Source organism: Snodgrassella sp. M0351, assembly GCF_016100575.1.
GTDB lineage: Bacteria > Pseudomonadota > Gammaproteobacteria > Burkholderiales > Neisseriaceae > Snodgrassella > Snodgrassella alvi.
The window spans coordinates 267617-325287 of record NZ_JACFSG010000002.1 but is presented as its reverse complement, the minus strand read 5'-3'; the positions used below and the strand labels follow the sequence as shown (position 1 = coordinate 325287).

At 43.4% G+C, this 57671-nt stretch carries 42 protein-coding genes and 2 tRNA genes (1 of these 44 cut by a window edge); 25 read left to right on the top strand and 19 right to left on the bottom strand.

Annotated features, from left to right (window positions below):
* The 4 genes in view from yidC to rpmH are tightly spaced (at most 19 nt apart) and all read right to left on the bottom strand, a layout consistent with a single transcriptional unit that may run on beyond the window.
* Positions 1 to 632, bottom strand: the start of a protein-coding gene (gene yidC, locus H3V01_RS09200) for a membrane protein insertase YidC (protein ID WP_198186600.1). It extends 1024 nt beyond the left edge of the window; only the first 632 of its 1656 coding nucleotides appear in the window; the start codon lies at positions 630 to 632; its stop codon lies beyond the left edge, outside the window.
* 19 nt (positions 633 to 651) lie between these two features.
* Complete coding sequence (gene yidD, locus H3V01_RS09195) at positions 652 to 861, bottom strand: membrane protein insertion efficiency factor YidD (RefSeq protein WP_084547360.1); 210 nt, start codon at positions 859 to 861, stop codon at positions 652 to 654.
* Positions 858 to 1217 carry a ribonuclease P protein component gene (rnpA, locus tag H3V01_RS09190; RefSeq protein ID WP_037394212.1) on the bottom strand — a complete coding sequence of 120 codons (360 nt, stop codon included), beginning with the start codon at positions 1215 to 1217 and terminating at the stop codon, positions 858 to 860. Before rnpA ends, yidD begins: the two co-directional genes overlap by 4 nt.
* Positions 1218 to 1225: 8 nt before the next feature.
* Positions 1226 to 1360: a 50S ribosomal protein L34 gene (gene rpmH / locus H3V01_RS09185; protein ID WP_004283944.1), complete on the bottom strand. Its 135-nt coding sequence runs from the start codon at positions 1358 to 1360 to the stop codon at positions 1226 to 1228.
* 222 nt (positions 1361 to 1582) lie between these two features.
* Here rpmH and dnaA point away from each other — a divergent pair, with 222 nt between their 5' ends.
* From dnaA to gyrB, 3 genes are all read left to right on the top strand, one after another.
* Positions 1583 to 3205 carry a chromosomal replication initiator protein DnaA gene (gene dnaA, locus H3V01_RS09180; RefSeq protein WP_198186599.1) on the top strand — a complete coding sequence of 541 codons (1623 nt, stop codon included), beginning with the start codon at positions 1583 to 1585 and terminating at the stop codon, positions 3203 to 3205.
* Between the two features lie 15 nt (positions 3206 to 3220).
* Positions 3221 to 4324: a DNA polymerase III subunit beta gene (gene dnaN, locus H3V01_RS09175; protein WP_025331544.1), complete on the top strand. Its 1104-nt coding sequence runs from the start codon at positions 3221 to 3223 to the stop codon at positions 4322 to 4324.
* A gap of 308 nt (positions 4325 to 4632) precedes the next feature.
* Positions 4633 to 7023, top strand: coding sequence for a DNA topoisomerase (ATP-hydrolyzing) subunit B (gyrB, locus tag H3V01_RS09170; protein WP_174830671.1), 2391 nt, complete (start codon positions 4633 to 4635; stop codon positions 7021 to 7023).
* A gap of 85 nt (positions 7024 to 7108) precedes the next feature.
* Here the strand turns inward: gyrB and H3V01_RS09165 are convergent, their stop codons facing one another.
* The 3 genes from H3V01_RS09165 to H3V01_RS09155 form a co-directional block, all read right to left on the bottom strand.
* Positions 7109 to 8341 carry an RtcB family protein gene (locus tag H3V01_RS09165; RefSeq protein WP_198186598.1) on the bottom strand — a complete coding sequence of 411 codons (1233 nt, stop codon included), beginning with the start codon at positions 8339 to 8341 and terminating at the stop codon, positions 7109 to 7111.
* Positions 8342 to 8386: 45 nt separating this feature from the next.
* The gene (locus tag H3V01_RS11085; protein WP_232332661.1) at positions 8387 to 9961 is read right to left on the bottom strand and encodes a slipin family protein; all 1575 of its coding nucleotides are present in this window, start codon (positions 9959 to 9961) and stop codon (positions 8387 to 8389) included.
* A gap of 275 nt (positions 9962 to 10236) precedes the next feature.
* A tRNA-Trp gene (locus H3V01_RS09155) sits at positions 10237 to 10311 on the bottom strand.
* 318 nt (positions 10312 to 10629) lie between these two features.
* On the opposite strand from H3V01_RS09155, the gene rtcR reads away from it, so the two are divergent.
* Positions 10630 to 12261 (top strand): RNA repair transcriptional activator RtcR, encoded by a 1632-nt coding sequence (gene rtcR, locus H3V01_RS09150; RefSeq protein ID WP_198186597.1) that lies wholly within the window; start codon positions 10630 to 10632, stop codon positions 12259 to 12261.
* A 79-nt stretch (positions 12262 to 12340) separates the two neighbouring features.
* Here the strand turns inward: rtcR and H3V01_RS09145 are convergent, their stop codons facing one another.
* Positions 12341 to 12682, bottom strand: a complete 342-nt coding sequence (locus H3V01_RS09145; protein ID WP_198186596.1) for a MerR family transcriptional regulator — start codon at positions 12680 to 12682, stop codon at positions 12341 to 12343.
* A gap of 75 nt (positions 12683 to 12757) precedes the next feature.
* Here H3V01_RS09145 and H3V01_RS09140 point away from each other — a divergent pair, with 75 nt between their 5' ends.
* Positions 12758 to 13162, top strand: a complete 405-nt coding sequence (locus H3V01_RS09140) for an EthD domain-containing protein (protein ID WP_198186595.1) — start codon at positions 12758 to 12760, stop codon at positions 13160 to 13162.
* A 95-nt stretch (positions 13163 to 13257) separates the two neighbouring features.
* Here the strand turns inward: H3V01_RS09140 and galU are convergent, their stop codons facing one another.
* From galU to ampD, 4 genes are all read right to left on the bottom strand, one after another.
* A complete protein-coding gene (galU, locus tag H3V01_RS09135) occupies positions 13258 to 14130 on the bottom strand; it encodes a UTP--glucose-1-phosphate uridylyltransferase GalU (protein WP_096765929.1) in 873 nt (290 codons plus the stop codon).
* A 6-nt stretch (positions 14131 to 14136) separates the two neighbouring features.
* Positions 14137 to 16563 carry an NAD-dependent DNA ligase LigA gene (ligA, locus tag H3V01_RS09130; protein WP_198186594.1) on the bottom strand — a complete coding sequence of 809 codons (2427 nt, stop codon included), beginning with the start codon at positions 16561 to 16563 and terminating at the stop codon, positions 14137 to 14139.
* A 91-nt stretch (positions 16564 to 16654) separates the two neighbouring features.
* Entirely contained in the window at positions 16655 to 17905 is a 1251-nt protein-coding gene (locus tag H3V01_RS09125; protein ID WP_198186638.1) for a cell division protein ZipA C-terminal FtsZ-binding domain-containing protein, read from the bottom strand.
* Between the two features lie 106 nt (positions 17906 to 18011).
* On the bottom strand, positions 18012 to 18596 hold the full coding sequence (ampD, locus tag H3V01_RS09120; protein WP_198186593.1) for a 1,6-anhydro-N-acetylmuramyl-L-alanine amidase AmpD: 585 nt from the start codon (positions 18594 to 18596) through the stop codon (positions 18012 to 18014).
* Positions 18597 to 18880: 284 nt separating this feature from the next.
* On the opposite strand from ampD, the gene H3V01_RS09115 reads away from it, so the two are divergent.
* The 4 genes from H3V01_RS09115 (at position 18881) to H3V01_RS09100 (ending at position 20692) form a co-directional block, all read left to right on the top strand.
* Positions 18881 to 18956, top strand: a tRNA-Phe gene (locus H3V01_RS09115).
* Between the two features lie 281 nt (positions 18957 to 19237).
* Positions 19238 to 20059 carry a hypothetical protein gene (locus tag H3V01_RS09110; RefSeq protein WP_037394187.1) on the top strand — a complete coding sequence of 274 codons (822 nt, stop codon included), beginning with the start codon at positions 19238 to 19240 and terminating at the stop codon, positions 20057 to 20059.
* Between the two features lie 112 nt (positions 20060 to 20171).
* Positions 20172 to 20399, top strand: coding sequence for a hypothetical protein (locus H3V01_RS09105; RefSeq protein ID WP_084552612.1), 228 nt, complete (start codon positions 20172 to 20174; stop codon positions 20397 to 20399).
* Positions 20399 to 20692 (top strand): helix-turn-helix domain-containing protein, encoded by a 294-nt coding sequence (locus H3V01_RS09100; protein ID WP_198186592.1) that lies wholly within the window; start codon positions 20399 to 20401, stop codon positions 20690 to 20692. The genes H3V01_RS09105 and H3V01_RS09100 overlap by 1 nt, the downstream gene beginning before the upstream one ends.
* 134 nt (positions 20693 to 20826) lie before the next feature.
* On the opposite strand, the gene H3V01_RS09095 is transcribed toward H3V01_RS09100, so the two are convergent.
* Both H3V01_RS09095 and H3V01_RS09090 read right to left on the bottom strand, forming a co-directional pair.
* A complete protein-coding gene (locus H3V01_RS09095; protein ID WP_198186591.1) occupies positions 20827 to 21282 on the bottom strand; it encodes a MarR family winged helix-turn-helix transcriptional regulator in 456 nt (151 codons plus the stop codon).
* 2 nt (positions 21283 to 21284) lie between these two features.
* Positions 21285 to 21716 (bottom strand): hypothetical protein, encoded by a 432-nt coding sequence (locus H3V01_RS09090; protein WP_198186590.1) that lies wholly within the window; start codon positions 21714 to 21716, stop codon positions 21285 to 21287.
* Between the two features lie 357 nt (positions 21717 to 22073).
* Between H3V01_RS09090 and H3V01_RS09085 the strand changes: the two genes are divergently transcribed.
* The gene (locus tag H3V01_RS09085; RefSeq protein WP_198186589.1) at positions 22074 to 23951 is read left to right on the top strand and encodes an AMP-binding protein; all 1878 of its coding nucleotides are present in this window, start codon (positions 22074 to 22076) and stop codon (positions 23949 to 23951) included.
* Between the two features lie 63 nt (positions 23952 to 24014).
* On the opposite strand, the gene H3V01_RS09080 is transcribed toward H3V01_RS09085, so the two are convergent.
* Complete coding sequence (locus H3V01_RS09080; RefSeq protein WP_198186588.1) at positions 24015 to 26114, bottom strand: condensation domain-containing protein; 2100 nt, start codon at positions 26112 to 26114, stop codon at positions 24015 to 24017.
* Positions 26115 to 26545: 431 nt separating this feature from the next.
* On the opposite strand from H3V01_RS09080, the gene H3V01_RS09075 reads away from it, so the two are divergent.
* From H3V01_RS09075 to H3V01_RS09055, 5 genes are all read left to right on the top strand, one after another.
* Entirely contained in the window at positions 26546 to 27487 is a 942-nt protein-coding gene (locus H3V01_RS09075) for an ABC transporter permease (RefSeq protein WP_084550663.1), read from the top strand.
* Positions 27484 to 28431: an iron chelate uptake ABC transporter family permease subunit gene (locus H3V01_RS09070; protein ID WP_025331567.1), complete on the top strand. Its 948-nt coding sequence runs from the start codon at positions 27484 to 27486 to the stop codon at positions 28429 to 28431. Before H3V01_RS09075 ends, H3V01_RS09070 begins: the two co-directional genes overlap by 4 nt.
* Complete coding sequence (locus H3V01_RS09065) at positions 28428 to 29204, top strand: iron ABC transporter ATP-binding protein (protein WP_198186587.1); 777 nt, start codon at positions 28428 to 28430, stop codon at positions 29202 to 29204. Before H3V01_RS09070 ends, H3V01_RS09065 begins: the two co-directional genes overlap by 4 nt.
* Entirely contained in the window at positions 29201 to 30187 is a 987-nt protein-coding gene (locus H3V01_RS09060) for a siderophore ABC transporter substrate-binding protein (protein ID WP_198186586.1), read from the top strand. Before H3V01_RS09065 ends, H3V01_RS09060 begins: the two co-directional genes overlap by 4 nt.
* Before the next feature lie 112 nt (positions 30188 to 30299).
* On the top strand, positions 30300 to 32564 hold the full coding sequence (locus tag H3V01_RS09055) for a TonB-dependent receptor (RefSeq protein ID WP_198186585.1): 2265 nt from the start codon (positions 30300 to 30302) through the stop codon (positions 32562 to 32564).
* A 57-nt stretch (positions 32565 to 32621) separates the two neighbouring features.
* Here the strand turns inward: H3V01_RS09055 and basC are convergent, their stop codons facing one another.
* Both basC and H3V01_RS09045 read right to left on the bottom strand, forming a co-directional pair.
* On the bottom strand, positions 32622 to 33938 hold the full coding sequence (gene basC / locus H3V01_RS09050; RefSeq protein ID WP_198186584.1) for a putative histamine N-monooxygenase: 1317 nt from the start codon (positions 33936 to 33938) through the stop codon (positions 32622 to 32624).
* 61 nt (positions 33939 to 33999) lie between these two features.
* Positions 34000 to 36864 (bottom strand): condensation domain-containing protein, encoded by a 2865-nt coding sequence (locus H3V01_RS09045; protein WP_198186583.1) that lies wholly within the window; start codon positions 36862 to 36864, stop codon positions 34000 to 34002.
* A 221-nt stretch (positions 36865 to 37085) separates the two neighbouring features.
* Between H3V01_RS09045 and H3V01_RS09040 the strand changes: the two genes are divergently transcribed.
* From H3V01_RS09040 to H3V01_RS09010, 7 genes are all read left to right on the top strand, one after another.
* Positions 37086 to 38699 carry a (2,3-dihydroxybenzoyl)adenylate synthase gene (locus H3V01_RS09040; protein ID WP_198186582.1) on the top strand — a complete coding sequence of 538 codons (1614 nt, stop codon included), beginning with the start codon at positions 37086 to 37088 and terminating at the stop codon, positions 38697 to 38699.
* A 32-nt stretch (positions 38700 to 38731) separates the two neighbouring features.
* Positions 38732 to 39607: an isochorismatase family protein gene (locus tag H3V01_RS09035; RefSeq protein ID WP_198186581.1), complete on the top strand. Its 876-nt coding sequence runs from the start codon at positions 38732 to 38734 to the stop codon at positions 39605 to 39607.
* Between the two features lie 54 nt (positions 39608 to 39661).
* Positions 39662 to 41263 (top strand): ATP-binding cassette domain-containing protein, encoded by a 1602-nt coding sequence (locus H3V01_RS09030; RefSeq protein ID WP_198186580.1) that lies wholly within the window; start codon positions 39662 to 39664, stop codon positions 41261 to 41263.
* Positions 41260 to 42852 (top strand): ATP-binding cassette domain-containing protein, encoded by a 1593-nt coding sequence (locus H3V01_RS09025; RefSeq protein WP_198186579.1) that lies wholly within the window; start codon positions 41260 to 41262, stop codon positions 42850 to 42852. The genes H3V01_RS09030 and H3V01_RS09025 overlap by 4 nt, the downstream gene beginning before the upstream one ends.
* A 63-nt stretch (positions 42853 to 42915) precedes the next feature.
* Positions 42916 to 43704 carry a 4'-phosphopantetheinyl transferase family protein gene (locus tag H3V01_RS09020; RefSeq protein ID WP_198186578.1) on the top strand — a complete coding sequence of 263 codons (789 nt, stop codon included), beginning with the start codon at positions 42916 to 42918 and terminating at the stop codon, positions 43702 to 43704.
* A 163-nt stretch (positions 43705 to 43867) separates the two neighbouring features.
* Positions 43868 to 45031, top strand: coding sequence for an isochorismate synthase (locus tag H3V01_RS09015; RefSeq protein ID WP_198186577.1), 1164 nt, complete (start codon positions 43868 to 43870; stop codon positions 45029 to 45031).
* A 20-nt stretch (positions 45032 to 45051) separates the two neighbouring features.
* The gene (locus H3V01_RS09010) at positions 45052 to 45819 is read left to right on the top strand and encodes an SDR family oxidoreductase (protein ID WP_084548229.1); all 768 of its coding nucleotides are present in this window, start codon (positions 45052 to 45054) and stop codon (positions 45817 to 45819) included.
* A 95-nt stretch (positions 45820 to 45914) separates the two neighbouring features.
* Here the strand turns inward: H3V01_RS09010 and H3V01_RS09005 are convergent, their stop codons facing one another.
* Positions 45915 to 46142, bottom strand: a complete 228-nt coding sequence (locus H3V01_RS09005) for a helix-turn-helix domain-containing protein (protein ID WP_078474427.1) — start codon at positions 46140 to 46142, stop codon at positions 45915 to 45917.
* 12 nt (positions 46143 to 46154) lie between these two features.
* Positions 46155 to 46748 (bottom strand): DUF2975 domain-containing protein, encoded by a 594-nt coding sequence (locus tag H3V01_RS09000; protein ID WP_198186576.1) that lies wholly within the window; start codon positions 46746 to 46748, stop codon positions 46155 to 46157.
* A 602-nt stretch (positions 46749 to 47350) separates the two neighbouring features.
* Here H3V01_RS09000 and H3V01_RS08995 point away from each other — a divergent pair.
* The 3 genes from H3V01_RS08995 to H3V01_RS08985 all read left to right on the top strand — a co-directional run.
* Complete coding sequence (locus H3V01_RS08995) at positions 47351 to 48286, top strand: DMT family transporter (protein ID WP_198186575.1); 936 nt, start codon at positions 47351 to 47353, stop codon at positions 48284 to 48286.
* Positions 48287 to 48766: 480 nt separating this feature from the next.
* Entirely contained in the window at positions 48767 to 49018 is a 252-nt protein-coding gene (locus H3V01_RS11285; protein WP_198186637.1) for a GNAT family N-acetyltransferase, read from the top strand.
* An 810-nt stretch (positions 49019 to 49828) separates the two neighbouring features.
* The coding region (locus H3V01_RS08985; protein WP_198186574.1) for an ESPR-type extended signal peptide-containing protein at positions 49829 to 57671 on the top strand (7843 nt) is incomplete at its 3' end.

The window sequence follows — 57671 nt, the reverse complement described above, 5'->3', positions numbered from 1 at the left end:
GGACCAGTATAAGTGTGATCGAAATAGCCTGTACCTTCAGGTTCCTTATCATCCCGCAGTACCCGGTAAGCTACATCCATTTGTAATGGCTGAGCATTGTGATTGGCAATTTCATAGCGCAGCCCGATCAGGTAACTGCCTTTAGTAAATGTATAAATTTTACTAACCTGTACACCGTTTTGTTCGGCAGCAGTCAGACGCACATCCAGTTTGTCACCATTAAGCGTGTACTGTTTTTGCGCAGCTGTAAATGTTAGGTCTTTAAACTGATAGTCACCCTGACGGTTTAATAATACCGACTGGGCAACATACTGATGACCATTTGCACCATTATCCAGCAATACAAAAGGCTTGCTGGCATCACTGGTGGCCTTGTATTTATTGAGAGTTAGCTGGCGTAAATCGCCGCTTTTTTCATCAATAACAGCCTTAACAGTATCAGTAGTCACTGTTACCGGCTCTGTTTTACTCAGGGCACTCTCGGCAACAACACCAGTAGAAGAATTGCTGTTACTGGTGGATGATGTTTGTTGTGCAGCTGGCTGTTTTTCGGGTTGCGGGTATAATTTTTCCCAACCCAGCAAAATCGCCATGGTCAGCACAAAAAATATCAATAATCGTTTGAAATCCATAGTGTATTCCGTCTACTCGCTAAGGAAGAGGGTCATGACCGCAACCACCCCACGGATGACAGCGGCAAATACGCTTTATCGCCAGCCAGCTACCTTTCATTACCCCGTATTTTTGCAGCGCCAGTACGGCATATTGCGAACAGGTCGGGTTGTAGCGGCAGCGCGGTGGTAACAGCGGGCTGATGGCATACTGATAGAACCGGATCAGACCCAGCAATAAATATCTCATTGCGAAGATGCTTTACACCTGTCAGCTGTAATAAGCAGCTGCTGTAAAGTCCTGACTACGCCAGCGTACTCAGCATGCCGGAACGGCTGGCGTACACGAATGATTATATCTACCGGCGGCAATTCATGCTTATGCAGGCGAAACCATTCGCGTATTAAGCGCTTCATATAATTGCGCCGGTTAGCACGTTTGGCAACTTTTTTGGCTACTATCAGCCCCAAACGCGGGAAACCTAAACTATTGCGTGCCTGAAAAACCTGAATCCAGGCACGGCTTTTTTGGCAACGTAATGCAAAAACGGATGAAAAATCATCCGTTTTTAATAGGCGATATTTTTTGCCAAAATGATAATCCATTCTTATTCTTACACAGCCAAACGTTTACGGCCTTTGGCACGGCGGGCAGCCAGTACAGCACGTCCGCCACGGGTTTTACTGCGAACCAGAAAGCCATGAGTGCGTTTGCGGCGGGTAACGGATGGTTGATAAGTGCGTTTCATAATTTATTCCCGAATTAACTTTAAATAAAACGTAGCATTACACAACAAGAACAGCACTTTGTCAATCAATATAATCTGTAGCAAAGCTTTACGGGAGCTGTGCTGGTGTAAAGTGCAAATCATGGTCAGAAATTTGTTTATTGCGTATAATTAGCATAATAGGCACTTATTGTTTCCAGCCTTCAGCCAGCTCCGATTGACAGATAAATTTAAGCTTCACGAATGACCCTGACAGAATTTTGGCCTCAGTGCCTATTGCAATTAAAACAAAGCTTACCTTCCCAGCAATACCAGATGTGGATTGCACCTTTAACTGTGGGCGAAGAAAATGGCAATTGGGTTATTTTTGCGCGTAATACTTTTACCTTCAATCATATCCGCGAGCGTTTCTGGCCAGCTATCGAAAATGCCAGACAATCTGTTCTGCCAGACGGCAGCACACCATTAATTCTGAAAATCGGACAGGGACTATCTCTGCAGGCTGCCACTGAGGCAATACCGGCAGGAAACAATTCACCGGCCAAGACTGCAGAACCAGTCATAAATGTCGCTGAACAGCCGGCTGATACTAAACCGGATTCAGTTGATAGCAATAAAATTCCTTCTGAAGTTTCAGCCAAACCACAGACAACGGCAAAACGTACCGAATCTGCTCAGGACATTATTGCCAAACGCCTGCGAAACACCCAGACCAAAAGCGCAAGTGCTACTGCCGAAACAAAAGAAAACAGCAAACAGACCGCCACAGAAAAACCTGAGGCTGATGAATCAGTGGCCACCTCTGATTCAGCACATGAAAACGGTAAAAAATCCCGCTATACTGATACCAACCTTAATCCTGAACATACTTTTGCTGCTCTGGTACAAGGTAAAGGAAACCGTCTTGCTCACGCTGCTGCGCTGTCGATTGCAGAAAATCCCGGCAATAGCATGTACAACCCGTTTTTTATTTATGGTAGTACCGGTCTGGGTAAAACCCACCTGGTACAGGCTATTGGCAACCAGCTGTTTGCCACCGACAACAAAGTAAAAATACGCTATATTCATGCTGATGAATTCATTCGCGGCATCATGAATGCATTCCACGCCAAATCTTTTGATGCCATGCGCCAGCAATATCAGCAGGTAGACTTACTGATTATGGATGACGTACAGTTTATTGCCGGTAAAGACCGTACCATGGAAGAGTTTTTTTACGTCTATAACCATTTAATTGACGAAAAAAAACAAGTTATCCTTACCTGTGATACGCTGCCTACACATATAGACGGCATGGACGATCGCCTGAAATCCCGTTTCTCATGGGGGCTGAGTCTGGAACTGGAACCGCCGGAGCTGGAAATGCGCGTAGCCATTTTGCAGAAAAAAGCTGAGCTGGCTCAGGTGAAGCTTGAGGACGAAGCTGCATTTTTTATTGCCAAACATATCCGCAGCAACGTGCGTGAGCTGGAAGGTGCATTCAAGCGGGTAGTAGCACAAAGCCGTTTTGCCAGCCGCCCGATTGATGTAGGGCTGGCTACTGAAGCATTACAGGATATTCTGGCTGTTAACCACAAACCTATGACCCTGGAACACATTCAGAATACAGTAGCAAAATTTTATGGGATTACCATTAGTGATATGGTAGGGAAAAAACGTACCCGGAATCTGGCTCGCCCGCGCCAGATGGCCATGACCCTGGCAAAAGAACTTACTCCGCTTAGTTTACCCGCTATTGGCAGCGGATTTGGTGGCCGCGACCATACCACGGTCATGCATGCGGTAAAAAGTATCTCCAAACTCCGCAAGGATGATGCTGAAACAACCAAAGCGTATGAAACCTTAATGATGATTTTGCGAGATTAAACCAAGGAACAAAATATGCTGATATTACAAGCAGAACGTGACAGTTTACTCAAACCGCTGCAGGCAGTAACCGGTATTGTAGAGCGTCGTCATACATTACCGATATTATCTAATGTATTACTGGAAAACCATCAGGGGCAAATCAAGATTCTGGCAACCGATCTGGAAATTCAGATTGATACCATCGGCCCCAAAAGCGAAGCAGAAGATTTTCGCATTACCACCAATGCCAAAAAACTGCAGGATATCCTGCGGGCTTTACCGGCCGGCGCAATCGTTTCTCTGGACTGGAATAACAACCGTCTGGTGCTGAAAGCAGGCAAAAGCCGTTTTAATCTGCAAACCCTGCCGGCCGAAGATTTTCCATTAATGAGTGTGGGCGAAAATATTGATGCCAGCTTCAGCCTGCCACAGGAAACATTTCGTGAAATGCTGTCTCAGGTACAATACAGCATGGCCATTCAGGATATCCGCTATTATCTGAATGGTCTGCTGATGCAGACAGAAGGCAATCAGCTGCGTCTGGTCGCTACAGACGGACATCGTCTGGCCTATGCAGCCTGCAATATTGAAGCCGATTTACCCAAAGCAGAAGTTATTCTGCCGCGTAAAACCGTACTGGAACTCTTTAAGCTGCTTACCTTCCCCGAACAGCCAATCACCATTGAACTACTGAACAATCAGGTACGTTTCCGTTGTAATGACACAATCATTGTTTCTAAAGTCGTGGATGGTAAATTTCCGGATTACAACCGAGTTATTCCACTGGATAACGATAAAATCTTTCTGGCCAACCGAACCGAGCTGCTGGGTGCACTGGAACGCGCAGCCATTCTTGCCAATGAAAAATTTCGCGGTGCCCGCCTGCAAATCCAGCCCGGATTACTGAGCGTGACCTGTAACAATAACGAACAGGAAGAAGCTCGTGAAGAGCTGGAAATTGCCTATCAGGGAGATACACTGGAAGTCGGTTTTAATATCAACTATCTGATGGATGTATTGCGTAATTTACATGCAGAAGATTTACAACTTGCTTTTGGTGATGCAAACCGTTCAACACTGTTTACCATCCCGAACAATCCCAACTTTAAGTATATAGTTATGCCTATGCGGATTTAAACATCCATGCACTCTTAAATCCGGTTACTGCCGTACGCCAGCTTTCTGTTTTTAATAGTTCAGTCTGGTTTACGGCAGTTTATTATTTACAATCAGCATTCTTATCTTCCAATAAATATCAGATAAAACATAATCTTAAATATAGCACAGGACTGAAAAAAAACCGTTTTTATGCTATAATAAGTTTTTGGTTTATTGCCCTCAAACAGGCCTGTTATACAGTTATACCGCTAACTTTTTTATAATTAATAACAGTTATAAATGACCTTTAACAGCATAATCGCTGCCAAGTTTAGTAAAGAATTCTTATGATAGATCAACACCCTGAAGATTACAGTGCCGACAGTATCAAAGTATTAAAAGGTTTGGATGCTGTACGCAAACGTCCCGGTATGTACATTGGTGATACTCAGGATGGCACGGGTTTACATCATATGGTATTCGAAGTTCTGGATAATGCCATTGATGAAGCACTGGCCGGATACTGTGATCATATTACCGTAGCAGTTAATGCCGATAACTCCATTACTATTGAAGACAATGGCCGTGGCATTCCTACCGATATGCATCCGGAAGAACATCGTTCAGCAGCTGAAGTAATCATGACCATTCTGCATGCCGGCGGTAAATTTGATAACAACAGTTATAAAATTTCCGGTGGTCTGCATGGTGTAGGTGTCTCTGTAGTTAATGCACTTTCTGACTGGCTCCGTCTGACCATCTACCGTAATCACAAAGAACATTTTGTAGAATTTCGTCATGGGGATGCAGTTGCTCCGCTGGCTGTTGTCGGCGATACCGACAAACAGGGTACACGTGTTCAGTTTCTGGCCAGTACCGAAACCTTTGGTAATATCGATTACCATTTTGATATTCTGGCCAAACGCATCCGGGAGTTATCTTTCCTGAACAACGGCGTCAGTATTGAACTCTTTGATAAACGTGATGGCAAACACGAAAATTTCGCATTCAGCGGTGGTGTAGCCGGCTTTGTACAATACATGAACCGGAATAAAACGGCTCTGCACAATAAAGTTTTCTATGCCAATGGTGAAAAAGATGGCATGAGCGTGGAATGTGCCATGCAGTGGAACGATAGTTATCAGGAAAACGTGCAGTGTTTCACCAATAATATTCCGCAACGCGATGGCGGCTCCCATTTAACCGCCCTGCGCCAGGTTATGACCCGAACCATCAACAACTACATTGAAGCCAATGAAGTTGCCAAAAAAGCCAAAGTAGATACTAATGGCGATGATATGCGTGAAGGTTTAACCTGCGTATTGTCTGTTAAACTGCCTGACCCGAAATTTTCTTCACAAACCAAAGACAAACTGGTTTCCAGTGAAATAGGTCCCGTAGTTAATGAAGTACTCGGTAAAGCCTTGTCTGAATTTCTGGAAGAAAATCCTGCAGAGGCAAAAATCATCACAAGCAAAATTGTTGATGCCGCGCGTGCACGTGAAGCAGCGCGCAAAGCACGCGAAATTACCCGCAGAAAAGGGGTAATGGATGGTCTGGGGCTGCCGGGCAAACTGGCAGACTGTCAGGAAAAAGATCCCGCTTTATCAGAATTGTATCTGGTCGAAGGTGACTCGGCAGGCGGTTCTGCCAAGCAAGGCCGTGATCGTAAATTTCAGGCCATTTTACCCTTAAAAGGTAAAATCCTGAATGTAGAAAAAGCCCGGTTTGAAAAAATGCTTGCCAGTCAGGAAGTTGGCACTTTAATCACTGCACTGGGTGCCGGTATAGGCAAAGAAGAATTTAACCCGGAAAAATTGCGTTATCACCGCATAATTATCATGACCGATGCGGATGTAGACGGCGCGCATATCCGTACCCTGTTGCTTACCTTCTTCTACCGGCAAATGCCTGAACTGGTTGAACGCGGTTATGTATATATTGCTCAGCCACCATTGTATAAAGTGGAATATGGCAAAAAAGACAACTACCTGAAAGACGAGTTTGAAAAAGATCAGTTCATGCTCAGTCTGGCATTGAATAATGCTCAATTAATTATTGGCGAAAATACTCTGGAAGGTAATGCTCTGTCCGAAATCGCCAAACAATTGATCCTGGCACAAAGTATGATTGCGCGTGAAAGCCGTATCATTGACAACAATGTACTTAATTCCCTGCTTCTCTGGAATGAGAATCTGGATTTAAGCACTGTAAGCAGTGCAGAAAAAGCTGTGCAAACATTAACCGCTCTGGTTAATGACGACAACCTCAAACTGGAACGCATCGGTGCAGATGATGAAGTACAAATGATTAAAATTACTCGTCAGTTGCATGGGAATCATATGGTCAGCTATCTGGATCAAAAATTTGTTGAAAGCCGCGCCTATCAAATTATTCGGCAGACAGCGGCCACTTTAAGTGGTATTGCTGACGTACCAATTGAAGTCATTAAAGGTAATATGACTACCACTGTAACCGGCTTTGCCCAGGCACTGGAATTACTGATGGATTTAGCACAGGAAAAAATTAACATTCAGCGTTATAAAGGTCTGGGTGAAATGAATCCCGAACAATTATGGGAAACTACGATGGATCCTTCAGTACGCCGTTTGCTGAAAGTCAGAATCGAAGATGCGATGGCAGCAGATGATGTATTTGTTACCCTGATGGGTGACGAAGTTGAACCTCGGCGTGCATTTATCGAAAACAACGCTCTAAATGCTCAGGTTGATATTTAGTTTTTAAATACCTGAAAAAGGATGGCATTGTCTGCCATCCTTTTTTCTATACAAAAATATTCTACAGTTGATTATCCGGATAATATCAGCCCTTAACACAGACAACCTGACGTAACTGGTGCTTGATTTCCACCAATTCCTGTTGCGCCTGCATTACTGCTTCAATATCTTTATACGCCATAGGAATTTCATCAATAACTTCAGCATCTTTACGGCATTCTACATGAGCCGTAGCCTGCATCTGGTCAGCAACAGTAAATTTCCGTTTAGCTTCACCACGACTCATAACTCTGCCTGCACCGTGAGAACAGGAATGAAAACTTTCTGCATTCCCCCGCCCCTGCACAATATAACTTTTTGTTCCCATAGAACCCGGAATAATTCCCAGTTCACCTTCTCGTGCAGAAACAGCTCCTTTACGCGTAACAAAAACATTTTTACCGAAATGGTGCTCTTTCTGTACATAATTATGGTGACAGTTTACAGTTTGTGAATGCGTAGTAAACGGCACATTGATTACTTTGCGTATAGCAGCGATAGTATTGTGCATCATCACTTCACGATTTAAACGGGCAAATTCCTGTGCCCAGTGCACCGCTTTCAGATAATCATTACAGTATTCGGTTCCTTCTACTAAAAACGCCAGATCATTATTAGGCAAATAGGTATCAATAAAATATTTTTTCATTTCCTTTTTAGCCAGCTCACTGAAATATTTACCTATTGCACGACCAATACCGCGTGAACCACTATGCAGCATTATCCATACGCGATCACACTCATCCAGACAAACTTCAATAAAATGATTACCGCCGCCTAAGGTTCCCAAATGACTATAACTATTCGCTTTTAAAAAACACGGATATTTACTGGTCAGTTTTTCAAATCCGGGCAAAAGTTGCTGCCAGTACTCCTGTACAATCGGTGGCGGATTTTGCCAGCTTCCTTTATCGTACTTTTCTTTATTGAGAGTGGAACCATGCGGTACCGCCTTTTCTATAGCCAGACGTAATGGCATTAAATCTTCCGGCAGATCCTGAGCAGTAAGTGACAGCTGTACCGCCATCATTCCACAACCAATATCCACGCCGACAGCAGCCGGAATAATCGCACCAGAAGTCGGAATCACACTCCCGATAGTAGAGCCTTTTCCCAGATGCACATCTGGCATAACCGCAATATGCTTAAAAATAAAAGGTAATTGTGCAGTTTCGAGCAATTGTTTTTTAGCCACATCTTCTACCGGCACACCTTTTGTCCACATTTTTACCGGACGTGTTTTATTTTCTTTTAATACTTCAAATTCTTGCTTTTGCATTTTTAACTTCCATTATTTTTTAACCAATTAATTAGCGGATGTACGCTATTGCGCCTGAATATTAATCAAACCATGCAATAACTGATCCAAACCGCCTACAACCGAAATCTTATCGATTCGTTCAGCAATTCTTTCCAGTGTTTCCATTTCTTTTAAGCGTAAAGCAACCGGATTATTTTCCATTACCCGGGCTGTATTCAGTAAGGAACGGGTAGCAGAAGTTTCTTCCCGCCGGCGGATAACATTCGCCTGTGCAGATTTTTCTGCTTCTACTACTTGTGCCAGAATGGTTTTCATGTCTCCCGGTAAAATAATATCTTTTACGCCAACACTGACCGTTTCAATTCCATAGCCCGTCATATGTATCTGCATATGAGCGCTCACCACTTCGTCGATTAAATTTTTGTTTTCCAGCAACTCATCCAGACTGCGAGTACCAATCGCTTCCCGTAATGCAAATTGTAATTGCCGGTACAATAACTCCATTGGCTGCGCAATTCTGGCAAACGCCTTTAACACATCGGTGTAACACCAGCTGGCTACCAGATTAATACGCAGATTGACTTTATCCCGGGTTAAAATTTCCTGACCGGATATTTCCACTGTCTGCAAACGTGTATCGACAATTTCGACACTGATTTCACGATTAAAACGCCAGTAAGCAGTAATACCTGCATTAAGCAGCTGTTCTACTTTACCATTAACTTTTAATACGCCAACATGATATGCCGGTACCTGTGCAATCAATACACTACTATCGCCAGTCACTTCTTTTTTACGTAATTTTGGCTGTAACAGCTGCTGTACCATTTGCTCAGAAAGCTGAAAATCGTCAGTCAGCTCAATAAGCTGCATATGTTGCTTGCAGTTATTCTGCCAGTACAATCGTTTGGTTCCCGGAGGCAGAATTTCCACCAGTAAATCATCTTCAAAACGTAAACCGGTCTGATTAGCACCTACCTGCATCTGAATACAGAATTGTGCCATCTGCTGCGGGGCATTTTGTTCAATTGTTGCCGCCAGCAAATCATCAATACGGTTATCCTGTAGTTTGAATTTACCCAGAACCAGCTTATGTTTGAATTCACACAAACCAATTACGGATTTAGGTGGAATAATCTGTACAAACTGATTATCAACAAACAGCGTACCAATTTGCTCATCGATAAAATAATGCAGTTTGATGTGATCGATACCTTCAATTAATCTGCCGGTATTTTTTGCCTGAATAATTTCCATAGCAACTTCATCAGACAACCGGTACCCTTGCTCCAAAGTTACTTTTTTAATTGCCTGTTCTTTATAACTCTTCCAGTACAATGCTTTAGTAGAGGGTTGAATAATCTCTACCAGCATTTGTTCTTCATAACGCAGCACAATCTCATTATCAGCCACATTGACATAATGACAATATTTTTCTACCAGCTGCGGATAAAAATTGAGCAGTTTTTCGGCGATAGCCGGTTCAATCTTAGTATCAGCTAAATCCACCAGATAATGAGTAATGTTGACAAAAGGATTCCAGAAAATATGCCGGCCTGCGGTAACAATAGTATTAATTTCACCGCGTTTGGTGACAACGGCCAGCTCACCTTTTTTCACATTAATTATATTCAACATATTAAATCTCCTTTTATGGCAGCCAGCAAAGAGAAGAGACACAATCAAACGGATTAAGTAACGAAATAACAGGGGAAAAACTGATATCTTTAAACATTCAACTAACTGTTTATGGCTCATCAATTTTTTGCCTGCTATCCGGTTTTTTTACCCGGACAGAATCATTAATCCGCTTATTCTGTGCGGTTAACCGGTTTTTTTCGTGTCTTAGCTTTACTGCTTTGCTTATTTCCCTTTACTGGCTGGTATTGCTCAAACAACAAATTATTACAATATGGCTTTTGAAACAGGAGTCGAACCCGTGACAGATTGGTTTGGTACCAATTGCTCTACCTCTGAGCTATTCAAAAATTTTCCATCGGAAGGAAACGTCTTTCATACCGGGGAATACATGTTGATAATGCGAATAAATCAGTCTTTCGATTAATTTAATTCCATTCGCTATGTACCCTACTGCCGTAAAAAACAGTATGTATTTCAGACAATATCCTTATTGCAATTACCGTACCAAGTTCATAAATTTCTAAAATAAAATAATTAAAATATTGTTTTTAAAATAAAAATAAATAAATAAATTTATTTTCAATAAATTATTTTTAGTTTTATTTTCGTATTTTTTATAAAATATTATATAATTTTATTTAATTTTATATAACTAATAATAAATAATGGACAAGAAAAATATCGTATTCAGTTTTTTAGGCAATGTACTTGACCAGCGGGGCAAAGGAAAAAAACGCTGGACACGCTGGCGCCCTACTATTGATATCTGTAATCATCCGGAATGGCCGATCTATCGTCTGGAACTGATTTATCACACTCAGGACAGCAAACTACTCGAAGAAATTATTCTGGATATTAAAACCATTGCCCCGGATACACAGGTTAATCCGATTCCGGTTCAGATACAGGATCCATGGGATTTTGAAGAGGTGTATACCTGTTTACTGGATATCGCCAAAAACTATACTTTTAGTAATGAACAAGAAAATTATTATCTGAATATTACCACCGGCACCCATGTAATGCAGATCTGCTGGTTCTTACTGGCAGAATCACGTTTTTATCCTGCCAGACTGTTACAACCCTCACCGCCGGCCAGACCATCTGCATCGCCAGAAAACTTTGCCGCAGAACCTATAGCAAACCCGCCACTGTGCCCCAGCGGACAAATAAACATCATTGACCTGAATCTGAACCGTTACGACCAGATTCTGACCCGCTTTCAGCAATATGCTACTCAGGCAACAGAACTGCTCAAATCAGGTATAGCGACAAAAAACCGGCATTACAATCAGCTAATCAGCGAAATAGAACAGGTTGCCAGCCGCTCTCATGCGCCTATTTTGCTATGCGGCCCCACTGGTGCCGGAAAATCTTTTCTTGCCCGGCAAATTTACCGGCTTAAACTGAATCAGCATCAGATTACCGGACAATTCGTAGAAATTAACTGCGCTACTCTGAGTAGCGATAATGCCATGTCTACACTGTTCGGTCACATCAAAGGTGCTTATACTGGTGCCAGTTTGGGCAGAAACGGCTTACTTAGACAGGCGGATAATGGTGTTCTGTTTCTGGATGAAATCGGAGAACTGGGGCTGGATGAACAGGCTATTCTCTTAAAGGCGATTGAGGAAAAACAATTTTATCCGCTAGGTGCAGATAAACTGGTATCCAGTAACTTTCAACTGATTGCCGGAACCAACAAAGATTTAAAACAGGCAATTATCCGCGGTACTTTTAGAGAGGATTTATACGCACGTATCAATTTATGGAGTTACCAGCTACCGGGACTTGCCGAACGTAAAGAAGATATCGAACCGAATATTGATTTTGAGCTGGCACGATTTGCGCAGGAGTACGGTACCATGCCGCGTTTTAATCAGCAATCCAGAGACCGTTATATTCAGTTTGCCACATCGGCTATGGCAACATGGCCGGGTAATTTCCGTGAGCTCACAGCTTCCATTACCCGTATGGCTACTTTATCTACACAAGGAAACATCACTCTGGAACAAGTTGAAAATGAAATCCGGCGTTTACAGATACACTGGCAGCAGGTAACTCTTTCTGATGCGCTGATTCCGGCTGAAATTGATGAATTTGACCGGTATCAGCTGGAAAAAGTCATTGAAGTATGCCGGAAAAGCCGAACTTTATCCGAAGCCGGCCGGTATTTGTTTGCCGTGTCCAGAGCACAAAAACAGCGCGCCAATGATGCAGACAGACTGAAAAAATATCTGGCCAAATTTGATTTAAGCTGGGAGCAGATAAAAGACAGCACCAGTAGAAGCAATTAATGCTTTCTCCTGCCTGTGATCATTATTTCTTATTTGAGATTCAGCAGCTATTATACGAAATAAAATACACAAAAATACATTATTTACTTATCATATTAAGCAGACGGGTTCGTGTTTGTATTAATATATCTATTTGTTGTTCGATCTTTTCTAACGTCAGATTAATATTTTTCAGGTAAATTTCACAAGGCTCAAATTTACTGTTTTGCTCATGCCAGCAAGGCAGTATTTGCCGGATAATTTTTAACGAAAAACCGGCATTATTGAGCTGCTGAATCAATTTTACTCTTTCTACATCTGCCTGCTGGTATTCACGGTATCCGGATTGTGTACGGGCAGGTGTCAGCAATTTTTCCTGTTCATAATAGCGCAACATTCTGGGACTGATTGCACTTTTTCTGGCTAATTCACTAATTTTCATTTTTACTCTGTTGACTTTAACACTACTGTGAAACTTTATCATTATTCGCACAACCCACAAACTGAAAGAAAGAAAATGATTAAGTTAACTATGTTAGTAAAACGCCTGCCCGATATTACTTATGAAGAATTTGACCAATACTGGATCGAGCATCATGCTCCGCTAGTGGCTTCTGTGCAAAACGTTTTAAATATTACCCGCTATGTACAAACCATTCCGCACCGTTATCCCGAGCTGGATAAAATAATACAAAACGGGCGTCAGTCTCAAAATTTTGTTTTTGACGGCATGGCTGAAATATGGTGGCAGAATCTGGAAAGCATGCAGAAAAACCGGTCTTCACCAGAAGCCGTAAAGGCATTAAACGCATTAATGGAAGATGAAAAGCGCTTTGTTAATCACACACAATCAGTTGTCTGGTATGCAACAGAACGCCTGATTATTAGTAGCACTAATTATCAGACAATGCCATTGCGCTGAAGCAGAACCCCAGGCAAAAAACTTGCCTGCCGGCGAAACAGCAGGCAGGCAAATAATAAAACTAGAAACATTTACGTATGAATTCCGGTATTGCGTTAACACACCATGCGCTGCAATAATTTTTTAAAATCTTCTCCTACCAGAGGATGTTTCATACCATAGGCCACGGTTGCTTCCAGATAACCAAGCTTATCACCGCAATCATAACGTCTGCCGGCAAAAGCATACGCAATCATTTTCTGTTCAGTCAGCAACCGTGCAATAGCATCAGTCAGCTGAATTTCTCCACCAGCACCCAACGGTAAATTAGTCAGAAAATCAAAAATTCGTGCAGACAAAATATAGCGCCCAACCACACCCAGATGTGAGGGTGCTTCATCCGGATGAGGTTTTTCCACAATACTCTTTACATAATCAAAATCATTCTGATGATTAATCTCGACAATACCGTAAGCACCCGTCTGCAGTGGATCAACATTTTCTACACCAATGACATTACAACCCGTATGGTAATACGCATTCATCATCTGGCTCAACGCACCTGGTTGTGCATCAATCAGGTCATCTGCCAGCACCACAGCAAAGGCTTCTTTACCCACTGCTGCCCGGCTACATAAAACCGCATGTCCCAGCCCCAGTGCGGCCGGCTGGCGAATATACAGACAAGTCACATTGGGCGGCAGAATATCCTGCACAAAATCAAGCAATTTATTCTGATTGCGGTAAGCCAGCTCTGTTTCCAGTTCATAAGCCTTATCAAAATGATCTTCAATACAGCGTTTATTCCTGCCGGTAATAAATACCAGTTCAGTACAGCCGGCAGCAACAGCCTCTTCTACCGCATACTGAATCAGTGGTTTATCCACTATCGGCAACATTTCTTTCGGGCTGGCTTTAGTAGCCGGTAAAAACCGTGTCCCCATACCGGCCACCGGAAAAACACACTTACGGATTGGTTCTGCTTTCATTCAGATTTACTCTTTAATTCCCAACATAGTCATTAATGCAGCCTGATCCAGTATGGTAACACCAAGTGCCTCAGCTTTGGATAGCTTGCTGCCCGCCTCTGCTCCGGCCACCACAAAATCAGTTTTTTTCGATACACTGCCGCTCACTTTACCACCGGCTTCTTCAATATGCTGCTGTGCCACATCACGTGACCAGTCTGGTAAAGTACCGGTTAACACAAAAGTTTTACCGGCTACAGCTTCATTAACCGATGACGTCTTTTCCTCCGTCTCTCCGCTAAGCAGCTGTTCACGTAACTCAATTGTCTTTTGCAGTAATTCATGATTTTCAGGCTGGCTGCACCATTTCTGCCAGCTTTCCGGCAAGGCTTTATCAGTTAACAGTTGTGACCAGTCCTTACCCGCCAGTTGCCACAGCTTCTGTGCCCGCGCTTCCGTTAAACTAGCGCAGGGTAAACGAGCCAGTATCCGCTCAGGAGTAAAGTATTTACCCAGCGGTGTGCGACGTGTTTCTGTCTGCGGTTGCACACCGGCATCAAGTAATTCCTGCAATTGACTGGTCTGATCTTCCTGACTGAAAAAATAGGCTACCGAATGTGCTACCACCTTACCGATATCCGGCAAGCAGGCCAGTAACGGCTCAGTAGCCTGAGTAAGCGTAGCCAGATCACCGAAAGCCTGTGCCAGCTGTTTTGCTGTACGCTCACCAACATGAAAAATACCCAAAGCATAAATTAAATTAGCCAGAGGACGCTGCCGGCTGGCCTGAATACCGGCCAGAATATTTTCAGCCCATCTGGATGGCAGCTGTTTGCCTGCTTTATCAGTTGCAGATAATTCCAGTTCATTTGTCACCGACTCTGCTGAGCTTTCCCCTGCCTCCTGCTTAGCCTGCTGTTTCATTGCCAGCAAATCAGCCAATTGCAAATGATAAACATCAGCAAAATGACGGACTCTGCCCTGTGTTACTAACTGTTCAATCTGCCGGTCACCGAGATTTTCGATATCCATGGCGCGACGTGAAGCAAAGTGAATTAGCGACTGCACCCGCTGAGCATGACACAGCATTCCGCCACTGCAACGAGCTACTGCTTCACCCTCTTCACGGACAATTTCATGACCGCAAACCGGACAGTTTTCTGGCATACGGAACGGCGGATATTTGGGCACAGCTTCAGGCGGAGTAAGCAAATCTGCCGCCGGTTTTTCCACCATCGGACGCTGTGCCAGCACCACAGATACAATTTCAGGAATAACATCTCCGGCACGGCGCACAATAACCGTGTCACCCTCACGTACATCCTTGCGCTGTGCTTCACCTTCATTATGCAAAGTTGCATTAGTAACTGTAACACCACCTACAAATACCGGTGTCAGCCGCGCCACTGGTGTTACTGCACCGGTACGTCCCACCTGTACATCAATAGCCTCTACCGTAGTCAGCATTTCCTCTGCCGGAAATTTTTGGGCAATAGCAAAACGCGGAGCACGGGCTACATAGCCAAGCTGCTCCTGCTGAGCCAGATTATCCACCTTAATGACTACACCATCGATGCCAAACGGCAAATCTGCACGTATCTGAAAAATATGCTCATAAAAAGCCAGCACCTTCCCAATATCAGCCTGATAGCACAAATTATCCTGTGGCGGTACAGTCAGCCCCAAACGAGCCAGAAATGCCAGTTCTTCGCTGTGGCTGTTTACCGCAAAACGCTCATCCAGTCTGGCAATTCCGTAGGCATAGAAATGCAAGCGCCGGCGTGCCGTTATTTTCGGATCCAGCTGGCGTAAACTGCCAGCCGCTGCATTACGCGGATTGGCAAAAGTTTTCTGATTTTCTGCCTGCTGATGTGCATTAAGCCGGTCAAAATCGGCTTTAAGCATCAGCACTTCACCGCGTACCTCCAGCACATCCGGTACCTGATCACCCAGCAAACGCAATGGAATATTAACAATAGTGCGCGCATTCTGAGTAACATCCTCGCCGGTATATCCATCTCCGCGCGTAGATGCCTGTACCAGCAGACCGTCACGATACAACAAACTGATTGCCAGACCGTCAAACTTTGGTTCAACAATATATTCAGGCTCAGCACCAAGACCATCACGTACCCGTTTATCAAAAGCATACATCTCACTGTGGTCGAACTGATTATTATCATTCAGCGGTGAAAATGCATTGTTCAGTGACAGCATCGGAATCTGGTGCACCACAGCAGCAAATTTTTGCTGTGCCTGCCCGCCTACACGTATACTCGGGCTGTCCGGCTGCCGCCATTGCGGATATTGCTCTTCCAGAGCCTGCAACTGGCGGAACAACCGGTCATATTCCGCATCCGGCACAGTAGGTGCATCCAGATCATAATACTCATGCGCATAACGATTGAGTAGTGCGGTTAAATCAATAATTTGCTGTTCGCTTACTGAATCCATTACAGCTATCCTTCAGGAAAAGGAAAAAGAAATGGCAAACCCCGTTCTGCGGCTTGCCATCTCTTTATAAAATTAAAATATTCAGGCAATATCAGGAAAACAGTCTTTTGGCCAGTTCACTTCCCGGCTCCAGATCAACCTGCTTCATTTCCTTTTGCCGGTCAACTACATAGCGGCGTACCTCACGCAACCACTCTGTGGATAACTCTTCCACTTTATCATTAACCAGATCCAGACCCAGCTGACTGGATAATTTCACAGCCATATCCATAAACTGATCAAAACATTTCTCGCCGTTTGGTATATGTACTATATCAAACAACATACTGAATCCGCGATAATTTTGATTTGCTAACAAAGTAGAGGTAAAAGGTGTGTTATCCAGCGTAACAATATTAAACAAAGGCTCGCCATTAGTATCTGCATAAAAAAATGCACCATCATGCCCCAGCTCAAAGCCCTGTTTCTCAACCGCAGAACGCAGCTCCGTTCCGCTGACGTTCGTACGTGATACCAGATGAATCGCAATTGTCTGGTCAACCCTTGCGCATAAATCATCCAGTGGACGCGCCACATCCAGAAAAGTATTAATATCCGTTAACAGCAGCTGACCATCCATCTGCTCGGCGAAACGATTGGCCTGTTCGCCAAAATGCGCCAGCTCTTCATGAGTAAGCAGACCACTGCGGCTGATTGCCTGCAGACCAACCACAAAACCCTGATAATAAACGCTGGGAATCGGTTCAGCTATCTGGTAACGGTCATCCATCGTACAGCCCACCAGCCGGAAACGGGAACGGCTGCTCAATCGCGGCATTGCATGTAATTCTTTCGGCTGATACAACGCAATATAGGCCAGATAATCAAAACGTACATCAAACCACGGTAGCGGCTGTTTAGACATGTCCCGCACATCCAGCAAAGCTTTACGTCCCTTTACCGGAACCGTGCGTGATAATGGCGCCATATCAATATGTGCTGCTGAATTTTCCGGTGCTGCAACGTTATCAGGAGCAGAAGATGCCGCTTGCGCAGCAGACACATTCTCTTCTTCCGAAACTGTACCATCAATAACTTTTTCATCAGTGGCCGAAGTCTCAGATTGTTCGGCGGATGAATCATCAGTTTTATTTACTTCCTCAGCCGGCGGCACAGTTTTAGTGTTCATTACAGACTGAGCCTCCGCACCATCTCGTACTGAATTTACCTGACTGTCCAGTAAAGCATCTTTATTGGCATGCCCGAACTGTTCGCGCAATTGTTTGCGGTATTGGCTTTCCTGATAAATATTATAGGCCAGTACCAACAAAATAATCGCAGCACCTATCACCAGTACAATTATTACAGAATCACTCATTACATTCCTACCAGACAATTTGCGAAAACCGCAACTTAATTAACAGTTGAATGGAATTATAACTAAAAATACCCCTGCCGGCAGCCATAAACTACAAAAGCCACTGATATTCTGTCACTATCGGTAAACCATTACTGCGCAGCATATCCCATTCAAAAAAATGCCCCGGATCCGACTTTCGCCCCGGTGCCACATGCTGATGGCCGGTAATCGCCTGAATCGGATAATGCGCACACAGCATCTGCAATAACGCATACAACTGCGTATACTGAGATGGTGTAAACGGTTCGAAATCACAGCCTTCAAGCTCAATTCCGATCGAAAACGCATTACAGCCATCCCTGCTGTTAAAACGTGATATCCCGGCATGAAAAGCCGCGTCATCACAGGAAACAAACTGAATTATCGTTCCGTCCCGTTCCAGCAGAAAATGGCTGGATACCCGCAATCCGGTTAATGAACGCATAAAATCATCCGGTTCAGCAGCATCAATCTGATTAGTGAACAAACGCTGTACTGCCTGCTGCCCGTATTCAAACGGTGGTAAAGAAATATTATGCAATACCACCAGCGATACCTCAGTCTGTGCCGGACGCCGGCTAAAATTCGGTGACGATACATGAATACATTGCTGTAACCAGCCATCTTTCCATACCGGCTTTTGTTCGCCCTGCATCCTCTTCACCCTTGTAATAAAAGTGTTTACCTTAATACAGCTCTTATCCGGCGTCTACTTTTTGTGAAGAATCATACAGAAATCTAAGCTACGCAATCGTTTCCTGTATGTATTCTGAAAAAAGAAAAAACGACCTGATTAAACACACAGAATTTCAAAACCATACTCGTGCAACTAGAAAATAACTAATTTTTCTAACAAATAAACAGCGACATAGGTAAGTGAGTACATAAAACACTTGCCAAGCCGGCATATATCTGGTTTAATGCGCACTCTTCCCCGATGGCCAGATAGCTCAGTCGGTAGAGCAACGGACTGAAAATCCGTGTGTCGGCAGTTCGATCCTGCCTCTGGCCACCATTAATAACCGCTGAATGCGGTTATTTTTTTGCCCGTTGAAAATATAAAAATAAATTAAATAATTGTATGAAATTTAAAATTTAAAATTTTTCTTATTTAATGAAATTAAATTTATATTAGTTGCTAATATAATCAATAACGGTCAAATAATTCAAAAAATCAAACTACAACACCCTGACTCATAGTTATCCTAAATTCTATTGAGCAAATACCGTACAGTTTAAATTTAGAATAAAATATTTTTTAATTATCTAAAAACTCGAAGCAATTAAGGAATAGAAATGAATAACCAAGAACAATTAGAACCCATTGATTTCCTATCTGAAGATGGTCATTCATATTCAATTTTTACGCTTGAAGATCATCTAAATGAGGCTAAAACCCAAAATAATGAAATTATTTATACCTGTGAGGCCACAAGTAAAAAAATAAAATCAGAACCAAAATTTATCTCATTAGAAGAATTACGCAAAAAATATAATTCATTATGTGGAAATAGTCATAAAATTAATAAAAAAATAAAAAAACTAGAAAATTTGCTGAAAACTACTATAAATAAGAATACATTTCTAACAGAAAAACTATATAAAGCAAAAATTAAAATTCAAGAGTTAGAAAAGCAAAAAGATAATCCAGCACAGACTACAATTATTCATAATTTAACAATTTATAATAATAAATTAACATCACAAATTCAAAATTTACAACATGAGCTCATAGCATTAAAACGAACTAAACCTATTATTGTAGAAAAAAATATCAGGGCTGAAAAAAAATTAAAGCGACTGAATAATGCTTCTATTGAACTAGAAAATAAGAAAAAAGAAATAGCAAATACACTTACAATAAGAGCCCGTAATGCTGGAAAAGCGAAAAAAAGCCCTTACGAAAAAACCGGAACAAAAGAAGCAATGAAAGAATATTGGTTACGGGCAAAAGATAATTTTACAGAACGAGGAGCAAAGCAACAATTTATAGATGATATGCGTGAAAAAGCACTAACAAATATTTTACCTATGCCTAAAAATAGCAATTTAACTGAAAAAACAATTAGAAACTGGATGAAAGACTTTGAACAGGAAATGAGTAAATCATCAAGCTGATTCCGGAAATCAACACGCTATTTCAGGAAATCAGCATGCTAATTCATTTAACTGATTCTTGGCATTAATTAATCTTTTGCCTGTACTGACCAATTACAAAAAAGGCAAAAGCATGACAAATAAGCTGATCAAAGCTATTAAAATTTTCACACTCAAAACTTCAGATATAGATATTACATGGGTAAGAACTATCTTAAACCATAAGTTTGATAAAACACATTTTCTCAAACTTAGCCAGTTAGTTATATTCTATAAAGCATGGTTAGCAAATCAATATTATATACCGTATTACTTTGTGATATTACCTGATAAGCTAACAATAAATGCGGGAGTTAAATAATGAATAATATTACTACTGCTATTTTAGCTAAAAAACAAAGTGATGTGACTACTCAGTCACTACCAAATACCAGTTACGCTACTCAGCGTAGTTTTATTCTGCAATGCTTACGTAAATGTCCTCATAGTACTTTGGAACTGCGTGCATTAGGTATTTGTAGTCCGGCACCACGTATTAATGAATTACGCAATAAAGGGTATGTAATTAAGACAACACGCAGGCATGAATACGATTCTGCTGGTGTAATACACAGTATTGCCGTATATACTCTACTAACCAGTAGGAACAGATAATAAATTTATTAATTTTAATATCTGAATTCAGCAATAGAAAAAGTTAAACAGTGTTTTATGCTTTTTCTATTGCTGTTATTTTCAGTAAACCATTTATTTGGTAATTCCAGATACATTTACTGTTAATAAAATATTTACTTGCCTAATAATGTTATTAGCATTTTATTAAATAATTGTTGATCATTACCCAAAACAGCAAAAAACTGTTTATCAATTTGTTCTACCAGTGGCACGGTTTTATTGGCCATATCGAAACCGCTTTGTGTCAGTGTAATTGATTTGGCACGACTGTCTCTGGCTGACACCGCACGGGTTATGTATTCTTTTTTTTCCAGATTTTCCAGAATTTGTGAGATGGTCATTACATCAATATTAGTTTTACCGGCCAGTAAAACCTGAGTTATTTCTTCATTGAATTGAGACTGATAAGCCAGTGTAGCCAGTACAATAAATTGTGGATGGGTAATTTTATGTGTTTTCAGACAGTTTTTAATCTGATTATGCCAGGACGAATAAGTTTTCATAAAAGTAAAACCAATTGAATCTGAATCATTGGTAAATCGGGTGCGAAACTTATTGTCCTTACTCATTTTCAGCTTTCAACAAGATGATTTAAAGCATATGCTTTGTCGATAATATCATCTGAGATTTGCTTTAGAAAAGCATAAGAGGATTTAGCATCAAGTTTTTGCTCCGGTCTCAGGGCAATTTCAGATTTTAATGCATACTGATTTTGCGAAAGGTTTACTATCTGATGTGAAAAAGATAATACGCCGATATCCGGCATATTAAATTCTTCGGTGAATTCCTGATTGATGATTACTTTTGATAATGTTACCGGCATTTCAGGTACATTCCGGAGTTTAAATATTCCCTGTACGCCTGTTTTAAGTTCACCGAAAAAAAGGAAGTTTTCAAGATCAGTTTCCCATAGTTGTCTTAATGAAAGCTTTGTATAGTATGGCCAGATTTGTTCCGGTTTAGCTGATGTTGGTAAGGTAAATGTGATTGAAATTTTATTCATTGTTCCTCCTTATATAATAAGTAAGCTTATTATATGTTTACTTATTAAAATATACAATATAATTTTATTCAGCTGTTAAGGCTTGTTCCGGTTAAGCAGTGATTTAAGTATGCAATTAACTGGCAAAGAGCGGATATCGGGCAATTTAATGATTATTTGCCTGAAAGTTTCTATCGATAATCTGAATAAATTATTGAAATTAAAATTTTTCTTATAAATGAAAATAATTATTATTATCTTTTAAAAAAGGTTAACTCTGTATAAAATGTTTTGCGGTGCGGTAATTTATTTGAAATTCTTTTTTTGTCATTACTCATTTGAGTAGCAGCCGACAACAATAAACGGGAGAAAGTTTATATGCAATCTGACAGCTCTGAATTACAGCAACAGGATAACTTTGAATCTAATCGGGATAGTTTGCTGTATCGCGGGAAATACGATGAGATAGTGGCAGATGCATTCTGCTTTCTTGATTCTATCCGGCATAATCTGTTTGATTATCCGCCAGATAAAACTGCTTTGTTCTATGATGGTAAAGCAATCAGTTACGTTCAGCTGGGTAAAAATGTGGCTCAGGTAATGGCTGCACTGCAACAAAAAAAATTACGTGCCGGTGCGGTAGTGGCAATTTGTCTGCCTAAAAGTGCTGAGCATGTTTATGCGGTTCTGGCCTGTGCTCTGACGGGTATTATCTGGTTACCGGTTGATATGGATGCACCAGAAGCCAGACGAGATTATTTACTGTCTAATAGTCTGACGGATCTGGTCATTAGCAAAACGCCGGTAACCGGCCGGCAATATGTACTTATTGATGAGGCTCTGACTGCACAAGGTTTCAATCATCCAAAATGCTGCTATCAGCTGAATACTGAAGCAGCCTATTATTTATATACTTCCGGCAGTACGGGAACGCCGAAATGTGTGGTACTGAATAATCTGGCTACTGCCAATGTACTCGGACAAACCATCAGCCGGTGGCAGGCTGATCAGGATGATGTATTGATGGCTGTAACGCCCTTTCATCATGATATGTCGGTTTTTGATGTTTTTGGGGCAATGGCTCTTGGTGCTTCTCTGGTTATTCCTACTGCGGCACAGGCTAAGGATGCAATGTCATGGGCTGAGTTACTGACAGCTCATAATATTAGTATCTGGGTAAGTGTTCCGGCTATTGTGGATATGCTGTGCAGCGTTGCCAGTAAAGAACAATTGCAGTCTTTGCGCCTGATTGCACAAGGTGGTGATTATATTAAGCCGGGTCTGATTCAGTTTTTGCGCCGGCAACTGCCACAGGCGCGTTTGTTCTCGTTAGGCGGTCCGACAGAAACAACTATCTGGAGTATATGGCATGAAATCACTGCTGAAGATATTGATGTGATTCCTTATGGTAAAGCACTGGCACATAACCGATATTATATTCTGGATGAGCAGTTACAGCCATGTGCCATTGGTGAGGTGGGGCGAATGTATATGTCGGGCGTGAATCTGTCTAACGGTTATTTGCTCAATGGTCAGTTGCAAACCGGGGATTTTGTCTCTCTGGGATGTGATGAAGAAAAAATTGCTTTTCGCATGAGTGATTTGGGGTATATGCGAGATGATGGCAATATTATTTTTGCAGGACGTACTGAAGGTTATCTGAAAATAAAAGGTGTGAGGATTTCTGCGGCCGAGGTTGAAGCTGCGCTGGCTAAATCCGGCTATTTTCAGGACAGTCTGGTGGTGTGCTGTACTCACCCGGTAACACAAATGCATGAACTGGTGGCGGTGTATACGTTGCCGGCTAATCAGTCCGATGCGGATATTAATGCTTTGAAAACGTGCTTGATGGCTGATTTACCGAAATCACATATTCCGACCAGATGGTTGATGATTGAAGAAATTCCGCTAACCCGTAATGTTAAAGTAGACCGTAAGCTGATACAGCAGATGGCACAGGAACGCCTGTATCAGGCTACGCCGCTACAGGCCAAAGTGACAGCGACACAAGAACTGGCTGTAACTGATGATATTCTGGCTATTTTTCGTGAATGCCTGCCCCAGACAGCAGAAAATGCTGTGAATATTTCTGCACAAACTGAAATTCTGAATACTGGTATGCGTCTGAAACAGTTAATTATGCTCTCAGACAAGCTTACGCAACAGTTTGGTATCCGGCTGGATACGGCTGTTTTGCTACGCTGTAAAACAATACAGGATGTGGTGAATGAGATAAGCAGGAGGATGCCTGAATAATATCTGCCGGAAACCATTAAACAAAGTACTTAAAAAATTTAAGTACTTTGTTTATCTGAATCTTTATGCCGATGCCTGTTTAGCCAGATCATTTAACAGCTGTTGCACTTCTTTGGCTATTCTCTCGACCAGTACAGTCGGATAACGATGTGCCTGATAGGTAATAATCATGCTCAGGCTGTACTGATTGTTAATCTGATTTTCCATAATTTCGAAGTGCAACCCGAACATGGATTCATTGCGCTCCGGTAATATCTGCCGGTAAGGTATGGCACCCCGGGCTGTGTTTAGCTGACCATTTAAGGCATTGTTTGAATGAATGTGAATATAAACATCAAACATTAATCCTTCGTTATCAGGAATACCTAAAGCCTGCTGAATATAGTTAATCGGAATATCGGCATAATCCATGGATTCGTTGATTTGTTCACTGGTGTCTGCCAGCAATGCGGTAAATGATTGCTGTGGGGTAAAACGGGTACGATGGGCAACCATGGTTGTGAAGTAGCCAACGGTATCAAAATAATTGGGATCAGTACGGCCGGATGCTGAGGTGCCGATGACGATTTCGTCTAAATTACCCTCTTTTTGCAGTATGGTGGCAATAGCGGTATAAAACACGCTGAATATTGAAGCATGATGAAGTTTGGCAAATGCGGAAATATGCTGATGAAAAGCAGAATCAAATCTGATTTCCAGCCATTTCACCTGCGGAGCAGTATTTTCCGGCAAGGTGATGGTGTCTGTGTTCAGGGTTAAGCCTTTTTTTGCTCCTTGTAAGCGGCTGCGCCAGTAGTCAAGATGCTGACGATTAATACCGTTTTGCTGCTGTCTGCGTGCAAATTCATGAATAGCGGGTACGGTATTTGTCCATACCGGTGCCTGTCCTTGCAGCCGTGCGGCATATGCATGGCTCAGATCAGTCATGATGGTATTTAAAGACCATTCATCTATTACCATGTGATGTACCAGAAACGATAAAACTGTGTTGCCGTTATCTGCTGTTAACAGCCGGATTCTGAGAGGCAGTTCACGAGTCAGATCAAATTTATACGCCGCTTCACTGGACAGTGTTACTCCATGGCTGTCGCTGACCGGCCAGAACCATTTATATTGGTTAAGTTCGGCTACGGGAACTGTATATTGTCTGGTTTGCTGTTTATCGGTTTTAAACAGGGTACGCAAGCCGATATGGCGTATGATTAAATCATTAAATGCCTGATGCAGGATTTCTTCATTGACTGGCTGCTGAAATTCGATGGCAAACGGTAAATTGTAAATAGGGCTGAAATCAAAGGCACTGTATGCCTGCCATAGAAAATCCTGTGCCAGTGTTAATGGCGCACTCTGATCCGGCTGTACTTCGGCTGAAGATACTGCCGGCTGCTGCTGACGGGCAATTTTTGCCAGTGCGCCTGCTGTAGGCGATTTAAAAAAATCATTAAAATTCAATTTAATACCATGATTTTTTTGTAAATTACCTATCACCCGTGTTGCCAGTAGTGAATGTCCGCCAAAATCAAAAAAATCATCGTCGGCAGTCATATCGGGCTCTGCCAGTGTATTTCTGAATTCTGCCAGTATGATGTCTGGCAACGATTCTGTATTTGCAGGCTGAGCCGGTGTTGCCGGTATATTCAGTACAGTTAAATCTAAAGGCAATAATTCGAGCTGATGCGGTGCTCCGGTATTGCTGGTGTAAGTGGTTTGAATTTCCTGAATTAAATCATCCAGAGTAAATTGCTGAGCCAGTATCGGATGTAAACGCAAAGCCAGAAAAACTTTGTTTTCTGTGCTGATTACTGTAACCAGAAAGGGGGGTGTTGTTTCCGGCTGCCATGATTGCTGCATTAGTTGCGCCAGAAGGGTAATAAGCTGTTTTTCCTGTATTTGCTCTGTTTGGATACAAGCTGAGAAATCAGCATCGGGATATTTATATAAATCTCCGTCATCGGTAAATTGATAGCGAACATTTAAGTCTGTATGGATTTCCAGTAAATGCACAATGCTTTTATGCAGTATGGTTAAATCCGGATATGGGTTTACCTGCCACACTGCCAGTTGATATTTCACCTGCTCCGGTTCCTGCAATTGTTGCATCCAGATAAATTCTTCGTGCTCATTTGCGATAGAAGGAGCAGAATCTGTATTTAACGTTAACATATTATTAATCCTCTCTTGCCGTATCAGTTATTCATGACTGTCTGTACTTATTCTGGTCATAATTATTTAACCAGTTAACTTAAATTAACATCGGAAGAGATTTGTGCTACCTGCCTGCTCTGTTTATCAGAGTCAGAATTTTTATTTTTATTAATAATACTTTACAATACATTTAAAATGATAATACAATTGATTTTCATTTTCATCAACTTTAATTGTTTCTAATTTTATTTAATGTTTTGATTTATGCCGTAAAACAGCAGCATAAGCAGCAGATCGACATAAAGAGCACTTTCCTGAGGAGAATCAATGCTGAGTCTGTATCAGCCGATGCGGGAGCAAAATCTAGCTTGCCGGCTTGCGGTCTTGTATGGTGATGACTTTGTAACCACGGCTGTAATCAGTCATCGCTGTAGCAGGATATATCACTGATGTACCGTATTCTGATCAGTGTATTTATTGTTTTATGTATTGTGTCTTTGCTGGTAGGCACTGATCCGGTTTCATGGACAGGTCTGCTGTCCGGTTCTGATGCTGACTGGTTAACTGTCAAAGCCAGCCGCTTTCCCCGTCTGATTGCGATTGTGCTCACAGGTATGGGGCTTTCGATCGGTGGTGTGATTCTGCAACATATTGTCCGCAATAAATTTGTGGAGCCGGAAACAGCCGGCGGGCTGGATGCAGCCAAACTCGGCATTCTGGTTTCGCTGGTACTGCTTCCCTCTGCCGGTGTGCTGAGTAAGATGCTGGCAGCTCTGCTGTTCTGCTTTGTTGCCGGACTGATTTACATCTGGATTATTGCCAGAATCCGCTATCAGCAGATTGTGCTGATTCCGGTAATCGGGCTGATGTATGGCTGTGTTTTAAGTGCTGCGGCTGAGTTTTATGCCTATAAAAATAATCTTTTACAAAATGTTCAGGGCTGGCTGCTGGGTGATTTCTCCCGTGTGGTGCAGGGGCATTATGAATTGCTGTATGTGCTTGTGCCGGTAATTATTCTGAGTTATGTATTTGCCAACCGGTTTACTGTAGTGGGTATGGGGCAGCAGATGGCTGCCAGTCTGGGCGTAAGCTATAAAATGACTGTGGCTATTGGATTGATGCTGGTATCAGTTACTGTTGCGGCTACGGTGATTACGGTTGGTTCTATTCCTTTTATCGGTCTGGTGATTCCGAATCTGGTGGCGATTAAATATGGTGAACATTTAGCCAGAACTTTACCCGTTGTCGCGCTTGGCGGGGCATGCCTGCTGCTGGGATGTGATATTACCGGCCGTTTGCTGATCTACCCCTTTGAAATACCTATTGGCCTTACTGCCGGTGCGGTTGGCGGCATTGTCTTTTTGCTGCTGATTTTACGGGGGCTACGATGATGAATCGCAAATTCTGGCTGCTTTGCGCCTGTATTGCCGGACTGGCGGTATTTTTTATGCTGTTTGATTCCGGTCTTGATTTTGAATATGTGCTGCCCAAGCGATTACTGCGTCTGGCTACTATTTTGCTGGCAGGTATTTGTATTGCGGTTTCGTCTGTGGTGTTTCAGACGCTGGTAACTAACCGGATTCTGACTCCGGCAATTATGGGTTATGAGGCAGTATATCTGTTCTGGCAGGTCTTGCTGCTGTTCTTTCTGGGACAAAGCAGTCTGGGGCTGCTGGGTCTGAACGGAAATTTTTTTGCTTCAGTCGGATTAATGCTGTTTTATTCGTGGCTTATTCATCATTACCTGCTGCCGCGTGCACGCCACAGTCTGTGGTTATTGCTTTTGTTCGGTATGGTGCTGACCATGGTTATCACCACATTAACGCAGTTTATTGTGCTTAAAATCAGCCCGGGCGAATTTTCTGTTTTTCAGGGAATTAATTATGCATCTTTTAATCATTCCGAAACGCAGACGCTTTTATATGCTTTTGTCGCCATGCTGGCTGTAGGACTGGTGGGATATCCGTATCTGACTACTCTGGATGTGATGGCTCTGGGAGAGGAACAGTCTGTTTCGCTTGGTGTCGATTATGCCCGTTATGTGCGCTGGGGATTCGGTCTGATTGCTGTGCTGGTCGCTGTTTCGACCAGTCTGGTTGGTCCGACTGCCTTTATGGGGGTATTTATTGCCAATATGGCTTATGCCTTCGCCGGCCATTATCAGCATAAACGGATTCTGTTATTTGCCAGTGCGGTAGCTATTGCGGTGTTTCTGATTGCACAGATTCTGGTGGAGCATGTGTTTAATTATAAAACGACAGTCAGTATCTTAATTAATCTGATTTGCGGGGTGTATTTTCTGCTGCTTATTGTCCGTCATCGAGGAATGGCATGATTTCTATTCAGAATATTTCCAAAGTATATGGTCATCGGCCGGTGCTGAACAATATTAGTCTGAAGCTGCCGATGCAGCAGGTGATTGCATTGATTGGCCCCAATGGTGCAGGGAAATCCACTCTGCTGATGATTCTGGCACGGCTGCTTTCGCCGACTAAAGGCAATATTCTGTTTGATAACCAGGATATTGCCGGCATCCGCATTGCTGATTATGCCCGTCTGGTCGCGACACTACGGCAATCTCCTTATTTCGGTTTGCGGCTGACGGTTAAGGAGCTGGTGTCGTTCGGCCGTTTTCCCTACGGGCACGGGGTACTCTCAGCCAGAGACCATCAGGTTATGGACGAGGCAATCGATTTTCTGGGGCTCAGTGCCCTGCGTGATGTGTATATAGATGAATTAAGCGGCGGGCTGCGGCAAATGGCTTTTCTGGCGATGACTATTGCTCAGGAAACCAGGATTTTGCTGCTGGATGAACCTTTAAACAATCTGGATATGAATCATGCAGTACAAATCATGGCAGCAATCCGGCGTCTGAGTGAAGAGCAGCGGAAAACTGTCATTATGGTGGTGCATGATATTAATTTTACTGCAAATTATTCAGATTATATTGTCGCATTAAAACAGGGACAGTTAAGTTTCAGCGGTCCTGCTCAGGAAGTCATTACTGAAGAACGCCTGAGTGAACTGTATGAGCTGGATTTTGAAATTAGTCACAATAAACATGGTTATGTCTGTCAGTATTTTCAAAAGTCGAAAGGTAAAATATGAACGGGAAACTCAAAAAATGTGCTGTCAGTCTACTGGGGCTGATTGCAGTAGCAACAATGGTGACCATATCCGGCTGTGATAAAAAGCCGGTTTCTGCGTCTTCGTCTGCGGTACAGAAGCGTAGTGAGCCGCTTATTATCAAGCATCAGCTTGGTACGACTACAATTGATCACATTCCGCAGCGTGTAGCCGCAATGGATATGAATGAAGTGGACTTTCTGGATCAGTTAAATGTGCCTGTAGCCGGAATGCCCAAGGATTTTATTCCGCATTTTCTGGATAAATACAAACAGAATCATGATGATATTGCCGATTTAGGCGGCATTGTGCAGCCGAATATGGAACGTATCCATATTCTGAAACCTGATTTGATTTTAATGACTCCGATTCAGAAAGACCATTATCAGGAACTGACGCAGATTGCACCTACGCTCTATTATGAGATCAATTTCAATAACAGCGAACACGGGCATCTGGACACCATTAAAAATCATCTGCTGACTCTGGGTAAGATTTTTAACCGTGAAGATTTAGCCCGCACCAAGGTTGCTGAGCTGGATACGGAAGTCAGTAAAGTTCGTGCTGTGACTAAAGACCGGCCGGAAAAAGCGCTGGTAGTACTCTATAACAATGGCTCTTTCAGTAATTATGGGGTGGATTCACGCTATGGCTTCGTTTTCAGTGATCTGGGTGTCAAACCGGCCAGTAATGATCTCAGCACCAGCCTGCACGGACAGCCGATTTCCAGTGAATTTATTAAACGGGCTGATCCGGACATTCTGTACATTATTGACCGTACCTCAGTTATGGAGCATCAGCCGGTGATTAGCGCTGCACAGGTAACTAATCCGTTATTACGCGCTACCAAAGCATGGAAAAACAACCGGGTAGTTTTTGTGGATGCCGATGCATGGTATACCACCGGAGCCAGCCCTACTTCGATGCGACTGCTTATGCAGGATGTGATGAAAGGCTATCAATAACTTTGTTTTAATTACAGCAGAATAATAAGCTGTATAAATAAGAAAACCAGACCCTACCAATAAATCCATCCGTTAAATGTATTGCGTGAGTTTAGTTAACAAGGAGAAATCTATGGGTAAACACGCACATCACCGCAGGCAAGAGGCTTTGCCTGCGGTCAGACACCGAAGCAAAAATTTTCTGCATCCGTTCACTTCCTCACCCAAAGCGCTGATACTGAGTATTGCCAGCGCCATGCTGCTTTACACTCCGGTTATATATGCGAAACCGGCTGATGATAAAGCCAAACCTGCGGTGAAAAAAACAGCTACCGAGAATACGCCATCCACTGGTGAAGCTGTTCTGGCTGATGTGGTGGTGGAAGCAGGCGGAAAAACAACTTACTCCGGCGGTTTTGTGGCTAAAGACAGCCGTCTTGGTTTTCTTGGCAATAAAACTGCGATGGAAACGCCATTTAATACCGTTAGCTATACCAATAAATTCGTTGAGGATTCTCAGGCAAGAAATGTTACTGATGTCATTGCTGCTACTGACCCTTCGGTATTTACCAATGGCGCTATCGGCGGCTGGAGTGAAAATTACTATATCCGCGGCTTTCAGTCTGACACCAACGATATGTCGATGAACGGTTTATTTGGTATTGCCCCCTATTACCGTACACCGCCGGCCATGTTTTCACGCATTGAGGTATTGAAAGGACCGTCCGCACTGTTAAACGGTATGCCGCCTGCCGGTTCTGTTGCCGGTACAGTTAATCTGGTATCCAAGCGTGCAGGTGATGAGCCTCTGCTACGGATAACGCCTACCTATATGTCTGATTCACAATGGGGCGGAACGGTTGATGCGAGCCGCCGGTTCGGGCAGAACAAACAGTTCGGGATTCGGGTTAACGGGGTTTATCAGGATGGTTCCGGCCCTGTAAGAAAACAGGACTTGAAAACTCAGCTCGGTTCAATAGGAATGGACTGGCGCGGCTACCGTGCACGGGTTTCTGCTGATATCTATATGGCCAATGACAAAGTGGACGGAGTAGTACGCGGTATCAATCTGGGTAAAAATATGAAAGTACCCTCACCACCAAATCCGAAAACGCTGATTAACCCCGACTGGTCTTATGTCAGCAATAAAGACCGCGGAGCTATGGTGCGCGGTGAATTTGATATTACAGACAATATTACTGCTTATGCGGCTTTCGGGCGCAGTAAAACCAATTATAAATACAATGGTGCTACTTCAGCCAATCTACTGGATAACAAAGGCACCATTCAGACCATAATGGCGCAGCTGGCATTTGATCTGGACAAGAAATCAGCAGATGTGGGCTTTAAAGGTCAGTTTGATACTGGTCCGGTAAATCATCAATGGGTAGTTAATACTACTTACTACAAGCATAATCAGCATGATTTTGGTGTCAGAAGTATTCCATGGGCTACATGGATAACCAATATGTATGATCCGACATGGGGTAAGTCTGTACCCTTTGATGTTCCGCCAATTTCCAGAAGCTCACTGCAGCTCAGAAGCTATGGGATGGCCGATATTATGTCGTTCATGGATGATAAACTGCAGCTGACTTTAGGTCTGCGCTATCAGGAAGTCAAAAGTGATAATCTGAGCCTGATGGGTAAACCTGTTTTAACTGAATACAAAAAACACGCATTGACTCCGGGCGTGGCTATTCTGTTTAAAGCCACAGATCATGTATCACTTTACGGCAATTATATTGAGGGTTTGACCAAGGGTGATTCAGCCCCCATTACAGCAGCTAATTATCCCAAGGTGTTTGCTCCGTATAAAACCAAGCAGACTGAGCTGGGGATAAAATGGGATTACGGCAATCTGGTTAATTCTCTGAGTATATTTAACATCAAAAAACCCAATAGTTATACTGATCTGAGAACTAATGAGTTTACATCCGGCGGTCAGCAGCGCAACCGCGGTATTGAATGGACGTTTATAGCCTCGCCGATTGAGACAGTACGTCTGATAGGCGGTGCCAGCTACATTAAACCGGAGCTGACTAAACTGGCAAATCATGCCAATGAAGGGAATATTGCCACGGGTGTGGCTAAAGTACAGGGTAAGCTGGGTGCGGAGTGGGATATTAAAGCCGCAGCCGGCATTGTTACTCTTTCTGCCAATGCTACGGCTGTATCCAAACAATATCTGAATCAGGAAAACAGTTTATCGGTACCCGGCCATACTGTATTTGATATTGGTGCCCGCTACAATGCCAAAGTATCCGGCCATCCGTTTACGTTGCGCGCAGAAGTGAAGAACGTAACCAATAAAGCATATTGGGGCATGCCGCGCCTGTCCAATCTGTCTTTAGGTGCACCGAGAACTTTCCTTTTATCCGGTTCGTATGATTTTTAAAAAATTTCCGGCCTGTAAAAAAATCGCCCTTTCGGGCGATTTTTTATAAGTGGCAATTTATTGCGGTAATCCGTATTGCTGAAAGGCCGAGTATTCCGGTACCCGGTAATATTGCCTGCCCAGAAGCTGATTAATAATCACACCATTTCTGGTTGCGCCCATACCCAGATCAGGAGAACCAACCCCCTGCTTGGCGATTTCGGCATTCTGAATAAAAATCCGCCCTTTACCGCTATCGCAGCGTACAGCGGTAAAGTCTTCATTAACCAGATAGTCATTGTGCTCATCTGTTTGCAGAACACTGCCTTTCAGCTCTTCAAACCATTGCGGCCACTGATGATGGTAGCCGGTGGCTGCCACAATTGCATCTGTCTGAATGGTTTGTTGCTGATTAAGCTGGGTATGCAGACAGGTCATATTAATTACGCCGGAAGGCAGTATTTCTACCGACTGCACGTCACAATTAGAAAACAGTGTCAGCCCTGCCGGTGCACCGGCAATGGTTCGCTCGTACAATAAATCATAAATATCGCCAATGGTGGCAAAGCTGATCCCTTTATAAAGCTGTCCCTGACCGGCACTGACTTCACGCCGTTTCTGCGGTGTCAGTGTCTGGAAATAACGCATATATACCGGAGTAAAGCACTCCTGCCCCAGTTTGGAAAACTCCATCGGATGAAAACCGGCAGAACGGGTAATCCAGCGGATTGACGCGCCTGCCCGGATTTGTTCCGGCTGCAATGCTCGATAAAGAGCCAGCACACATTCAGCGGCACTTTGCCCAGCCCCGACCACGGTAACCTGTTTACATTCCTGCAATTGTTTCTGCATATAGGTAAATTGCGCTGAATGCTGTATCAGCGGGTGGCTGGTGTTTTTCAGCCACTCAGGATGGTAAGGTTTGGTACCCACACCAACAGCAATATCTTTACTGGAAAAAATTTGTCTGTCTCCGGATGCAGATTCACTTTCGAGAATAAATCTTTCCTGACGATAATCATAACTTACTGCCTTAACACAGGCATCGAAATGACAGGATGGCAACTGGCGTACTGCCCAGCGACAATAATCATCATATTCCTGACGCGGAATCAGAAAACGGTCATAGTAGTAAAACTGATACAGACGCCCCTGCTGACACAGGTAATTAAGATAACTTAAGGGATGACACGGATCAGCCATGGTAACCAGATCAGCCAGAAAGGGTACCTGCAATGTGGTACCGGGCAATAATAGGCCAGCATGCCAGTGAAAAGTAGGCGTTTTATCCAGAAATACTGCATTGACTTCTGAATGACCAGATAATAATGCCGCCAGCCCCAGATTAAAAGGACCAATCCCAATACCTGCCAAATCCGTTTGCTTTATATCCATGTTTCTTCCGTTCCTATGTACAAATAGTTAAATATTTAAATGTTTACAACATGTAATGCTTTTATACTGAATCCATTTCTGCCCGGATCAGTTGTTCCACTTCCTTCATATTGCGGCAGCCGATTAACTGGCGCGGATTCAGAGTCAGTCTGAAACTGTGATTTATCCGGCTGGTAATTTCTTTTACATGCGCAGGGCGTAATCCGAGCTGGCTGAATGGCCGGGTATGTTCAATAACTATTGTTTGTTCGATATTCAGCGTATCGCGGTAAATATGTTCTAATTGTTCTCTTTGGCGGATAAGCGCATCAGCACACTGCCCATTCGGATTGATTGTGATACCGGATAATGTCTGATTTAATACGGAATCAATATTTTCCAGACCCTGATCTGCCAGTTGCTGACAGACGCTGACCAGAACTGCGAGAAAATCGTGAATGATGGCTGCATCTATGGCAGCCTGTGCAAAATCAATATTAAACAGCAATGCGCCGTCATCACTGAGCATGAAGCGAATATCTATCGCTACCTGTGGTGTCTGAGTTAGCCCGTTAACATAATGAACTGCGCTACCCGCCGGTAATACCGGCCACGATAATCCATTAGTAATAACGATTGGTAAAACCGGTGCTTCGCCATGCTGCTCAAATAGTAATCTTGCCAAGTCCACACCGGAAAAGGCCAGATGCTGCAAACCGTCCAGCATACTCTTTTGTAACTTAGCCGCCTGTTCGATAAAACCGGTTGCGGATGACCAGCAGACCACAACAAAAGTGGATTGATTGGATAATTCGCCCTCATACAGCGGCAAAACCGGTACCGCTACCGACAGCAGGCCGGATGTCTGCTGCCAGCGATTTAATACCACCAGAATCAACGCCATCAATAAGGAATTTTTAAAGAGTCCCTGCCGTAAACCTGACTGACATAATTTATCGAATGTTTGTGCAGGCAATACGGCACTTTGTCGCTGATAGGGTGAAGTTTCCAGTGTCGCTAAAGGTTGTTTCCAGGGTAATTGTGGAATGCTCGTAACAGGCTGCAACTGTGTCTGCCAGTAGGCAAGTGCTGTGTTATAAGTCTGACTATCCGGTTGCTGCCTGTTTTCAGACAGCAGTGGCGCCTCTTTCAGCTCCGTATCTGTGAATAACTCACACATCAGCGCTGCAATAGACCGTCCGTCGAGAATCAGCGCATCAAAGCGCGCAAAGACAATAAACTGTTGTGCGGATAACTGAAAAAGTGTGATATCCCACGGCGATTCCTGTAAATCAAATATTTCCTGCTGATAACGCCGGCGAAAACTGTCAATTTTTTCGGTAGCTGCTGCCGGCTCTTCTCCACACAGATTGATTTCAGTTAAATTAATAATTACCTGCGGATTTACCCACTGTACACAACGTCTGACATCAATATAGGTTCTTAGGCTGGCATGATGCTGTACCATATCAGCCAGACGCTGCCTGAATGCGGGTAAATCCAGTGTTCCGGCATATTCGCGAAATTCCTGCATCGCCACACCGCCAAGTGCAAAAGCAGTACTTCGGCCGGACAAATAGGATTTTTGCAGGGAGTTTAAAGGCGTGGCTTTTTCATCAGGTTCCGTAATATTCAGGTACTGATTCAATTCAGTTAGCGGGCGTGAAAAATATTCCGGCTGCGCAATCAATGTATTCAGCAGAGTCAGAAAACGTTCAAATAGTCCGTTTACCCATGTATCGGCTAATGCATCCAGACGAATATCCCAGTTAATGAGTAAATCATTATTTAGCTGCACAAACTGTGCATCCAGTGCCACCTGCGGTCCCTGTGAAATACACCAGTCCATACTGCCAAAATGCTCATGTACTTTGGATGAGAACAGATTTTTTTCTGGTAAATCGACTGCGGCAGTAAATACTACCGGTGCGATTTGCGGCGCAGTATGATGACGTGACAAACGCCGCATTACATTGACACCACTGAATTGCCGGTGATCCAGACATTGCCGCCATTCAGTCGCCAGACGCCGGCAAAAAGTTTCCAGATCAGGCGTTTCAGTCATATCAACATTTAACAGCACCAAATCGGCAAAATCACCAATGGTTCGGTCAATATGAGGCAAAAGCGGTTCCCGCCAGAAAAACGGCACATTAAGCCGGTAAGCACGATCATGGGTGACCTTGCCCAATGTATAGGCAAACAACCCCAGTATCAGAGCAGAAAAGGTTAACCGCTGCTGACGGGCAAACCGGCGTAACAGCAATGCCTGCTCTGCACCGATAATTGCACTTAAGCGTGTGCTCTGTGCTCCGGCCGCGGTTGGTTGCTTTAAAGGTAAAGCAGGCGCAGGTGCGATAATATCCATGCGTGACAGCCACCACTGACGAGCACGCTGTTGCTGCTGGCGTTGGTACAGATCCTGCTGAATCCTGTTGCGCCAGTCATAAAAAGATGGCGGTGAAGGCAGACAGACGGTACTGTCTGCGTAAAACTGAGCCAGATCCTCCATCAGAATCCGGAAACTGGAAGGATCAATGGCAATCATATCGGCATCTATATGCAGGCGGAAAACCTGATTACCCAGAAGGCTGACAGAAAAACGTACTGTCTGTCCTTCATCCAGACTGAGTTGCTGATGTGTCCATTGCCGGCGTTTGTCTTCAAGTTTCTGTTGCTGCTGCGCCTCGGATAAATGTAAAAAATTATCTATTTCCAATACATTTTGCGGCAGCGTATCTCTGATTCTTACTTCACCTTCGGCATTCAGTTGCAAACGTAACAGTTCATGCCGCCGGTACAGACATTCAATTGCCTGTCTGAGTTTGTCTAAATCCAGCTGAGTGCCATTGAATTCGGTATACAGATGCGCAGCCACACCACCGAGCATGGCGTCATGCACACGCCCAAACCAGCATGCAGACTGCATTGGAGTAAGTCCACACATTATTTCTTTACTCTGTTGACAAATTTACGATTTTTGACGATGATACAGTTAAATGAAAATGATTACCAGTTTCATTTAACTAAAACTTATCACTACAGCAAACCGTAATTAGCAACCCTGAACAGACCATCAGAAAAATGTTGGATGATTCAATTTGTTTTGATTAATCAACATTTTTGTCTGATTCAGCTGGTTTAACAGATAGAAAAAAGGCTGATAAGATGATTAGCTATACACACTGGCCTGAAGATTTAGCCCGGAAATACCGCCAGAAAGGTTACTGGCTGGATCAGCCGTTAACCCGCGTGCTGACACAAACAGCCAGACAGTTTCCGCAGTCAACTGCCATTATCTGTGGTGAACGGCATTTCAGTTATGCGCAGTTAAATCAGCTTTCCGATAATCTGGCAGCACGGCTGAGCGCACAGGGCTTTGGCATAGGTGATACTGCACTGGTGCAGCTACCTAATATTGCCGAATTTTATATTGTCTTTTTTGCTCTGCTGAAAGCCGGTATTGTGCCTTTGAATGCACTGTTTAATCATCGTCAGCATGAATTAAAGAGTTTTTTCAGCCAGATTAAACCCCGGCTGCTGGTGGCTTCACGCCATCATGAAGTATTCAGCGGAAATGATTTTCTGACTGAACTGACTGCTTTACAGCTGGCGCCGGCTTTAACTCTAATGCTCAATGCCTTTGCTGATGATGAAAGTCTGCCGGACTGGTATACCACTGCGCAATCTGATATCAGCCATTATGCTGCTACGCCGGCAGATAAAGTGGCTTTTTTCCAGCTTTCCGGCGGCAGTACCGGTACGCCGAAACTCATTCCGCGTACGCACAATGATTATGATTACAGCGTGCGTGCCAGTGCCGAAATCTGCGCTCTGAATCAGCATACCCGATTACTCTGTGCCATGCCGGCAGCACATAATTATATGCTGAGCTCACCCGGCGCTCTGGGTGTATTTCATGCCGGCGGTTGTGTGGTAATGGCGGCAAGCCCCGAACCGCTGAGCTGTTTCAGCCTGATTGAACAGCATCAGGTAACCATGGCTTCGCTTGTACCCAGTGCCGTATCTATGTGGTTACAGCAGGCACCTGAGCAACTGGAAAAGCTGCAATCACTACAATTAATTCAGGTAGGCGGCGCCAGTTTTCCGGAATCAGTGGCACGACAGGTATTAAATGTTTTTGGCTGTCAGTTGCAGCAAGTATTCGGGATGGCGGAAGGACTGGTGAACTATACGCGGCTGGATGACAGCGAAGAGTTTATTGTCACCACTCAGGGGCGTCCTATCAGCCCGGATGATGAAGTAAAAGTGGTGGATGAAAACGGTGACGAAGTGCCTGCCGGAGAAACAGGTATGCTGAAAACACGCGGTCCCTATACCTTTCACGGTTACTACCAGAGCCCTGAACACAATGCACAGGCTTTCGATACAGAAGGTTTTTATTATTCAGGTGATTTGGTACAGCGTAACAGCAACGGATACCTGAAAGTGGTGGGACGGGTTAAAGATCAGATTAATCGCGGTGGCGAAAAAATTGCTGCTGAAGAAATTGAAAAACTGATGATTACCCATCCTGATGTTACCGAAGCCGCACTGGTTGCTATTACGGATGAACGTTTTGGTGAAAAGAGCTGTGCATTTATTGTGTCACAGAATCAGCACTTAACTGCTCTGAGCCTGAAACGCCATCTGCTCAATCTGGGTATTGCTCATTACAAACTGCCTGATCAGGTATGCATTGTTGATAGCCTGCCGCTTACTGCCGTCGGCAAAACCGATAAAAAACGCTTACGTGAAACCTTTCAGCAAAATCCTGCCTGAAATAATTATCAGAATGAGAAATGAGAAACAGCATGACTATCAAACAAATCGATGATTATCCGATGCCTGCTCAGGCACAAATCCCGCAAAATAAAACCAACTGGGAAGCTGATGCTGCGCGCTCTGTATTATTAATTCATGACATGCAGAATTATTTTCTGAATTTTTATCAGCAGGACAGCACACTCATCCGGACAATGATAAAGAATCTGCAAAGTTTGCGCAGCTGGGCTGCCCAGCAACAGATTCCCGTGGTGTATACCGCCCAGCCGCATCAGCAGAATCCTCAGCAACGGGCGCTGCTGAATGATATGTGGGGTGCGGGTATTACTACTGCACCTGTTGAAGAGCAGAAAATAGTTGACGCCCTGACACCACGTCCGGAAGATACCGTACTGACCAAATGGCGTTATAGCGCTTTTCAACGTTCAGATTTACTGACACACATGCATAACTGGCAGCGTGATCAGCTGATTATCGGTGGTGTTTATGCGCATATCGGCTGTATGCTTACCGCTGCAGAAGCATTTATGCAGGATATTCAGGTATTTTTTGTAGCTGATGCACTGGCTGATTTCTCAGCGGAGCAACACCAGCAAGCACTGAATTATGTTGCCGGCTGTTGCGGGCAGGTCACTACTACAGAAGCATTGTTACCGGCAACAAATAGTCTTACCCGTGCATGGCTGACACAAAAAGTTCAGACATTACTGGAAATACCGGAAGAAACCATTAACCCTGAAGAGAACCTGATTCTCTACGGTCTGGATTCTTTACGCATTATGCAGTTTGCCGCTGAACTGAAACAGTATGACATCAATATTGGCTATGATGTACTGGGTCAGCAGCCTTCACTAAACAACTGGTGGCAGCTCATTGAAAAACAAAATAAAACTGTTTCAGCCTAGAATTGGCTGCAAATAATTAGCCGGACGCTGCATACAGCTTTGGAAACATAAAACATGACTGACTTAAATCTATCCGGCAAGAGCATACCGTCCGGTCTGGCACATCAGTGGCGGGTAGCCCTGCCCGGGCTGATAAGCGGTACACTTGCCGCCGTAATTGCTGGTATCGCTATGCTGGCAGGGCTATGGTTTATCATTAAATTTATCGATAACATGAGCTGGCGCTGGCTGAATTATGCACTGGTCAGCTGGCTGCTGGCCGCATTGTTTACGGCCTTGTCCTCATGGCTGGCACATCAGGCAGAAAGCCGCTTTGCGGCGGCTTTACGCCGGACAGTGGCACAGCATTTAATCCGCCTGCCGTCCAATATACTGGCTAAACAGAATGAGCAGACACTTAAACAACTGCTAACCGATGATATTGCCAGTTTGCATCATATGCTGGCTCATTTACCCGGTGAGATTGCCGTATTCACGGTTATTCCGCTTTTATCCATCGGCATCCTTATTTATTTTATCGGCATATCGGCAATATGGGTATTATTACCCGGACTGATTGCTTCGGTTTATTATCTCATCATCATACCGCGCATGACCCGGCGTGACGGTACCGCACGTATGCAGGTAATGCTGGATATCATTAATAAGGCCGATGAATATGTACGCGGGATTCCGGTTTATCGTATTTACGGGCAGCATTCCAGCGCATTAACTGCTTATACAGAAGCAACTGAAAAATTTACCCGCAATATGGTGCACTGGGTAGCCAAGGCAGCCACGCCAGCAGCCATCGCCACTGCTATGCTACAGGCAGTAGCGACATTTGCCATTGGCTACTGGGTCAGTTATACACAGGACACCACTACTCTGGCTGCCACTCTGTTATTCAGTCTGGCCATTGTGACACCCGCATTACGTCTCGGGCATGGTATTGATTACATCAGAGCCGGACGCGCTGCTGCCGGACGTCTGACCGAATTTTTACATCAGCCTTTATTACCGGCCGGAACCATAAATCATCTGCCGGAGCCGGCAGTATTATCTATGCATGATGCAGTTTTTTCTCAGGAAGAACAGCCGGTTTTACGCAAACTCAGCTTCACATTTCCCGCCGGTGCCATTACCGCTATTACCGGCCCCAGCGGGGCAGGTAAAACCACTTTACTCAATGCATTAGCCGGATACATACCATTGACATCCGGAACTGTTCAACTGGGTAAGACCGATCTGTCTGCATTACATGACGACACCCGCCACCGGCTGATTCTGTTTATTCCGCAAGGATATGATGTTTTAGACAATACGATTCGTGCCAATCTGGCCTTAACTGCTCCTGATGCCAGCGATGAAGTCATGCAGCAGGCTCTGACCAGAGCCAATCTGAATCTGGATTTATCAACACCTGCCCGTACCCTGTCCGGCGGAGAAAAACAACGTATTTGCATTGCACGGGCTTTTCTCACTCAGGCAGAAATTATCTTAATGGATGAGCCTACCAGTGCGCTGGATGATCAGAATGCCCGGGAAATATTTCAGGCCTTGCAGGAACTGGCTCATACTGCGCATAAAACCATTATCATTGTTACTCACCAGCCGGCTCTGGCCGATAAAGCCGATGCAAAACTGGTACTGGAAGCATTAAGGAGCGAGGCATGAATACAGCAGCCGGCAACAAACACTCCCTTTTTGAAACCATACCGGCCGCCACCAGACCCCGCCTGATTGCTGTCAGCATCGGCTGGATACTGGTTGCCGTACTGGAAGCATGTGCTTACACCATACTGGCTCTGGCTATAGTAAATCAGCAGTCACCACTGTGGGTAGTGATTAGCGCTGCTATTGCCATAGTGATTACGGTACTGGTTACCCGTAACGGCTTTCTTACCGGCGTACGTCTGGCCGGAGATTTATTTGCCGCACTGGGGCGTTCTCTGTCCAGCGCTAAATTGTCCTGGTTTAATGACCAGCGCCGTGCGGTTATCAGTAAAACTGCCGGACAGGAAATTCCGAATTTCATGAGCATTCCGGCGCATCAGTTGCAGACGTTTTTACATGCGCCCTGTCTGCCCCTGTTTATCTGTATCGGGCTGGCCTTTGTTGCCGGTACAGGCATCATGTTAGCTGCACTGGCGATGATATTGCTGTCCTTACTATTACAAGTATGGGCACAATATGCTTTAAATAAAACTGATGCACAACGCCATCAGACCGAACTGGACAGCACCACAGCGACTATTGAGCTGGTTGAACACCTTACTCTGCTGCGTACAGCCGCAGGATCGGCTCATGCGCTGGATACTATCCAGCAGCGCTGGAGCACTCAGGAAAACCTGCTAAGCAAAATTAACTGTAGTGCAGCCAGTGCAACGCTGATAGCTACTTTAGCTAATGTGCTGCCCATGGCAGGTATGGCGGTTTATTGTATTTTGTCCGCTCAGAACGATGAATACCTGATACTGGCTGTATTATTACTGATGGGGCGCGCCGGCGCACCATTAAGCGCACTGGCTACTGCCGGTCTGAGCATCAATGACTTAATCAGCTCACTGCGCCACTTTCAGCAACTTACCCATCCGCCGGTACTGCCTGAAACAGAAGAAACGCGCACCCCGAAGCATGCACAGTTATCTCTGCATAATCTGAACTGTATCACCGGCTCGACAACCATTAATCAGGATATCCCCGAAGGTGCGCGCTTACACGTCGCCGGCGTTAGCGGCAGTGGCAAAAGTACCTTGCTGCAACTATGCCTGCGCTTTGATGATCCGGCTATGGGTGAAATCAGATTAGACGGCATTCCACTGCCTCAACTGTCTTATCAGACACTGACAGACAATATGGCTTATGTCGCTCAGAACCCGATTATTTTTACCGGCACTCTGGCAGACAATATCCGCATCGGCCGTTTTGATGCCAGTGATGCTGAAATCGAAGCTATTGCCAGACAATGTATGCTGGGAACAGTTATCGACCGGACGGATGAAGGCATTCACCAACATGTCGGCCAGCAGGGCTCTGCCCTATCCGGCGGCGAACAGCAGCGCGTAGCCATTGCCCGTGCTCTTATCAAGCATGCGCCGATACTGATTCTGGATGAAGCCACATCAGCACTGGATGAAAGCACGGAACAACAACTGATTGATACTATACTCAGCCAGTCCTGCACCCTGATTTTTGTGTCGCATCGCAGTGCGGCTCCGTGGCAGCCTACCCTGACTCTGGATTTATCGCCGGATATGACATAAACACCAGATATGATTCAGGCAAATACTACTGATTAGAGCCATATCTTAAAATACAGGCTATGCATGTCATTTATATCAGACCCGGGCAGAACAGACTGCCGGCAAAACACTTTTGCCGGCAGCAGAAAATTGCTATTGCCGGTGAATGATTCGCCTGCATTATTCAGTCATCACACAATTAGCATCGGCAATAACACCATTCACCAGATATGCATGCCATTAGCCGACACAGCGGTTTTGCATAAAATTGGTCAGATACATAACATCTTTCTGCTGGACAACATCAGACAAAGCCGGCACAAACGCCAGACAGAATTTATAGCCGGCCGGCTGGCGGCAAAATATGCATTATTACAGTATGATTACAGCAACTTTAATCTGAAAACAGGCTCACAGGGACAGCCGCTTTTTCCTGAATCCTTACAGGGAAGTCTGAGCCACACCAGCAATCAGCGCCAATGTCTGGCTATTGCCTGCGTACAGAAAAAACAGCCGACACACCGCTATCTGGGTATCGATATTGAATACCGGCAGCATCAGAGTATTATGAATGAGCATAAATCCACTCTGAGCCTGTTTCTCCGGGCGGCCGAATTACGCTATATAACCGAACACAGTACTGACCTGCCGCTGATGGCGCTGCTGCTTTTTTCAGCAAAAGAGAGCATTATCAAAGCATGGTTTCATCAATATCAGAAACTGATTAATTTTACTGATATAGCTTTCCAGTCGTATCGTCATTCATACCTGAATTTCCTGATTGATTCACCGCTTACCCATGCAAATCCGCAAATAGCAGAAGTTTGTTTCCATTGCACAAAAGAAAAAATAATAACCATTGCATATATCTGAAACAGCTTGTGGCTGAATTTTGCCCAAAACAGAAAAATTTTCTGTATTTTTATTATAATTATTGATAATGATTACTATTTGCATTAATATCAACAAACTTACATAGCCTGATTTATCTAGACTTTTCATTACATACAACCCGCATCTGTCTACAGGTAATAAAATGACGATTACAGAATCAAGCGCTGTTTCCCGCTCTCCTATTCAATCTCAGGATCAGTTTGCCTGTTTTGCAACCAGACAGCATCACATCAGTGCCAGACATCTTATCCACAAAATACACATGCCGGTTAATCAGTCCGAATCCTGCAATCAGCAGATTGCCGACTGTTTTAATCACATCAAAGCACAGGGATATGCCAATCCCATTCTTATTGCTGCTATTCCATTTGATACCAGAAAGAACGGCACCTTAAATTTTTACAGTGAATTTAATCAAACTTCACCAGCTCACTTTGAGCACAATACTGCTTCAGCAGGCAAAACAGCAAACTCCGTTATCCGCAAAAAAACATTGGTAGAGCGTCAGGCATTCGAACACAGTGTTCAAACGGCTTTAAGCGCTATGGCGGATAAACAGATGCAAAAAATTGTGCTGTCGCAGGCAACAGAATTTGAATTTGCCCGGCAGTACAGCCCGGAGGATTTACTGAATATCCTTATCCAGCAAAATCCTGATGCCTATAAATTTATGATTCCTGTAGAAGAAGACCAGTATATTTTTGGTGCCAGCCCGGAATTACTGCTATCGCGCCAGCAGCAACAGGTACGCAGTAACCCGCTGGCCGGCTCCCGACCGCGCCCGGCCATTCCGGAACACAACAACCAGACTCAGACAGAACTTTATCAGTCGGTCAAAGACAGGCATGAACATCAGCTGGTTATCGATAATATCCGGCATAAGCTCAGCAGCTATTGCTCAGCGTATCAGGCATCAGAAATACCCGAAATTTTAACTACATCAACCATGTTTCATCTGTCATCAGTCTTTCAGGGGCAACTGAAAGCCGATGCGCCCGATGCACTTAATCTGGCACTTCATCTGCATCCCACACCGGCCGTTTGCGGCACACCAACCGATATCGCCAGAGACTTTATTCTCAATCATGAAGGCTATAACCGTCATTACTACAGCGGACTGAATGGCTGGATGGATGCCAGCGGGAACGGAGAATGGGTCGTTACTATCCGCAACGGCTTACTGAATCACAATATTATCCGCCTGTATGCCGGAGCAGGCATCGTTGAAGGCTCAGACGCAGCAGCAGAATGGTTTGAAACCGAAGCCAAAATGCAAACTATGCTCAATGTATTTCAGCAACAGTAACATTATCTGGAGAAGCAACCATGCAGCAGGCCATTATCGTTACCGGTGCAGCCCAGGGTATAGGGGCTGCGATTGTCACCAAACTGCTCAAACAGCACTATCATGTTATCGGAATCGATAAACAACCCTATTCGCCGAGCTGGCCGGTACAACAGATGATTGAAGCCCAGTATCAGACTTACTGGACAAGCATTAGTCAGGATATCACTGCTTTCGAAGAAACCCGTATATTACTCAATACACTGATTAATCAATACAATATAACCGGTCTGGTTAATGTGGCCGGAGTATTAATCCTTACACCATTACTGAGTGCCACTGAAGCACAATGGCAAACCAGCCTGAATGTTAATCTGCTGGCGCCCATATTCATCAGCCAGCATTTAGCCGCACATTTCCGGCAGCAGCGACAAGGCTGTATTGTTACCGTCAGCTCTAACAGTGCCCGCATGGCGCGCACTGAAATGGGTTTATATGCCACCACCAAAGCAGCACTCAGCCATTTCTGCCGCAATCTTGCTCTGGAAGTTGCCCCGTATGTCCGGGTTAATATCGTTTCACCGGGCTCTACCCTCACAGCGATGCAACAACAATTATGGACCGACAATGAACCACCGGCCGGGATACTGGATGGTGACTTAACACAATATCGTCTTGGCATTCCTCTCAGAAAACTGGCTCAGCCGGCAGATATCGCCAATACCGTTTCTTTCCTGCTCTCTGAAGAAGCAGCACAGATCACTATGCAGGAAATTGTTGTAGATGGCGGGGCAACACTGGGCGTCTGATTCGCTTTAAAGAAAACAGATAAAATACGATTTTTATTTTAGTTTTTCTTATGGGTAAAATATGACATTGCGCTAATGAAACGACATGATAACGGTTACAATGTCGTTTCCGAGTGATTATCTTTAATATATTCCAATATATCAGCCGGCTGGCAATCCAGATACTGACAGATTGCCTCCAGCGTAGCCAGCCTGATACCTTTTACTTTTCCCTGTTTAAGCAAAGATAAGTTTTGCTCGGTAATACCAATAGCAGCAGCCAGCTCTTTTGATTTCACTTTCCGTTTAGCAAGCATAACATCTAAATTTATTCTAATCGGCACATTAAACTCCTGTTAAATAAACTGCTTATTTTCTTCTGCAATCTGGCATGCTTTTTTTAGTATCTGACCGATAATCATAATACTGATAGAAGGGAATAACAGAATTAAATCACTACTTTCAAATGATATCGAAATATACCGATCCGGAAAATGATTATTAAGCGTTAAGATAAACGATAGCAGAGGCTCTGAGAGCAGTTGTAAAACCTCCCAAATCACCAAAGCTTTACCAAATGCATAACAGTAATTTGCTGATTTCACAGAAAAATAATCTGCTTTACTGTAGCTTAGAAACAGCAATCTGAGCTGAACGAAACCATAAGCCAGAATCGCAATGATTATGGTATCAATTAAGGTAGCAGAAACTGCCTGCCATAAAGAAAGTTTGGATATATCAATATCAGCATTACCATCACCCATACTATGGGTAATAAAAAATGAATATCCCCCGGAATTCAGTCCGATATTATGAATATCAAAAAAATAAAATAATAAAGGAGATATCATTCCGATACTTATACAGAATATAGGAATCAGGGTTAACTGAGACATTAATTTGCAATAACGGTTTAATCGGGAATGTGTTTCAAGCATTACAGTGTTCATGTTTAATACCTTTTTATAAAAATATAAAAACCAGGCATACAATATCATGTAAATGTAAATTTAACAATAAAAAATTAAAATAAAACGATAATAATTTATTATATAAAATTAATTATTATAATTATTCATCAACCAGATAAGACAATAGCCGGCTTTAATGTCTAAAGTGAACTAAGCCTGTTCCCTGCTGATACAGAATTAATCTTCAAATAACCATTAAACCGTTACAGAATAAAACAATCATTTAAGTGGTCGGTTGCATTATCAAATGTTATAAAAATAATCAGCACCGGCATAATAAATATATTGATTTGACATAATCGAAATAAAAACCAGATTAAAACCAGTAAAAATATTTCTGCTCTGACTACTATTCAGTAAATACAAATTCAGAAACCGAGAGATGGGACGGGCAATCAAGAATTCTTAAAACTATAAAAACAGACTTGTTAAACAGTATAGAATACTGGCTTTAGCATATGATTATTTAATTATCGTGTCAGATAGCTACATGTTTGAATGAATGATCGGAATCTGATTCTGAGTTTAGTCAGCATATTCGAAATCTGCGATGTGGAAAGATTTATCGGAGAAAGTCCATAATGCCTAAAGCTTTAGCCGGAATTTTATTTGCACTATCAGCAGCCGCACTAAATGGTTCTATAGGTATTATCAGTAAATTACTGATGGCCAGTGGATTGAATCCTTATGAAATAGCGTTTTATAAAACGTTTCTGGCTTTGGTTTTTGTTTCACTACTCTTGATACGTACTCCATTTGCCCGGCAAATTCAGATAGTTGCTCCTGTATCAGATAATAATATAAAAATCTGGATGCATATTGGTCTGTGTGCTCTGTTTGGAATATTTACTTTGTTTTTCTTTGAAACAATCGCTTACGGGCATGGCAGTGCGGCGAATGTAGTCGTGATACTCATGGCTTCAGCTACAATAGCGGCATTAGTTTTCGGCTGCTTATTATTAAATGAAAAAATTAAAATATCAGCCGTTTCCGGTGTTGCTGTTGCAATCGCCGGCATTAGCATTATTTCATGGTCTGGGCAGGCCTCATTATTGTTATTGATATTTGCCAGTGCCGCAGGAGCCGGTTACGGGCTGTTTAGTGTATTGGTTAAGAAATTCGGTTTACATGGTGGTATTTATCTGACCAGATTTTTATTATTGTTTGGTCTGATCTATCTGGCTATACCCTATTTAGCAACCTTCCGGCAAAATCCTTTTGATTTTCACTGGCAAACCGTCGCAGGGCTAATAGCTTTGACCATTTTACCTACTATTCTGGGATTTTACTGTACTACCAAAGCGCTTGGTTATTTATCCGCTGCTCAGGTTCAGGTAACTGAATTAGCTGAGCCAATATTTGCCATGCTGATGGGCTGGCTGATTCTGTCTGAATTACCTGACTATGCTTTTTTCCTCGGTGCTCTGTTAATTATTACCGGTATTATGCTGATTAATGATGTATTGGGTTTATTAGAAACTTATTTTTTTAAAAGAACAAAGATTAGCAAAAGGTAATCACTCTTTTGTTAGTTATCATATCCTGGATAAAAAAATCTGCAATGCTGATACCTTGGCAGAAAATACACTATTCATAATTCCACCTCTAATATATTTTTTATTGATGTTTTATACCATTCACTTTTATTTATAATCCTGAAAACTAATTTTCTTTAAAGATAAAAGACAATCTATAATAGAATTAATTCAGTCAAAAAAACTAAACCAGTTGATTCATTCTAATATATATATATATTAATTTTGATTTGCAGTGTACAGATTTAATAGATTTCTCCCGCAAGAATTAAAATTCGTTCTGAAGAAATCTGAAAAGTTACACTTTTATAATATTAATCTATGCTATTACAAATAAGATATTGAACCAAACGGAGCGGTTTAATATCATAATACTAATTATCTAAATAGCATTATGATATTGATAAACGTATGGATACCTCATTTAATATACTACAAGGAACATTAAACTAACTTAATGATATATCATTACTTTTCTCTGAATATCGAGAATTTTATGGTATTAAGGATTGTCAATCTGAATTAAAAGAACTCATTAAAGAAAGATTGATAAACAATGATTCAATCATTTTTCTAGTCTACGATAATAAAACAGCATATGGTTTTATACAGTTTTATTTTTCATATTCTTTTTTAGCTATATCACCCACTATCATTTTGAATGACTTATATATTATAAAAAGCCACAGAAGATGCGGTGTTGCCACCCATTAATGGAAAAAGTAAGAAACTTCGCTAGTAATTCTGCCTATGACGGCATTCCATTATGCACATCAATCGATAATCTCAAAGCCAGAGCTCTGTATGAAAAGTCAGGTTATAAAATTGATGATCAATTTGTTTACTAATTTTTAGAACTAGATAAAAAGTGCGATATGAAAATTTATGATTTAGCCGGCTAATTTGTTCGTCTTACTTTCTCATCTCTGCTGATTTGGATTTAAATTTTCTTAAATCCAAATTATTTTTTATCTTTTTTGATTTCTCCTGTAATCGACACGCCGCAATAATATCCGTTTTAAATAATTTGCAAATATCAAATATTTCTTTTTCTATCATTCACAGCCATAAAATGGCACTGTTAACTGTTTCTCTCTCATTTTTATTGTTTATTTTAATTTTTACATTAATTTCTTACGTTTAAAGTTAATTATAAATAAGTACATTTATATTTTTTCATGTTAATTCTATATATTTAATATTAATTATTCAGTTTGCTCATACCTTTGTATTAAAAAGTTACAAGATTAAGTTAATCATTTATCTATTCTGAAAATATTAATAATTAATAATTAAGAATTTATAAGCTTTTATTTTTCAAGCGTAATCTTTTTCATTAATTGGATTTAACGCTGGGTAAACCTTTGTCATTGTTTATTCCGGAAGATTATTTCCTGAGTCGGTTATCTGCTGATACAGCCGTCAAGATAAGCAGATATTTTACAGCCGAGTAAGCAGATTCAAATTGTAGTACAGGGGGTTGGATTGTTGGTTTTGTAACTTTAATCAATCAGGAGAAAACCTATGAACAAGGTTTATCGGAATGTCTGGAATGAAAATACCCAAACATGGGTAGCCGCATCAGAGCTGGCGAATAGTAAAACCAAATCAAATACTGTTTGTGAACAATCAATAGTTAAAAAAATTATTAATAAGCTAGGACTGAAAAAAATTGTTAGCGTAACAATCACAGCGCTGATTTTAGAATGGCAGGCAATTGCTCCAGTATATGCAGCTAATGCGGCAATTGTCGGCGGCAATAACAGCGGTACAGTTTGGCCTGGTGGCGGCTATCAATATGGCGGCCATGGTAGCATGGTATTCTCGGGTGATGACGACCATTGTGGTGCAGACAGAGTTAATGGTCGCAGAACCGTTACAGACGGCATTACAGCAAAAGATGAATACTTACGTTTCATTAGAAATACTGCGTTTGGAACCAGTCATCCATACGGAAGCGTAACTTCTAACAAAGCAGAAGCATGGAGTGATGAAGGTAAGACCGATGGCGGAACCGGTTATCAGGCCGCCCCTACCGGCGGTGATAACAATGCAATGCCTGTAGCTTATGGTATTTATTCTTTTGCCTATGGCTGCGGTTCTTACGCTACCGGGAATTATTCCACTGCATTCGGAGCTAACGCAACTGCAACTGCGGGCGGAGCAATGGCTTTCGGCGTAGCATCTCTGGCTTCCGGCGCTGCATCAATTGCCTTTGGTATAAGCTCTCAGGCAACTGGTATTTCCAGTGTGGCTCTGGGCTCTATGGCTTCTTCAAATGGTACCGGCAGCGTAGCAGTTGGTTTAAGCAGTGCTGCAAATAAAGATGCAGCGGTTGCTTTGGGTGCGGGTGCAACTGCATCCGGTAACAGCAGTGTGGCAGTCGGTAATGCAGCACAGGCAGTTGGCGATCAGAGTATCAGTATTGGCGCGGGTAATCAGGTCAGCGGGCGTAAATCCGGGGCAATCGGCGGTGTACAAAGCAATGCCATTTTCAAGGATGGTGAAATAATTGCAGCCCCGAGCAACCCAACCAATATTACCGGTAACAACACTTATTCTCTTGGTAACGAAAACGGCACAATTGCTGTTGATGATTCTGGTGTTTTCGGTAATAAAAATACCATTAGCGGTACAACTGAAGGCGTAAATAATATCCGTATTGTTGGTAATAACAATACTGTTAGTTCAGCCAAAGATTTGGTTTTTGGTAATGATAATACTGTTAGTTCAGCCAAAGATTTGGTTTTTGGTAATGATAATACCGTCACGGCCACTCGTGGCCTGATTCTGGGCAATGATAACACGGTTAATGCCGATCGTGGCTTAATTATTGGTAATAACACAAGTACAGGTGCCAATGCTACTGATGCAATTGCTATTGGTAATTCTGTCAGCGTTAGCAATGCCAGTGGTATTGCAATAGGTACCAATGCTACGACTATTGTAGACACAGGTGTCGCTCTGGGCAGCGGATCAGTTGCCGATATTGAGAAAGGAAAAACCGGCTTTGACCCTACTGGTACAAATTCTGCTGCGAATAATCCGACCTGGACCAGCACCGCAGGTGCTGTTGCTATTGGTAATGCAGGCAGCGGAATAACCCGTCAGTTAACCGGTCTGGCAGCAGGTACAAACGATACCGATGCGGTGAATGTGGCACAGATGAAAAATCTGGCCAGTGTTACAACCACTGGTTTAAGCTCGTTGTCTACTGCTGTAAGCAAAGTCGGTGATATGAGCAATGTTAATAGTAATATCAGCACACTGAACAGCAATGTTTCTGCTTTGCAGTCTGATGCACTGCAATGGAAAAACAATGCCGATGGGTCTGGTGCCTATGATGCCAGCCATGGTACCAATCAGGCGCAGAAGATTACTAATGTGGCTGCCGGTCTGGTGGAAGACGGTTCTACTGATGCAGTTAATGCCAGCCAGCTTTATCAGGTATCCACCTCTTCTGCTTCCGGTATCACTTCTTTATCTACCGCTGCTCTTAGCACCACCGGTAAACTGAATACGGTAAGCAACAATGTTTCTGCTTTGCAGTCTGATGCACTGCAATGGAAAAATAATGTTAATGGTATTGGCGGCTTTTATGATGCCAGTCATGGTACTAATCAAGCACAGAAAATTACCAATGTAGCTGCCGGTCAGCTGGCAGACAATTCTACTGATGCGGTCAATGCCGGTCAGCTTTATCAGGTATCCACCTCTTCTGCTTCCGGTATCACTTCTTTATCTACCGCTGTGAGCCGTGTCAGTGATATGGCCAATGTGAATGGTAATATCAGTACACTGAGCAGCTCTGTTGCTGATTTAAAATCTGATGCACTGCAATGGAAAAAGAATACCGATGGTTCCGGTGCCTATGATGCCAGCCATGGTACTAATCAGGCACAGAAGATTACCAATGTGGCAGACGGTCAGCTGATAAATGGTTCTACTGATGCGGTTAATGCCGGTCAGCTTTATCAGGTATCTACTTCTTCTGCTTCCGGTATCACTTCTTTATCTACCGCTGCTCTTAGCACTACTGGTAAGCTGAATACGGTAAGCAGCAATGTTTCTACTTTACAGTCTGATGCGCTGCAATGGAAAAACAATGCCGATGGTTCCGGTGCCTATGATGCTAGCCATGGTACTAATCAGGCACAGAAGATTACCAATGTGGCAGACGGTCAGCTGATAAATGGTTCTACTGATGCGGTTAATGCCGGTCAGCTTTATCAGGTATCTACTTCTTCTGCTAGTGGTATCACTTCTTTATCTACCGCTGCTCTTAGCACCACCGGCAAACTGAATACGGTAAGCAGCAATGTTTCTACTTTACAGTCTGATGCGCTGCAATGGAAAAACAATGCCGATGGTTCCGGTGCCTATGATGCCAGCCATGGTACTAATCAGGCTCAGAAGATTACTAATGTGGCTGCCGGTCAGTTGGCAGACGATTCTACTGATGCAGTCAATGCCAGCCAGCTTTATCAGGTATCCACCTCTTCTGCTTCCGGTATCACTTCTTTATCTACCGCTGCTCTAAACACCACCGGTAAACTAAATACGGTAAGCAGCAATGTTTCTGCTTTGCAGTCTGATGCACTGCAATGGAAAAATAATGTCAATGGTATCGGCGGCTTTTATGATGCCAGCCATGGTACTAATCAGGCACAGAAAATTACCAATGTAGCTGCCGGTCAGCTGGCAGACAATTCTACTGATGCGGTCAATGCCGGTCAGCTTTATCAGGTATCCACCTCTTCTGCTTCCGGTATCACTTCTTTATCTACCGCTGTGAGCCGTGTCAGTGATATGGCCAATGTGAATGGTAATATCAGTACACTGAGCAGCTCTGTTGCTGATTTAAAATCTGATGCGCTGCAATGGAAAAAGAATACCGATGGTTCCGGTGCCTATGATGCCAGCCATGGTACCAATCAGGCGCAGAAAATTACCAATGTGGCAGACGGTCAGCTGATAAATGGTTCTACTGATGCGGTTAATGCCGGTCAGCTTTATCAGGTATCCACCTCTTCTGCTTCCGGTATCACTTCTTTATCTACCGCTGCTCTTAGCACTACCGGCAAACTAAATACGGTAAGCAGCAATGTTTCTGCTTTGCAGTCTGATGCGCTGCAATGGAAAAACAATGCCGATGGTTCCGGTGCCTATGATGCTAGCCATGGTACTAATCAGGCGCAGAAGATTACTAATGTGGCTGCCGGTCAGCTAGAAAACGGTTCTACTGATGCAGTCAATGCCAGCCAGCTTTATCAGGTATCTACTTCTTCTGCTTCCGGTATCACTTCTTTATCTACCGCTGCTCTAAACACCACCAGTAAACTGAATACGGTAAGCAGCAATGTTTCTGCTTTACAGTCTGATGCGCTGCAATGGAAAAAGAACATAGATGGTTCCGGTGCCTATGATGCCAGCCATGGTACCAATCAGGCGCAGAAAATTACCAATGTGGCTGCCGGTCAGCTGGAAAACGGTTCTACTGATGCGGTTAATGCCGGTCAGCTTTATCAGTTATCCACCTCTTCTTCTACCAGCTTTAACTCATTGTCTACCATTGTGAGCCGTGTCAGTGATATGACCAATGTAAATGGTAATATCAGCACACTGAGCAGCTCTGTTGCTGATTTACAGTCTGATGCGCTGCAATGGAAAAATAATGTCAATGGCTCTGGTGCCTATGATGCCAGCCATGGTACTAATCAGGCGCAGAAGATTACTAATGTGGCTGCCGGTCAGCTGGCAGACAATTCTACTGATGCAGTCAATGCCGGTCAGCTTTATCAGGTATCTACTTCTTCTGCTAGTGGTATCACTTCTTTATCCACTGTTGCTCTAAGCACTACCGGTAAACTGAATACGGTAAGCAACGATGTCTCAGCTTTAAAATCTGATGCATTGCAGTGGAAAAGTAATGTAGACGGTAGCGGAGCTTATGATGCCAGTCACGGAACTAATCGTGCGCAGAAAATCACCAATATTGCTGCCGGTCATATAGATGAATACTCTACTGAGGCAGTCAATGCTGCTCAGTTTTATCAGCTATCTACTTCTTCATCTACCGGACTGAGTACATTATCATCCACTTTAAATCGTGCTGGTGATCTGACGAATGTTAACAGTAATATCAGTACATTAACTACTAAAGTGAATGATTTGGTTATTGATGCTCTGCAATGGCATGGAAATGCAGATGGTTCCGGTTTTTACGATGCCAGTCACGGAACCAACCGTGCGCAGAGAATCACCAATATTGCCGCCGGTCAGGTTAATGAACATTCTACTGATGCGGTCAATGCTGCCCAGCTCTACAGCTTATCCACAACGACTTCAACCAGTCTGAGTAATTTGAATGAGGCAGTAGCCACTACTGGTAATATTGCCAATATCTCTCATAATGTCAATGTTTTAAATGACCAGGTAAGTACTCTGCTCGGTGGCGCGCTGCAATGGAAAAGTAATGCTGATGGCTCAGGCTTTTATGATGCCAGTCACGCAACAAGTAGTCCGCAGAAAATCAGCAATGTAGCAGCCGGTGTACTGGATGAGCATTCTACTGATGCAGTCAATGCCGCTCAGCTCTACAGCTTGTCTACAATCACTTCGACCAGCCTGAGTAATCTGAATGAAGCGGTAGCTACTACTGGTAATATTTCTACTGTTGCCAGCAATGTTTATGTTCTGAATACTCAAGTTAGCTCTCTGCTCAGTAATGCGTTGCAATGGCATGGAAATGCTGATGGTTCTGGTTTTTACGATGCCAGCCATGGAACATCCAGTCCTCAGAAAATCAGTAATTTAGCGGCCGGTGTACTGGATGAGCATTCTACTGATGCGGTTAATGCCGCTCAGCTCTACAGCTTGTCTACAACCACTTCAACCAGTCTGAGTAATCTGAACGCAGCGGTGGCCAATACAGGTAATGTTACCAACATCACTAATAATGTTACTCAGCTAATGGCTGATGCCCTGCAATGGAAAAAAAATACCGATGGCTCAGGTGTTTATGATGCCAGCCACGGTACCACTCAGGCGCAGAAGATTACTAATGTGGCTGCCGGTCAGCTGGAAGACGGCTCAACTGATGCGGTTAATGCCAGTCAGCTTTATCAGTTATCCACCTCTTCTGCTACCAACTTCAGCTCACTGTCTACTGTTGTAAGCCGTGCCGGTGATCTGACCAATATCAATGGTAGTATCAGTACAGCAAACAGCAATATCGCTGATTTACAGTCTGATGCGCTGCAATGGAAAAAGAACACCGATGGTACTGGTGCCTATGATGCCAGCCATGGTACCACTCAGGCGCAGAAGATTACTAATGTGGCTGCCGGTCTGGTGGAAGACGGTTCTACTGATGCAGTTAATGCCAGCCAGCTTTATCAGGTATCCACCTCTTCTGCTTCCGGTATCACTTCTTTATCTACCGCTGCTCTAAACACCACCGGTAAACTGAATACGGTAAGCAGCAATGTTTCTGATTTACAGTCTGATGCGCTGCAATGGAAAAACAATACCAATGGCTCTGGTGCTTATGATGCCAGCCATGGTACTAATCAGGCGCAGAAGATTACTAATGTGGCTGCCGGTCAGCTGGAAGACGGCTCTACTGATGCAGTTAATGCCGGTCAGCTCTATCAGTTATCCACCTCTTCTGCTACCAGCTTCAGCTCACTGTCTACTGTTGTAAGCCGTGCCGGTGATCTGACCAATATCAATGGTAATATCAGTACAGCAAACAGCAATATCGCTGCTTTACAGTCTGATGCGCTGCAATGGAAAAAGAACACCGATGGCTCTGGTGCCTATGATGCCAGCCATGGTACTAATCTGGCTCAGAAGATTACCAATGTAGCTAACGGTGATCTGACGTATAACTCTACCGATGCTGTAAATGGCAGCCAGTTATCTACTACTAATTCCAATCTGAGTATCGTTTCCAGCTCAGTACACAAAGTGAACGATACAGTAAACAAACTGGAAAAAGACAGCTTGCAATGGGTAGAGGAAGAGAATGGCAACAGTTATTATGATGCCAGCCATGGTGTTACCAATGCCCGGTATCGAATTACCAATGTTGCAAACGGTTCACTGGCACCTGATTCATCAGATGTAGTGAATGGCAGCCAGCTATATACTACAAATTCTAGTATTAATGCTGTATCCACTTCGGTAAATTCAGTAACTGCTGCTGTAACCAGACTGCAGGACAATACTCTGCAATGGAATGGATCTGCCTACGATGCCGGCCATGGTTCTACTATGGCGCAGAAAATCACCCGCGTAGCCGAAGCTGATTTAGCCCCGGATTCCACCGATGCAGTCAATGGCAGTCAGCTAAATCAGACTAATTCGAGGGTAGGCAGCTTAAGCTCTACAGTGGCGAATCTGAATGATAGCCTGAATAAGACCAATACGCGGATTAACAGTATTGCTGAATCCACTTCCAGAATTTCCGATAATTTGTCTTCTGCTACAGATAGAATCAATACTCTGGATCAGAATGCCCTGCAAATAAATGGTGAAAATTATGATGCAAACTACAAAAAAATCACCAATATTACAGGCGGAAAAATTGAACTGGGTTCAAATGAGGCAGTAACAGGCGGTCAGCTGTTTACCACCAATGATAAACTCAACACCGTTTCCTCCTCTGTAGGTAATCTGACTGGCAGACTGAATGGTGCTATTGACCGTCTGGATACAGTTTCCGGCGCAACAGCTACGCTGTCGACCAGCTTAGCAGAGGTTAACACCAGCATCAGTGACCTGCGACGCGATGCACTGGGTTGGAATGGTAATGCTTATGATGCCAGCCATAGTTCCGGCACTGCCCAGAAGATTACCAATGTAGCAAACGGTACAGTGAGCAATAGTTCTACCGATGCCGTTAATGGCAGCCAGCTGTATAATCTGTCCACCTCACTGAGCAGCAGTCTTTCCACTGTAACTGCCGGTAACAATACCGGACTTTCCACTACCAACAGTAATGTCTCTACTTTGTCTAGTAGTCTGAGCTCGGCAGTGAATAACATCAGTAATCTGCAACGCGATGCGCTGCAATGGAATGGTAATGCTTATGATGCCAGCCATGGTTCCGGCGCTGCCCAGAAGATTACCAATGTAGCCAACGGTACACTTAGCAGTGGCTCTACCGATGCCGTTAACGGTGACCAGCTGTATAATCTGTCAACCTCACTGAGCAGTAGTCTTTCCACTGTGACTGCCGGTAACAATACCGGTCTTTCTACTACCAACAGTAATGTCTCTACTTTGTCTAGTAGCCTGAGTTCTGCGGTGAATAACATCAGTAATCTGCAACGCGACGCACTGCAATGGAATGGTAATGCTT

What these genes read in the sequence shown, in the direction of transcription:
- H3V01_RS08995 (WP_198186575.1), top strand. Translation starts at nt 47,351, where the DNA reads ATGCCTAAAGCTTTAGCCGGAATTTTATTTGCACTATCAGCAGCCGCA.
- H3V01_RS09095 (WP_198186591.1), bottom strand. Translation starts at nt 21,282, where the DNA reads ATGAGTAAGGACAATAAGTTTCGCACCCGATTTACCAATGATTCAGAT.
- ampD (WP_198186593.1), bottom strand. Translation starts at nt 18,596, where the DNA reads ATGCAGGGCGAACAAAAGCCGGTATGGAAAGATGGCTGGTTACAGCAA.
- H3V01_RS09105 (WP_084552612.1), top strand. Translation starts at nt 20,172, where the DNA reads ATGACAAATAAGCTGATCAAAGCTATTAAAATTTTCACACTCAAAACT.
- H3V01_RS09085 (WP_198186589.1), top strand. Translation starts at nt 22,074, where the DNA reads ATGCAATCTGACAGCTCTGAATTACAGCAACAGGATAACTTTGAATCT.
- dnaN (WP_025331544.1), top strand. Translation starts at nt 3,221, where the DNA reads ATGCTGATATTACAAGCAGAACGTGACAGTTTACTCAAACCGCTGCAG.
- basC (WP_198186584.1), bottom strand. Translation starts at nt 33,938, where the DNA reads ATGGATATAAAGCAAACGGATTTGGCAGGTATTGGGATTGGTCCTTTT.
- H3V01_RS09045 (WP_198186583.1), bottom strand. Translation starts at nt 36,864, where the DNA reads ATGTGTGGACTTACTCCAATGCAGTCTGCATGCTGGTTTGGGCGTGTG.
- H3V01_RS09090 (WP_198186590.1), bottom strand. Translation starts at nt 21,716, where the DNA reads ATGAATAAAATTTCAATCACATTTACCTTACCAACATCAGCTAAACCG.
- H3V01_RS11085 (WP_232332661.1), bottom strand. Translation starts at nt 9,961, where the DNA reads ATGTTGAATATAATTAATGTGAAAAAAGGTGAGCTGGCCGTTGTCACC.
- H3V01_RS09000 (WP_198186576.1), bottom strand. Translation starts at nt 46,748, where the DNA reads ATGAACACTGTAATGCTTGAAACACATTCCCGATTAAACCGTTATTGC.
- yidD (WP_084547360.1), bottom strand. Translation starts at nt 861, where the DNA reads ATGAGATATTTATTGCTGGGTCTGATCCGGTTCTATCAGTATGCCATC.
- H3V01_RS09100 (WP_198186592.1), top strand. Translation starts at nt 20,399, where the DNA reads ATGAATAATATTACTACTGCTATTTTAGCTAAAAAACAAAGTGATGTG.
- rtcR (WP_198186597.1), top strand. Translation starts at nt 10,630, where the DNA reads ATGGACAAGAAAAATATCGTATTCAGTTTTTTAGGCAATGTACTTGAC.
- H3V01_RS09070 (WP_025331567.1), top strand. Translation starts at nt 27,484, where the DNA reads ATGATGAATCGCAAATTCTGGCTGCTTTGCGCCTGTATTGCCGGACTG.
- H3V01_RS09035 (WP_198186581.1), top strand. Translation starts at nt 38,732, where the DNA reads ATGACTATCAAACAAATCGATGATTATCCGATGCCTGCTCAGGCACAA.
- dnaA (WP_198186599.1), top strand. Translation starts at nt 1,583, where the DNA reads ATGACCCTGACAGAATTTTGGCCTCAGTGCCTATTGCAATTAAAACAA.
- H3V01_RS09025 (WP_198186579.1), top strand. Translation starts at nt 41,260, where the DNA reads ATGAATACAGCAGCCGGCAACAAACACTCCCTTTTTGAAACCATACCG.
- rpmH (WP_004283944.1), bottom strand. Translation starts at nt 1,360, where the DNA reads ATGAAACGCACTTATCAACCATCCGTTACCCGCCGCAAACGCACTCAT.
- H3V01_RS09015 (WP_198186577.1), top strand. Translation starts at nt 43,868, where the DNA reads ATGACGATTACAGAATCAAGCGCTGTTTCCCGCTCTCCTATTCAATCT.
- H3V01_RS09010 (WP_084548229.1), top strand. Translation starts at nt 45,052, where the DNA reads ATGCAGCAGGCCATTATCGTTACCGGTGCAGCCCAGGGTATAGGGGCT.
- gyrB (WP_174830671.1), top strand. Translation starts at nt 4,633, where the DNA reads ATGATAGATCAACACCCTGAAGATTACAGTGCCGACAGTATCAAAGTA.
- H3V01_RS09055 (WP_198186585.1), top strand. Translation starts at nt 30,300, where the DNA reads ATGGGTAAACACGCACATCACCGCAGGCAAGAGGCTTTGCCTGCGGTC.
- H3V01_RS09145 (WP_198186596.1), bottom strand. Translation starts at nt 12,682, where the DNA reads ATGAAAATTAGTGAATTAGCCAGAAAAAGTGCAATCAGTCCCAGAATG.
- H3V01_RS09020 (WP_198186578.1), top strand. Translation starts at nt 42,916, where the DNA reads ATGTCATTTATATCAGACCCGGGCAGAACAGACTGCCGGCAAAACACT.
- galU (WP_096765929.1), bottom strand. Translation starts at nt 14,130, where the DNA reads ATGAAAGCAGAACCAATCCGTAAGTGTGTTTTTCCGGTGGCCGGTATG.
- H3V01_RS09110 (WP_037394187.1), top strand. Translation starts at nt 19,238, where the DNA reads ATGAATAACCAAGAACAATTAGAACCCATTGATTTCCTATCTGAAGAT.
- rnpA (WP_037394212.1), bottom strand. Translation starts at nt 1,217, where the DNA reads ATGGATTATCATTTTGGCAAAAAATATCGCCTATTAAAAACGGATGAT.
- H3V01_RS09165 (WP_198186598.1), bottom strand. Translation starts at nt 8,341, where the DNA reads ATGCAAAAGCAAGAATTTGAAGTATTAAAAGAAAATAAAACACGTCCG.
- H3V01_RS09030 (WP_198186580.1), top strand. Translation starts at nt 39,662, where the DNA reads ATGACTGACTTAAATCTATCCGGCAAGAGCATACCGTCCGGTCTGGCA.
- H3V01_RS09060 (WP_198186586.1), top strand. Translation starts at nt 29,201, where the DNA reads ATGAACGGGAAACTCAAAAAATGTGCTGTCAGTCTACTGGGGCTGATT.
- ligA (WP_198186594.1), bottom strand. Translation starts at nt 16,563, where the DNA reads ATGGATTCAGTAAGCGAACAGCAAATTATTGATTTAACCGCACTACTC.
- H3V01_RS09080 (WP_198186588.1), bottom strand. Translation starts at nt 26,114, where the DNA reads ATGTTAACGTTAAATACAGATTCTGCTCCTTCTATCGCAAATGAGCAC.
- H3V01_RS09040 (WP_198186582.1), top strand. Translation starts at nt 37,086, where the DNA reads ATGATTAGCTATACACACTGGCCTGAAGATTTAGCCCGGAAATACCGC.
- H3V01_RS09140 (WP_198186595.1), top strand. Translation starts at nt 12,758, where the DNA reads ATGATTAAGTTAACTATGTTAGTAAAACGCCTGCCCGATATTACTTAT.
- H3V01_RS09075 (WP_084550663.1), top strand. Translation starts at nt 26,546, where the DNA reads ATGTACCGTATTCTGATCAGTGTATTTATTGTTTTATGTATTGTGTCT.
- H3V01_RS09065 (WP_198186587.1), top strand. Translation starts at nt 28,428, where the DNA reads ATGATTTCTATTCAGAATATTTCCAAAGTATATGGTCATCGGCCGGTG.